This is a genomic window from Paenibacillus radicis (ex Xue et al. 2023) (assembly GCF_024722015.1).
Taxonomy (GTDB): Bacteria; Bacillota; Bacilli; order Paenibacillales; family NBRC-103111; genus Paenibacillus_S.
The window spans coordinates 57,672-115,342 of the sequence record NZ_JANQBD010000024.1 but is presented as its reverse complement, the minus strand read 5'-3'; the positions used below and the strand labels follow the sequence as shown (position 1 = coordinate 115,342).

At 43.7% G+C, this 57,671-nt stretch carries 46 protein-coding genes (2 of these 46 cut by a window edge); 14 read left to right on the top strand and 32 right to left on the bottom strand.

The genetic code is table 11. The features are described from left to right. From NV381_RS28255 to NV381_RS28220, 8 genes are all read right to left on the bottom strand, one after another. Positions 1 to 414, bottom strand: the 5' portion of a protein-coding gene (locus NV381_RS28255; protein ID WP_258216645.1) for an extracellular solute-binding protein. The gene continues 1,155 nt to the left of window position 1, outside the view; the window shows 414 of its 1,569 coding nt (coding positions 1-414); the start codon lies at positions 412 to 414; the stop codon falls past the left edge of the window. Between the two features lie 133 nt (positions 415 to 547). Next, a complete protein-coding gene (locus NV381_RS28250) occupies positions 548 to 1,420 on the bottom strand; it encodes a carbohydrate ABC transporter permease (RefSeq protein WP_258216668.1) in 873 nt (290 codons plus the stop codon). 19 nt (positions 1,421 to 1,439) lie between these two features. After that, entirely contained in the window at positions 1,440 to 2,345 is a 906-nt protein-coding gene (locus tag NV381_RS28245; RefSeq protein ID WP_258216667.1) for an ABC transporter permease, read from the bottom strand. Positions 2,346 to 2,495: 150 nt separating this feature from the next. Next, entirely contained in the window at positions 2,496 to 3,683 is a 1,188-nt protein-coding gene (locus NV381_RS28240; protein ID WP_258216644.1) for a glucuronate isomerase, read from the bottom strand. 203 nt (positions 3,684 to 3,886) lie between these two features. Next, complete coding sequence (locus NV381_RS28235) at positions 3,887 to 4,735, bottom strand: ABC transporter ATP-binding protein (RefSeq protein ID WP_258216643.1); 849 nt, start codon at positions 4,733 to 4,735, stop codon at positions 3,887 to 3,889. 43 nt (positions 4,736 to 4,778) lie between these two features. Then, complete coding sequence (locus NV381_RS28230; RefSeq protein WP_258216642.1) at positions 4,779 to 5,831, bottom strand: FecCD family ABC transporter permease; 1,053 nt, start codon at positions 5,829 to 5,831, stop codon at positions 4,779 to 4,781. Beyond that, a complete protein-coding gene (locus NV381_RS28225) occupies positions 5,828 to 6,832 on the bottom strand; it encodes a FecCD family ABC transporter permease (protein WP_258216641.1) in 1,005 nt (334 codons plus the stop codon). The genes NV381_RS28230 and NV381_RS28225 overlap by 4 nt, the downstream gene beginning before the upstream one ends. A gap of 94 nt (positions 6,833 to 6,926) precedes the next feature. Continuing rightward, a complete protein-coding gene (locus NV381_RS28220) occupies positions 6,927 to 7,955 on the bottom strand; it encodes an ABC transporter substrate-binding protein (protein WP_258216640.1) in 1,029 nt (342 codons plus the stop codon). Positions 7,956 to 8,113: 158 nt separating this feature from the next. On the opposite strand from NV381_RS28220, the gene NV381_RS28215 reads away from it, so the two are divergent. Then, positions 8,114 to 9,700: an AraC family transcriptional regulator gene (locus NV381_RS28215; protein ID WP_258216639.1), complete on the top strand. Its 1,587-nt coding sequence runs from the start codon at positions 8,114 to 8,116 to the stop codon at positions 9,698 to 9,700. 16 nt (positions 9,701 to 9,716) lie between these two features. Here NV381_RS28215 and NV381_RS28210 read toward each other — a convergent pair whose 3' ends face one another. From NV381_RS28210 to NV381_RS28180, 7 genes are all read right to left on the bottom strand, one after another. Next, entirely contained in the window at positions 9,717 to 10,544 is an 828-nt protein-coding gene (locus NV381_RS28210) for a carbohydrate ABC transporter permease (RefSeq protein ID WP_258216666.1), read from the bottom strand. 72 nt (positions 10,545 to 10,616) lie between these two features. Further along, a complete protein-coding gene (locus NV381_RS28205; RefSeq protein ID WP_258216638.1) occupies positions 10,617 to 11,573 on the bottom strand; it encodes an ABC transporter permease in 957 nt (318 codons plus the stop codon). Between the two features lie 657 nt (positions 11,574 to 12,230). Continuing rightward, the gene (locus tag NV381_RS28200; protein WP_258216637.1) at positions 12,231 to 14,033 is read right to left on the bottom strand and encodes an alpha-L-fucosidase; all 1,803 of its coding nucleotides are present in this window, start codon (positions 14,031 to 14,033) and stop codon (positions 12,231 to 12,233) included. A 117-nt stretch (positions 14,034 to 14,150) separates the two neighbouring features. Beyond that, on the bottom strand, positions 14,151 to 15,974 hold the full coding sequence (locus NV381_RS28195; protein ID WP_258216636.1) for a cache domain-containing sensor histidine kinase: 1,824 nt from the start codon (positions 15,972 to 15,974) through the stop codon (positions 14,151 to 14,153). Beyond that, a complete protein-coding gene (locus NV381_RS28190; protein WP_258216635.1) occupies positions 15,971 to 16,987 on the bottom strand; it encodes a response regulator transcription factor in 1,017 nt (338 codons plus the stop codon). The genes NV381_RS28195 and NV381_RS28190 overlap by 4 nt, the downstream gene beginning before the upstream one ends. Positions 16,988 to 17,124: 137 nt before the next feature. Further along, positions 17,125 to 18,684 (bottom strand): extracellular solute-binding protein, encoded by a 1,560-nt coding sequence (locus tag NV381_RS28185; protein ID WP_258216634.1) that lies wholly within the window; start codon positions 18,682 to 18,684, stop codon positions 17,125 to 17,127. A 260-nt stretch (positions 18,685 to 18,944) separates the two neighbouring features. Beyond that, the gene (locus NV381_RS28180) at positions 18,945 to 19,715 is read right to left on the bottom strand and encodes an SDR family NAD(P)-dependent oxidoreductase (protein ID WP_258216633.1); all 771 of its coding nucleotides are present in this window, start codon (positions 19,713 to 19,715) and stop codon (positions 18,945 to 18,947) included. 193 nt (positions 19,716 to 19,908) lie between these two features. On the opposite strand from NV381_RS28180, the gene NV381_RS28175 reads away from it, so the two are divergent. Continuing rightward, positions 19,909 to 20,670: a DeoR/GlpR family DNA-binding transcription regulator gene (locus tag NV381_RS28175; RefSeq protein WP_258216632.1), complete on the top strand. Its 762-nt coding sequence runs from the start codon at positions 19,909 to 19,911 to the stop codon at positions 20,668 to 20,670. 143 nt (positions 20,671 to 20,813) lie between these two features. On the opposite strand, the gene NV381_RS28170 is transcribed toward NV381_RS28175, so the two are convergent. Continuing rightward, a complete protein-coding gene (locus NV381_RS28170) occupies positions 20,814 to 21,455 on the bottom strand; it encodes an acetyltransferase (protein ID WP_258216631.1) in 642 nt (213 codons plus the stop codon). Then, the gene (locus tag NV381_RS28165; protein ID WP_258216630.1) at positions 21,445 to 22,557 is read right to left on the bottom strand and encodes a DegT/DnrJ/EryC1/StrS family aminotransferase; all 1,113 of its coding nucleotides are present in this window, start codon (positions 22,555 to 22,557) and stop codon (positions 21,445 to 21,447) included. The genes NV381_RS28170 and NV381_RS28165 overlap by 11 nt, the downstream gene beginning before the upstream one ends. Before the next feature lie 371 nt (positions 22,558 to 22,928). Here NV381_RS28165 and NV381_RS28160 point away from each other — a divergent pair, with 371 nt between their 5' ends. Then, positions 22,929 to 23,366 carry a DUF6376 family protein gene (locus NV381_RS28160; RefSeq protein ID WP_258216629.1) on the top strand — a complete coding sequence of 146 codons (438 nt, stop codon included), beginning with the start codon at positions 22,929 to 22,931 and terminating at the stop codon, positions 23,364 to 23,366. 66 nt (positions 23,367 to 23,432) lie between these two features. Here NV381_RS28160 and NV381_RS28155 read toward each other — a convergent pair whose 3' ends face one another. From NV381_RS28155 to NV381_RS28125, 7 genes are all read right to left on the bottom strand, one after another. After that, positions 23,433 to 25,811 (bottom strand): S-layer homology domain-containing protein, encoded by a 2,379-nt coding sequence (locus tag NV381_RS28155; RefSeq protein ID WP_258216628.1) that lies wholly within the window; start codon positions 25,809 to 25,811, stop codon positions 23,433 to 23,435. Between the two features lie 35 nt (positions 25,812 to 25,846). After that, positions 25,847 to 27,103, bottom strand: coding sequence for an efflux RND transporter periplasmic adaptor subunit (locus tag NV381_RS28150; protein ID WP_258216627.1), 1,257 nt, complete (start codon positions 27,101 to 27,103; stop codon positions 25,847 to 25,849). Between the two features lie 15 nt (positions 27,104 to 27,118). Then, positions 27,119 to 30,214, bottom strand: a complete 3,096-nt coding sequence (locus tag NV381_RS28145; protein WP_258216626.1) for an efflux RND transporter permease subunit — start codon at positions 30,212 to 30,214, stop codon at positions 27,119 to 27,121. A 231-nt stretch (positions 30,215 to 30,445) separates the two neighbouring features. Beyond that, on the bottom strand, positions 30,446 to 31,837 hold the full coding sequence (locus tag NV381_RS28140) for a sensor histidine kinase (RefSeq protein ID WP_258216625.1): 1,392 nt from the start codon (positions 31,835 to 31,837) through the stop codon (positions 30,446 to 30,448). Further along, complete coding sequence (locus tag NV381_RS28135) at positions 31,834 to 32,511, bottom strand: response regulator transcription factor (protein WP_258216624.1); 678 nt, start codon at positions 32,509 to 32,511, stop codon at positions 31,834 to 31,836. Before NV381_RS28135 ends, NV381_RS28140 begins: the two co-directional genes overlap by 4 nt. A gap of 99 nt (positions 32,512 to 32,610) precedes the next feature. After that, positions 32,611 to 33,846, bottom strand: a complete 1,236-nt coding sequence (locus NV381_RS28130; protein WP_258216623.1) for an MFS transporter — start codon at positions 33,844 to 33,846, stop codon at positions 32,611 to 32,613. 155 nt (positions 33,847 to 34,001) lie between these two features. Next, positions 34,002 to 34,475: a MarR family transcriptional regulator gene (locus NV381_RS28125; RefSeq protein WP_258216622.1), complete on the bottom strand. Its 474-nt coding sequence runs from the start codon at positions 34,473 to 34,475 to the stop codon at positions 34,002 to 34,004. A gap of 244 nt (positions 34,476 to 34,719) precedes the next feature. On the opposite strand from NV381_RS28125, the gene NV381_RS28120 reads away from it, so the two are divergent. Further along, a complete protein-coding gene (locus NV381_RS28120; protein WP_258216621.1) occupies positions 34,720 to 34,965 on the top strand; it encodes a hypothetical protein in 246 nt (81 codons plus the stop codon). Positions 34,966 to 35,389: 424 nt separating this feature from the next. Here NV381_RS28120 and NV381_RS28115 read toward each other — a convergent pair whose 3' ends face one another. Further along, positions 35,390 to 38,602, bottom strand: a complete 3,213-nt coding sequence (locus tag NV381_RS28115; RefSeq protein WP_258216620.1) for an S-layer homology domain-containing protein — start codon at positions 38,600 to 38,602, stop codon at positions 35,390 to 35,392. A 724-nt stretch (positions 38,603 to 39,326) separates the two neighbouring features. Between NV381_RS28115 and NV381_RS28110 the strand changes: the two genes are divergently transcribed. Together NV381_RS28110 and NV381_RS28105 are read left to right on the top strand one after the other, a co-directional pair. Next, the gene (locus NV381_RS28110; RefSeq protein WP_258216619.1) at positions 39,327 to 41,081 is read left to right on the top strand and encodes an ABC transporter ATP-binding protein; all 1,755 of its coding nucleotides are present in this window, start codon (positions 39,327 to 39,329) and stop codon (positions 41,079 to 41,081) included. Continuing rightward, positions 41,065 to 42,888, top strand: a complete 1,824-nt coding sequence (locus NV381_RS28105) for an ABC transporter ATP-binding protein (protein WP_258216618.1) — start codon at positions 41,065 to 41,067, stop codon at positions 42,886 to 42,888. The genes NV381_RS28110 and NV381_RS28105 overlap by 17 nt, the downstream gene beginning before the upstream one ends. Before the next feature lie 132 nt (positions 42,889 to 43,020). On the opposite strand, the gene NV381_RS28100 is transcribed toward NV381_RS28105, so the two are convergent. Both NV381_RS28100 and NV381_RS28095 read right to left on the bottom strand, forming a co-directional pair. Further along, positions 43,021 to 43,770: an MBL fold metallo-hydrolase gene (locus NV381_RS28100; RefSeq protein ID WP_258216617.1), complete on the bottom strand. Its 750-nt coding sequence runs from the start codon at positions 43,768 to 43,770 to the stop codon at positions 43,021 to 43,023. Positions 43,771 to 44,088: 318 nt separating this feature from the next. Then, positions 44,089 to 44,673, bottom strand: a complete 585-nt coding sequence (locus tag NV381_RS28095) for a biotin transporter BioY (RefSeq protein ID WP_258216616.1) — start codon at positions 44,671 to 44,673, stop codon at positions 44,089 to 44,091. Between the two features lie 98 nt (positions 44,674 to 44,771). On the opposite strand from NV381_RS28095, the gene NV381_RS28090 reads away from it, so the two are divergent. The 5 genes from NV381_RS28090 to NV381_RS28070 all read left to right on the top strand — a co-directional run bounded on the left by NV381_RS28090 (position 44,772) and on the right by NV381_RS28070 (position 50,234). Continuing rightward, positions 44,772 to 45,599 (top strand): ATP-binding cassette domain-containing protein, encoded by an 828-nt coding sequence (locus NV381_RS28090; RefSeq protein ID WP_258216615.1) that lies wholly within the window; start codon positions 44,772 to 44,774, stop codon positions 45,597 to 45,599. Then, the gene (locus NV381_RS28085; RefSeq protein ID WP_258216614.1) at positions 45,596 to 47,410 is read left to right on the top strand and encodes an ATP-binding cassette domain-containing protein; all 1,815 of its coding nucleotides are present in this window, start codon (positions 45,596 to 45,598) and stop codon (positions 47,408 to 47,410) included. The genes NV381_RS28090 and NV381_RS28085 overlap by 4 nt, the downstream gene beginning before the upstream one ends. A 110-nt stretch (positions 47,411 to 47,520) precedes the next feature. After that, positions 47,521 to 48,618 (top strand): citrate synthase/methylcitrate synthase, encoded by a 1,098-nt coding sequence (locus tag NV381_RS28080; protein WP_258216613.1) that lies wholly within the window; start codon positions 47,521 to 47,523, stop codon positions 48,616 to 48,618. A 418-nt stretch (positions 48,619 to 49,036) separates the two neighbouring features. Next, positions 49,037 to 49,585: an RNA polymerase sigma factor gene (locus NV381_RS28075; protein WP_258216612.1), complete on the top strand. Its 549-nt coding sequence runs from the start codon at positions 49,037 to 49,039 to the stop codon at positions 49,583 to 49,585. Positions 49,586 to 49,589: 4 nt separating this feature from the next. Further along, positions 49,590 to 50,234, top strand: coding sequence for a hypothetical protein (locus tag NV381_RS28070; RefSeq protein WP_258216611.1), 645 nt, complete (start codon positions 49,590 to 49,592; stop codon positions 50,232 to 50,234). A 60-nt stretch (positions 50,235 to 50,294) separates the two neighbouring features. Here the strand turns inward: NV381_RS28070 and NV381_RS28065 are convergent, their stop codons facing one another. Together NV381_RS28065 and NV381_RS28060 are read right to left on the bottom strand one after the other, a co-directional pair. Then, a complete protein-coding gene (locus NV381_RS28065; protein WP_258216610.1) occupies positions 50,295 to 52,040 on the bottom strand; it encodes a sensor histidine kinase in 1,746 nt (581 codons plus the stop codon). Next, positions 52,037 to 52,834 (bottom strand): response regulator transcription factor, encoded by a 798-nt coding sequence (locus NV381_RS28060; protein WP_258216609.1) that lies wholly within the window; start codon positions 52,832 to 52,834, stop codon positions 52,037 to 52,039. The genes NV381_RS28065 and NV381_RS28060 overlap by 4 nt, the downstream gene beginning before the upstream one ends. A 308-nt stretch (positions 52,835 to 53,142) precedes the next feature. Here NV381_RS28060 and NV381_RS28055 point away from each other — a divergent pair, with 308 nt between their 5' ends. From NV381_RS28055 to NV381_RS28045, 3 genes are all read left to right on the top strand, one after another. Then, positions 53,143 to 54,483: an ABC transporter substrate-binding protein gene (locus NV381_RS28055; protein WP_258216608.1), complete on the top strand. Its 1,341-nt coding sequence runs from the start codon at positions 53,143 to 53,145 to the stop codon at positions 54,481 to 54,483. 89 nt (positions 54,484 to 54,572) lie between these two features. Continuing rightward, positions 54,573 to 55,490, top strand: a complete 918-nt coding sequence (locus NV381_RS28050; protein WP_258216607.1) for a carbohydrate ABC transporter permease — start codon at positions 54,573 to 54,575, stop codon at positions 55,488 to 55,490. Beyond that, positions 55,487 to 56,326 carry a carbohydrate ABC transporter permease gene (locus tag NV381_RS28045; protein ID WP_308862345.1) on the top strand — a complete coding sequence of 280 codons (840 nt, stop codon included), beginning with the start codon at positions 55,487 to 55,489 and terminating at the stop codon, positions 56,324 to 56,326. The genes NV381_RS28050 and NV381_RS28045 overlap by 4 nt, the downstream gene beginning before the upstream one ends. A 143-nt stretch (positions 56,327 to 56,469) precedes the next feature. Here the strand turns inward: NV381_RS28045 and NV381_RS28040 are convergent, their stop codons facing one another. The 3 genes from NV381_RS28040 to NV381_RS28030 all read right to left on the bottom strand — a co-directional run. Continuing rightward, positions 56,470 to 57,033 carry a peroxiredoxin gene (locus NV381_RS28040; protein ID WP_258216606.1) on the bottom strand — a complete coding sequence of 188 codons (564 nt, stop codon included), beginning with the start codon at positions 57,031 to 57,033 and terminating at the stop codon, positions 56,470 to 56,472. A gap of 21 nt (positions 57,034 to 57,054) precedes the next feature. Continuing rightward, entirely contained in the window at positions 57,055 to 57,270 is a 216-nt protein-coding gene (locus NV381_RS28035; protein WP_258216605.1) for a glutaredoxin family protein, read from the bottom strand. Positions 57,271 to 57,402: 132 nt separating this feature from the next. Beyond that, positions 57,403 to 57,671, bottom strand: the final stretch of a protein-coding gene (locus NV381_RS28030; protein ID WP_258216604.1) for a winged helix-turn-helix transcriptional regulator. Its footprint extends 511 nt past the window's final position; 269 of the gene's 780 nt are visible here — the last part of the coding sequence; its start codon lies off the right edge, out of view; its stop codon occupies positions 57,403 to 57,405.

The following is a 57,671-nucleotide window of genomic DNA, read 5'->3' as shown; positions in this document are numbered from 1 at the left end:
ATTAGGCCCATACTGCTTCAGAAGGTCATCGAGTGGAATGAACACTCCGGCTTCAACGGAACCGGACATCGCCTTATTCGAAGGCGTACCGATATTACCTACTACATCTGGTATATCATTACCGGCGAACATGACACTCATTTTGGTTTCTTCGATAACCTTCACATCCAGAACCGTATTGGACAGCTCCCCTAGCTTCTTCACCCATTTATCGTTATTGAGATCCGGAATTCGGGTATGGTAGCCTGTATTTACTGTCGTTGGAAAGGTGATCGAAAATTTCGTAGGCCCTTTATTAGCAGCCGCCGCAGGCGCTTCAGCAGCCGGTGCTTGATTACCGCCAGAACAGGCAGCGAGACTGCTTACTGCTAATACTGCAACCAAAGAACCGCAGATTGCTTTTTTATTCCTCATGGATACCCCTTCTTTCAGCAAAATGTATGCGCTGTCATCCGTTGTTGACTAAATGACAAACCGCTATTACTGCTAATCTTAACGTAAGCAAGAATTGCATTAAATTGGGAATTTTATGTTGATATGTTATATTTTATGATTTCACAGAACCAACGAGCAAACCTTGAATGAAATGCTTTTGTAAAAAAGGATAGACCAGCATTATCGGCAATGTAGCTACAACAATAACAGCCATTTTGATACCTTCGGGAGATAGCTGGGCTATGAGCTCGGAGCTGATATCGGATTGTCCGTAATTATCCGTAAATACAATCTCCCTCAACCTTACCTGCAAAGGAAGAAGGGTCCGGTTGCTAATGTAATAAATCGCAGCTGAGTAGGCGTTCCAGTTGGAAACCGCATAAATAATTCCCATCGTAGCCATCGCCGGCTTGGATAATGGCAGGATGATATTCCATATGAGCCGCAGCTCGCCGCAGCCGTCTATTTTCCCCGAATCGAGCAGCTCACTTGGCAAATTCATAAAGAAGGAGCGCATAACAAATAAATTAAAAGCACTGATCGCCGTGGGCAGCATCAATGCCCATAATGAATTTAGCAGCCCAAGCTGTTTGATTAATAAATAATTAGGAATGAGAGGTGCGTGAAAAATAAGTGTAACCAAAATAAGAATGAGGATGATTTTTCGCCCATTATAATCCGGTCTGGATAAAGGATAAGCAAGCGACGCCGTTGCCGTCAAGTTAATAAGCGTACCAAAGCCAGCAATAATGACACTGTTGCGAAACGCATACCACATTGAACTATCCGCCAAAATAACCTTATAGTTACCGACAGTAGGGTCAACCGGCCAAAAGGACACTTTTCCGCTGTTAATGGCTGCATTGCTGCTGAGCGATTGCGCTATAACATGCACGATCGGAAGCATCATGCTTAGGCCAATCAAGATCATAAAAATAACATTAAACTTTTGAAAGCTTCGTTCCGCTCTGCTAATGATCAATATGCTCACCTCCCAAGCATTCTTAATATAGACCTTCACCGTTCACTTTCTTACTCAACGTATTTCCTATGGCGATAAGCATAAACCCGACCAATGACTTGAACAGCCCGATAGCTGTTGTATAGCTGTATTGCCGATCTACTAAACCCGCACGAAACACATAGGTATCAATAATTTCTCCATTCTCGCTGTTCAAAGGATTCAAAAATATGAAAACCCTTTCAAAACCGAAATCCAAAAAATTTCCGATATGCAGCAGAAACAGAATTGTAATCGTCGACATTATGCTCGGTATTGTAATCGAAATAGTCTGTCTCAGACGCCCAGCCCCATCGATAACCGCAGCCTCATACAAATCCGGATTTATTCCCGCTATGGCAGCCAAATATATAATGGTCCCCCAGCCGCTATCCTTCCAGACTCCAGCTCCTACAAGAATGCTTCGTATATATTCGTTATCTCCCAGGAAATAGATCGGTTCGATTCCGAACGTCCCCATTACATGATTGACGAATCCGGTTGTCGGTGAAAGCAAGCCTACTAGTATCCCGCCTACAATTACCCACGACAGGAAATGCGGCATATACACAACCGTCTGCACCACGCGTTTGAATATAACGATTCGGAGTTCATTTAAGAGCAAAGCCAATATAATAGGTACAGGAAATGCGAACACCAAATCATAAAAGCCAATCAAAATCGTATTTCTCAGTATAGTCAGAAATTCATCGTAAGCGAACATTCGTCTAAAATGCTCAAGACCGGCCCAAGGACTGCCGGATATCCCCTTAAAAATGTTATAATTCTGAAAAGCGATGACCGAGCCCATTAACGGAATATATCTGAAAATAATAAAGTAAAATATACCCGGAATTGAAATCAAATAAAGCACCCAGTTTATCGGCAGCACTATCGGCTTCTTGGGCATACGGGCTGTTAACCCGTATGCGGTTTGCTTTGTTGCCTCTGTTTTATTCCCCATATATTTCCTCACTTTCCAGCTTCATCTTCCTTATATAATCATACGTTGGAGAAACTCATGAATCCATGGAAATAGTTGCAGACGGATTGTGTTTTTTTATGTTGCAAGACCATACCTTTGCGCCGCGCTTTTATACAGCCATGCTTCTGCAAGCTGCAGTGCAGTATCCCGATTCAACCAGCCGGCTTCGATCTGCCCATACAGATATTCTCCCATTAGCCGCTTAACGAGTAATATTTTCCCGTAGCTCCATTCGATACACCTCGCATCCGAGGCAATTAGCGAGCATTTAATACCCGGCAGCGCTTCTGAACGGTATTGCATACAGTCACGATAAGTGCTCGCGCGGAAATTAAACCACCACAATCCTCCCAGATGAACATTGGGGAAGTTCCATGCAGCCTGAACGACATCGAGGTTGTTCATTTCCGAAGCCACAACTAGCTCAAACTTGCAGCTGTACCTTTCAAAAAGTCCGGTTAGCTTGAGAATGCGCGCAGGATCATTAACTGGAACCGCTGTCCCGCACCAGGAACGCTCTACGCCAAGAAATAATTGCAAAAACATTCCCTTACCTTCAAGCTCTTCGCAAATCTTATGCAGCAACCTCATCATGATCTGATCCTTCGGAATGCCGCGTGTTAACGGATACGTTTCATTGGCTCTGGCCTCATACTCAGGTAGGGTAGTCATTATACCTGTACAGCCCAGCTGCCGATAATCTTCCAGCAGCTTGCCAATTACTCCGGCAACTTCTTCAAAGGCAGAAGAAGGATCTTCGGCTTGCTGAATGTTCTTGATCCATCCGCCCAATCTTCCGTCAATACGAGGAATGAGCAGCGCGTTGCGATCCATCCCCTGAAATTCCGCATGCTCTGGAATATTGACGACAAATCCGCGGATTTGCAGCTTGTCCGCAACCTGCTGAGCCCAGCCCTCACGCTGGCTTGATTCACGTACAGCAGCATCAGCCCGGCGTACTGCAGGTTCATCCGACAGCTCGATATCATAAAGTGTTTTGAATACATGGGTAACGACCCAATTCATCAAAGTGTTTCTAGTCGCCCGATAAGCGGCAAGAAACTGAATGATCCTTTCTTCCTCCGGCAAATCCATCGCATCCGCTGGATAACCTGCAGCCTGAAGCTCCCGAAAAAACCAAAAGTAGTGGGCTATCTCCCAAAAGTCCTTAGCACACAGTCGGTCCCCTACCAGATGTGTGTGGGTATCCAATACAGCCAAACTGGCTACCTCATTCATGAATTGTTCCCTTTGCCAAGACATAGGCCCTCATCCTCTCCGTTGGACTCTTTTTAGTTTTCATTTATCCGCTTTTTCATATTAACTAAAAAATGAGCAGAGCTGAATTGAATAAATTATGGTGACTTGTCATCATTTACGCTGTTACACTAAAAAAACGAGTCTATCCGATAAGTCATGGACTTAAAGGACAGACTCGTTCGCATGATGCTCCTGAAGTGCACATTTTATAAAACCGCCTTATGTAATTCACGATTGCTCGGACTTCCAGCCTCAGGTATTATCTTCCGCCCTTTTCCATGCGGGATACATACCGGCGTACCGAAAAGCATATCCGTTCCGATCTCACACTCCATACCGTATACCTCACGAATCATCTCCTTGGTTACGATAGTCTCCGGTAATCCCTGAGAATGAATCCCTTTGTTATGGACGGCGATAATATGGTGTGCATATCGGCAAGCCAAATTCAAATCATGTAGAACCATCACAATAGTACGCTGTTCATTCTGATTCAAATCATAAAGCAGGTCCAATATTTCTACCTGATGCGCCATATCCAGATAGGTTGTCGGCTCATCCAACAGCAGCACCTCCGTGTCCTGTGCCAACGTCATGGCGATCCATGCCCGTTGGCGCTGCCCTCCTGAGAGCGAGTCTACGTCCCGATCCGATAAGTGCTCCAGATGTGTCACTTCCAACGCCCTTCTCACTTGAGCTTCGTCCTCTTCAGACCATTGCTGAAATAAGCTTTGATAGGGATAACGTCCCAATCGTACAAGCTGCAGCACGGTTAATCCCTCCGGAAGTACAGGCTCTTGCGGAAGTACAGCCATTTGCTTCGCAACATCCTTGGTGGACAATCGCGAAATATTGCGTCCATTCAAAAGAATTGCGCCCAGAGCAGGCTGAAGGAGCCTTGCAAATGAGCGCAGTAATGTGGATTTTCCGCATCCGTTGCTCCCGATTAGAATACTTATTTGACCCTGCGGAATTTGCAAATTCAGCTGGTTGATGATGGTTGTATCCCCATAGCATAACGTCAGCTGCTGCGCGGATAAAGTATAATCAGTCATGCTTACCTCTCCTTTCTGTCTCGCTGCCATGCCGAGCTCTATACTACACTTGCTTTTTCTTCACCTTGATCAACATGTATAAAAAGAACGGCGCTCCTAGAACAGCCGTAAAGACCCCTGCCGGAATATCCTTCGGCGCAAATAAAGTACGGCCAACGAGATCTGCTGTAACGAGAAGGATGGCTCCGACGGCAGCCGAGCAGACCAGGAGGACTCCATGGGAGCCGCCTACCAGCCTGCGGGATATATGCGGAGCCATCAAGCCGACAAAGCCGATCCCGCCAACGAAAGCAACTGCAGATCCGGCAAGTCCTGCCGCCGTAAATATAAGCGCAAATCGCTGGAGTTGGATACGTCCGCCTAACAATACGGGCAGTTCATTGCCAAGCACCTGAATGTTCATCCTCCGAACGAGGATGAACAAGATCGGCAGAAACAACAAAAACCAGGGGGAGAAAAACTTAACCGTATTCCAGTTGGCGCCGTAAACGGTTCCCGTTATCCAGATTTTAGCCTGGCTAAGAACCGCGATAGGACTGAAAATCATAAATAAAGTTTTTAGAGCCTCCAGAAGCGCCGATACGCCAAGTCCTACCAAAATCATTCGCATGGAAGAAACGCCTTTCTTCCATGCGACCAAATAAATGAATATCGAGACAATTACAGCTCCGGCGAAAGAAAACAACGGCATCCAGAATATGCTTATAGTTGCATTGAAAATGGCCAGAAATAATACCGCCATCATCGCCGCACCGCTTGTAATGCCGATGATATCCGGGGATGCCAGAGGATTACGGACAACCGCCTGCAAAATCGTTCCGGCCAGTGCCAAAGCCATACCAGCCAAACTAGCCAGAATGATCCTTGGCAGCCTAAAGTTCCAGATGATAGTAGTTTCCATAGCTTCACCGTTGGGCCCTCCGAACAAAATTTGCAAAGTTCTTAACGGCGAAATATAGAGGGTTCCGATACCTATGCTTGTTACCATTAGTGCAGCCAAAAACAGCAGGACGGATAAAAGAATCCATATCCCTTTCATATCAACAATCACAGAGAAACGCAAGCGTTGCGCTCGTATAGCGGCATAACGGTTCATTGCTTCTTCAGCTCCTTTCGGGCCAAATAAATAAAGAAGGGAGCTCCGATGATTGCTGTCATGATCCCTACTGGGACTTCCTTAGGAAAGGCAACGAATCGAGCTGAAATATCGGCTGCGAGCAATAGACATGCTCCCAATAAAGCACAATAGGGGATCACCCAGCGATAATCAATCCCTACCAGACTGCGAACGATATGAGGGATAACCAAACCAATAAAGCCGATTGGACCTGCCAGAGCCACCGAGCTGCCAGCAAGAAACACAACAATCAGAAGGGTGAAAAGCTTGACTCTGAAAGTATTCTGGCCAAGACCCTTAGCCACATCCTCGCCAACTGAGATAACGTTCATCGCTTGACCAAGAAATAGAGCGCATATGAAGCCTAGTGATATAAAGGGAAGCACCGGCAAAATTACATCCAGCTTGCGCCCGTCTACCGAACCTGCCAGCCACAGGAAAATATTGTCCAGTACACCCTCATTGGTTACGAGGATAGCCGTAGTGAATGAAGTAAACAGCGCTGACATGGTTGCTCCAGCAAAAGTCAGCTTAAGAGGTGTCAATCCTTCAAACCCAACGGAGCTGACCATATATACAGAGATGGCCGCTACTGCTGCTCCAAGTAAGGACATCCAAATAAATTCGCTCTGTGAGGTCAATGAAAACACTGAAAAACCGGTTACAATAAAAAATCCGGCTCCTGCATTAACTCCCAATATACCGGGAGAAGCCAGCGGATTTCTCGTCAAAGCCTGCATCAATGCACCCGCAATGGCCAGGGCTCCTCCAACAAGTGCCCCGACAATTGCACGTGGCAATCGAATATCGCGAATAATAACATGCTCGTTACTGCCGTTAAATGCGATGTAGGCATCTTGGAAAGTTGACCATGTCGTATTCGTATATCCATATACATTGCTCGCAAGGAACAACAATACGGTTAAACATAAGCAGGCAATAAATCCCGTTAGTTTGGCTAAATTGCTATGAAATATCATCTTTCAAACCCTTCTTATTAAACGAAATTCAAACCCGCATCCGGAATTCCCGAGCAGGATGCGGGTTTGCAGAGCTAGAGCTATTTCTATAAGCCTATTTCAGTAAATGTTTCGCTAACTCATCCACCAATAAATTGGCCGACAGGATACCACCGGACGAATTCCATACTCCGTCATTAACTTTGATGGCTTTGCCTTTTTTAACAACGTCCAGGTTCTTCCAAAGGGTTTCTTCCTGCCATGCCTTTTCTGTTTTGGTTGTTAATCCTTTATCATCTTCCAATGTAAAGTAGAACATAATATCCCCATCCGCATCTGGAATCCGTTCCTTGCCAATAATATCAGCGAATGTAGGCTTATCCTGAGCAGCAGGCCGCTTCAGACCGATTTGCTTAAGGATGCCTCCTGCAAACGTATCTTGATAGTAGAGACGAACCTTATCATCCAAATAAAAGCGCAACAAGGATACCTTGGTATTGATTTTGTCTCCCAGCTTTGCTTGAAGGTCTTTTACCTTGCTCTCAAAGGCTGCCAGCTGGTTATCGCCTTCTTCTTTTTTGTTAAGTGCTTCGGCATATGTTTTGAAGTTGATCAATGAGTCCGAATTAGTACGCTCCGAGAAAATGGTAGGTGCTATACTGGTAAGCTGTTGGTAGATTTTCTCCTGGCGAAGCTTATTACCAATAATCAAATCCGGTTTCAAAGCTGCAATAGCTTCCAGGTTCGGTTGATTCTCGTCCCCGACAATTTGTACCCCTTCCAATTTATCCTTCAAATGGTCATAATAAGGTTGAGTTCCCCAAGCTTTGACCATGCCAACGGGCTTGATTCCTAATGCCAAGGAGGCTTCAACAGCATCATTGACCAATATAACGACTCTTTTCGGATTCCCTTTTACCGTAGTTTCCCCCATAATATGTTTAACTGTATAGGGTGCGCTTGCTTCCGGCTGCTTGGCTGGCTCAGCAGGCTTCTGCGCGGATGCCGGAGCGGTCCCAGCGCTTCCTTGATTGCCAGAGGCTGGCTGTGGATTAGTGGCGGCACTTCCGCATGCAGATAATACCAGGGCCATTATAAATAACAGTAACCCTAATACCGTTCTTGTCTTGCGTTTTCGATTCATGTATCTTTCTCTCCCTTTTACAATGATAATGATTCTTGTTATCATCTAATAGTTTAAAGCATGGGTTAACTATCGTCCATGACCTGAAGTATCCGTTTTGTTATACAATTCTACCTTAAAAAAGAGCTAACGATTCCCATGGAGAGGAGCTAAACGCATTGTCCGTTCAATCGTCTGCCCACATGCAACGAACGCTATATTTACTATCATCCATTCGCAAGTTCAAGCGCTTGGATACCTTTACCATTCAGCGTAGAACAGTTCCTGTACCCATGCTTTGTTTCATTGCGAAAGGGAAAGGGACTTTGACCGTTAATGATGCCACTTATTCAGTGGAGCCTCTCCAACTCTTCTACTTCGCTCCGGGGATGACCTTGGAGGCGGCTTCGCGCGGCAAGGAGCTCGAATATTACCTCATTATTATTGAAACCGTAGCGGCAGCTAAGCGAAACAATCACTGGAAGCTTCAGAGCTCAATCGGGTTGCTTCACAGCCTGCCTGCCGGTCGTTTATATATTCAGGATGCCAAGCAGCTGCTTCAAAGAATAGACGAGCTTTACACTACAGTAAATAACCGGACAGTATCGAACCTTATAGACCCGGATTTGCAGCTGCAATCGCTCATCGATCTCATTGCAAGAGGTATCCGGCAAGAACCTTCAGACGGGACTCAGAGCAATGGAATTGATTCCTGCATCACTTATATGCACCAACACTTTCATGAGAAAATAACACGGGAGACGCTAGCCGAAATTGCCAAGCTCACTCCGAATGCCTTCTGCCGCAGCTTCAAACGGCAAACCGGAAGCAATCCGACTGATTATTTAAACACGATTCGCATCAATCAAGCCAAAAGCCGGTTAACGCCGGATTGCTCTATTAAAGATGTCGCTGTCACAATCGGATACGGCAGCGAATACTATTTTAGCCGAATATTTAAAGAGTCTGTCGGGATTTCCCCCTCCCTCTTTATCAAAAGAGAAAGGTTGAAAGTAGCTGCAGCCTCTCGTACTTGCTTTCATGACAACCTTGCTTCTATCGGAATGCCTGCGGCAGCAGGGGTGGATTGCTACAGATATCCTTGGATGGATGATGCCGAATACAACCGCAGATTAACCTCGCAGCTTGAACAATTGCGGCTTGTAAAGCCTGATTTGATTATCGGCGATTATTTTCATCAACCACTCTACGAGTCATTGAAGCAAATCGCCCCTACAGTCATTCTGGATCATCACCTGGACTGGCGTACTATACATATGAAAATTGCCGAACTCGTTGGACGAGAAAAAGAAGCCTTCCAAACGTTCCATCAATTAGATGAAAGAACTTTAGAGGCTCGAAATCAATTAAGTAAAGCTATGGGAAATGAACGTATAACTTTCCTGCAGATAATACCCCAGGGGATAAGAATTCAAGGTGCGGCCAATCATCCATTAAATGAACTGCTATACTCAGAGCTTGGACTCCATCCAGGCAGCGCCGTTCCACCTAATAAAATGAGGGATGAACTACTACCGGAGCAATTTCCACCCATGGAGTCCGAGCATCTCTTTATTAGCAAGTACATCGGTCATCCGGATGTTGAAGCTGTATTATCCAAGCTTCAGCAAACCCCTTCATGGAAAACCATACATGCAGTAACTGATAATAAAACTTACTTCACTCCAAATTGGCTGCAAACCAGTTGGACACCATTAGGGAGAAATCAGATCATTACAACTATGGTCAACCTGCTGTTGCGCTGATTCATTTTATTTAGAGTTATGATTTGATAGATCCGACCATCATCCCTTTAATGAAATGCTTCTGGAGGAATGGATACACCAGCATAATCGGGATTGTAGCCACAACGATTACCGCCATCTTGAGTCCCTCAGGTGAAACGGACAGCAGCAATTCGGATGATACGTCAGCTGAACCCAAGTTGTCCGTGATTACTATTTCACGCAGCCGTACTTGAAGGGGAATCAAATTTCTGCTGCTGATGTAGTAAATCGCTTGAGAATACATATTCCAGTTACCAACTGCGTACATGATCCCCATCGTCGCCATAACCGGCTTGGATAACGGGAGAACAACACTCCAGATCATACGGAACTCGCCACAGCCGTCCATTTTGGCCGAGTCAAACATCTCCGTCGGCAAATTCATGAAGAAAGACCGCATAACGAACAAGTTATAGGCACTAATGGCGCCTGGAATTATAAGTACCCATAAAGTATCGAGCATATGAAGATTTTTCAGGAGCAAATAATTCGGAATAAGCGGCGCATGGAAAATCATTGTGAACAGCACAAGTAAAAGCGCAGGTTTTCTATAAATATACTCGGCACGGGACAATGGATAGGCCAAGCTTGCAGTAGCGATCAGATTAATCAATGTACCGAACACGGTAATGATGACACTGTTTCGAAAAGAGATCCAAATGGAGGGATCCTTTAGAATCATATGATAATTTTCAAGTGTAAAGCCTATAGGCCAAAGCCCAACTGATCCGCTGTTAATCGAAACTGCATTGCTGAAAGATTGTGCAATCACATTTATGATTGGAAGAATCATAGTGAGTCCGATAACAAGCAGAAAAACCATATTAAATAGCTGGAACGCGCGCTGTCCTTTAGTTAAAATCACGTTTCTTGCCCCCTTTTGACTGAAATTAAGTTAGTATAGACCGTTTCCGGTTGCTTTTTTACTTAGCGCATTACCAAACATTATTAGCAATAAACCAATGACCGATTTAAAAAGTCCGATTGCTGTTGTATAGCTATACTGACGATCCAGAAGACCGGCACGATACACGTAAGTATCCAGGATTTGACCATTCTCACTGTTAAGCGAATTTAAAAATACATAAACCCGTTCAAACCCGAAATCCAAAAAGCTTCCAATGTGCAGCAGGAACAAGATTGTGATTGTAGGAAGAATTGTGGGCAGTGTAATGGATACCACCTGACGAAACTTGCCTGCTCCATCGATTTCCGCCGCTTCATAAAGATCCGGATTAATACCTGCTATAGCAGCCAAATAAATGATTGTTCCCCATCCGCTATCCTTCCAAATGCCTGAGCTAATCAGAATCGAACGAATATAGCTGTTTTCCCCGAGAAAATAGATAGGTTCAATATTAAAAAAGCCCAGTATGTGGTTAATGATCCCTGTAGTCGGAGAAAGCAAACCGATGATAATCCCGCCGACAATAACCCATGAAAGGAAATGCGGCATGTAGATGATGGTCTGTAAAGCTCTTTTATAGCCATTGAAACGAATTTCATTTAACAGAAGCGCTAGCAGAATCGGTATGGGAAATGCAAACACCAGATCATACATCCCGATCAGCAATGTATTTTTTAGAATGACGAGGAATTCTTCATAAGCAAACATCCGTTTAAAATGCTCAAAACCTACCCACGGACTACCTGTGACCCCTTTAAAAATGTTATAGTTTTGAAAAGCAATCGACGAACCCAGCAAGGGGATATATTTAAAAATGACAAAATAAAAAAGCCCTGGAATAGAAATCAAATATAAAGGCCAGTGTTTAATGACAAACGCTCTTTTTGCCTTCTTCGAAGTAAAAGTGTATACAGCTTGTCCTGAAGTGTCCGTTTTTGATGCCATGATTGTCTTTCCTTTCTTTCCACATAAATGTTTGATGGTCTCATCATACTATGAGCCCCTAGGTGAAACCATGGAGAAACTTCAATTGTACATGTGTTTTTCAACAATAGCGCCACAGAAAATGAATGAAAAAACCGGCTTTGTGTACGAGTTACGTTTGTACATCTGGAGGGATGGATGTGTGATTACGACCGCACACACGCCAGTACTGCACCTACGGAAGTGAAGGGCAATTGCGGAAGTAATTGTTCCTTTATCTCCTGAAAAGTCCAAAAATCAGAGTGATAAGGGAACAGCCAGTTCCGTTATCACTCTGATTTTGTGCATACATGGTCCAATTCGGCCAACATAACGGAAATCCCACTTCCGCTATCATCCCAGATTGGATGCGGCTGATGGAATAACGGAACTCTCCGTTCCGTTCAAAATCCTTTAGGGCTCATCTTGCGAAATAAATAGAGCACCCTTGGCAAGCTTATATTAGAAAGGACATCTCACTTTAGTGCTGTAAGGCGCTCAAACTCTCTTGGATGTTAAAAAACGCCTCCATCCCCACTTACCTAGTGGTTTTGGAAGCGTCTTTGTACATTGCTTAGGAATGCACTTCTTCGCTGATACACTTTTGGACCAGCTCATTTTTTACGGCAAGCCCGAACTTCAACTCGGTTCCAGTACGATTCTTTTCAAACACATTAACATATCGCCTTCAAGAGAAGCGGCGCCAAGCTTCAATACATACTCTCCTGCATGAGGAATACTAAGGCTGCCGATATCAACAACGTCAAAGTCATACCAGCCGCCTGTAGAGCGAATCTGCCCCAGAATATGAGCTACCCTCTCTCCTGTACTGCTGGAATAAACAGAAAGCTCGTAGCTGCCCCCAGCTGCCTGCTCATCCGCTCCATATTCTAAAGCTACCTTCCAATGTCCTATTCCACTGCTGCGGAATTTCCATGAAGCCTCATCGTCCAAGATTTTCCAATTAACAAGGTTGTCATGATCCTTTTTCCCTGTGTCATAACGTAAAGTTGAGCCCGCGATATGAGCATCGAATGCATCGAATCTATTCGGATAGTCCTGTGTGTACAATAGAGAAACCGAACTGGCGTCGCAAGCGCCAGCAAAATCAACGGCAAACACCGGAATGGTCGAAGCCATCAGCTCCTGCGGAACATCGATAACAATGTCCTCTTCGTTCTGACGATGAACCGGCAATGCCCTACGTTCCGTATCTGCTAGTGCGTAAGCTTTCAGAACAGCATTCCTTAGGCCTGGTACAACCAGCTTCCCGGACTGAGGCCATTCGAAGATATGAAGGTATAAAGTATTGTCTTTTATCGTGCTTCTTCCCCAAGGAGGTTTACCTATCGGACTCTTACGAGTACCGTATACGGCATCACTGTTGATTTGCATCCATGCCCCGATTTGTTCCAGCAATTCCACGGATTTGGGATCAAATGCTCCATCCCCGGTCGGTCCAACATTAATAACAAAATTGCCGTTCTGGCTGAGTACATCAATCATTTGCTGCAGCACCTCAACCGATGTCTTCCAGTTATGATCGGTAGCTTTATAGCCCCAGGAATCGTTGAAAGTAGCGATGGATTCCCAGTCCTCACGCGGAACCCTTACATGCGGCTGATTATCGGATGAATTGCCGTAATCCCCATAAGGCTCCATCCACACGCGGCGATTAACCAAACAATCCGGTTGTACTCCGCGAACCTGTTCCACGAAGGCTGTCCCCTGTTCAGCTGTAAGCTTATGACCGCAGTCAAACCACATCAAACCAATAGGTCCGTATTTCTCTAACAGCTCCTTTACCTGGGGAAGCGCGAAGCTGCTTAAATAATTCTCATATCGGCTGCGTTTATCTTCATCATCGATCCATGATGCCACATCATCATACGCACCTATATTCGCAGGGTAATCCCATATGTTTCCCTGTGAATCGGGATGATGCCAATCCATTGAATGGGAGTAATAAATACACAGCTTCACTCCTTCCTCGCGGCATGCATCTGCCAGCTCACGAAGCGGATCGCGTCCGAATGGCGTCCGCTGAACCATGTTATAGTCCGATACATCCGAATCGTACATGGCGAAGCCATCATGATGCTTTGCTGTATATATCAAGTATTGGAGCCCAGCCTGCTTCGCCATTCGAGCCCACTGCCGCGCTTCAAAGCGTTCTGCCCGAAATTCTGCAGCAATTTCTTCATACTCCCGTACCGGAATTTGGGCCCGGAGCATCAAATGCTCCGCATAGGAGGCCTGTACCTCCTGCCCTTTCCAAAAGCCCCCCTGAAGCGAATATAAGCCCCAATGTATAAACAGCCCTACTTTGGCTTCACGCCACCAAGCCATTCGGGCATCTTGATCTGCGCTTACTGTTAGTGCGGGCACGCTTTCTTGTCCACTATGTCCCGCATTATCCATTAAATCCTCTTGTTCATGCATCGGAATTCCTCCTAAGAGTTTCGCTTTAGCGAATCTTTCTTCGTAAGCATATTCTGAGTTTCGCTTTATTGAAATTTGCTTCGCAGCAGCAGCCTATCCTTCAACCGACTACCACCTTCAACCTTCTTTACCTTGATCTGAAGCAGGCATGATCATGATCAGTTTCGTTCCTCTATCCACTTGACTCTCAATCTGCAAGCCGTACTGCTCACCAAACACCATCTGAATTCTTCGGTGAACATTGACAATCCCAATGCCGCCAATCCCTTGGGAAGAGCCGCTCTCCTTATCAGCAAGCTGGTTAGTGCCTAGCTTCTCACGCAGTTCTTCGAGCTTCGCTTCATGAATTCCAACTCCGTTGTCCTCGACGCTAATCCAGAACGTATCCTTATCCTCGCCAGCATCGATTCGAATATAATGATAATCCTCCACCCCGTCGGCAAAGGCGTGCTGAAATGCATTTTCAATCAACGGCTGCAGCGTCAGCCGAACCATACTATGAAGCAAATAATCGGGATGAATGGCAACATCCACATCAAACTCCCTACCGATACGATGCTTGAGCACCACAAGATAGAACATAACATGCTTTAATTCGTTCGCTACTGTTATTTCTTCCAAATTGGTTTGTACAGAATATCGCAGCATATAGGCAAGCGCTTTGACGATTTCATAAATTTCCTTCGAGTCTCTAATCACCGCATAACAAACAATCGTTTCCAGCGTGTTGTATAAAAAGTGAGGGTTGATCTGCAGCTGCAATGATTGCAGCTCTGCCTTTTGACGCTCCATCTGACTCTTCTGATCACTCAGCTCGGCTTGGTACACCTTATCAACCAGCTCAGAAAGCCGGGTCACCATCAAATTGTAGCGGCTCATCAGCTCTGTTATCTCGTCGCGATGCTCCGGCAGTGGAATGGTGATCCATTTCCCTTGCTCCGTCTGACGCATGGCCCCCTTCAAGATGCGTATGGGCCCTGTGATAGATCTCCCGAAACGATAGGCTAGCCAAAGAGCGATTCCTAAGGTTAAACAGCCGATGACGATCGTCGTTGTCCGGATGGTATCGCTCGGTTTGCGCAGCTCCTCCACCGACATGGAAACGACCAGCCTCCAATTCCCGTAATTAGAGCGGCGGCTCATAAACATCTGCGGCTTATCGTCAATAACTGCGACAAACGCATTAGTGCCCGCCTCCAGCACCTGGCTTTGAATCTGGTCGGGTAAGCTTGCAGCTATCTTGTTTTTATCCGGGTGGTACACATATTTTCCATTCTCATCTGCTATGAAGAAGTAACCGTTCTCCCCCAAATCAATTCCCTTCCAAAGCTCCGAAAGCTCCGCGGCCCGTAATTCGACTGCAAGAATACCTTTGGGCTCTGTAGAGGAAAGTCCGCGAATCTGCCTAACAAGGGTTACCATCATATTTTGTTGTCCTGACAGGATGCTGTGGTTAAGTACACTCAAGCTTCCTTGACTGTCCGTATTAGCTCTGTAAAATTCCAGCTGCTGTTGAATTTGCTGCTTGTTGAAGGATTCGCCGATCGAATCATTATAAAAATACATTGCATTATTATCAGCGCTTATTATGAAAATATCAGCAATCTCCGGATTGCGGGCAAATGCAGGCTCAATAAGAAGCTCCTTCATGAGCTTGCGCAGCTCATAATAGGGATAACCCGTTTCTCCCTGGGGGAGATCAATGAACCGTTTGACGTAGTTACTATTCAATAACGACACCATAGACCGCTCATAATTGCGAATATACAGGTCTGTATGGTGTACTGCATTGCCTACCACCTGCGATAGCTGTTTCTCCACAATTTGGTCAAGCTCCCTGGAAGAAGTCCAGTATGAAAAAATACCAACGCTGGTCAAAGAAATCATAATGACAATCAAATAGGAAAGAAACAGCTTCGGGTATAAATTAAGCTTTTTCATTTGATCCCCAACGAAGCGCGGTATTCGGACGGCGAAATGCCAAAGATTTTCTTAAAAGTTTTTGTAAAATGCGGGTAATCGTCATACCCTACCTCTGCCGCGATATCCACAGTACGCTTATGGGGAATGGCCAGCAGCTCACGGGCCTTGTCCATTCTTTTATTAATGCGGTAACTGACGAATGTTTCACTGCTCATTTTTTTGAACAACGTGCTGAAATAATTCGGTGTAATGCCTATCATATCCGCCACTTCCTTTAAGGAAATATCAACGGACAAATTGTTGTCAATGTAAGCCTTGGCTTCCTCCATCGGATCCTTATAGTTGCCCCGGCGCACAGCCATAATATCCGTCAAAACCGTTTGCAGCCGTTCCTCAAATTCCTTAAACAGATCCGCTTTGCCGGAAGCCTTGAAGCCTTCAGCCAGATCAATGTTCAGAGGGCGGTTCTTCTCTTGAAACTGCTTTTGCAGCAGTACTGCTGCATCCTGCAGCTGATCCTTCAACTGCGGAGCGGATAAATGTGAGCAATGCTCTCTCCACTCAACCATAATTTTGGCCATTTCGTCCTCTTGAAGGGACCAAATACTGTGCTCTATCCGTTCAACCCACTCCACATAGAGGGATACCGGAATATAGCCCTGGGATTGGGATTTCCTGATGATGTTGAATACATCATGTAAATCCGGTGGTGTAACGGGTTTTAGCAAATAGTGCTTAACGCCATACGACAGGCATTTTTGTGCATAATCAAAATCACTATAGCCCGAGACAACAACCATCAGAATATGGGGATAGTTTTCATATACTTTCCGGCAAAGCTCCAAGCCGTCCATTTTGGGCATACGGATATCAGTCAGCAGCAGGTCGGGTTCAAACTGAATAATTCGCTCCAGTGCGTCAACACCGTTTACAGCGGTTTCGATTTGTTGGAATTTAGGCTCATAGCTTTGCGCCATCATCATCAAGCCGCTGCGAATTACCGGTTCATCATCTACAATTAACAATCTCATGTTGTCCCAAGCCTCCACCCTTCACGTTTGTCACTTAATTATAGAAACGTGCTCACATAGCCAATACCTTCTAATTATACGCTCAAAAAAAGGATTTGTCCGCTTGCAGGAACAAACCCTTTTTCCATTTCTTTGAACTAGCTGATGTTTTTAGTAACGATGGCTCCATTGCCTTTCTTGTAACGCTCAGTAGCTTCTTTCAGGATATCGTTGCCGCCTTTATTTTTGTATTCCTCGATTACTTTCGGCCAGTCTGAGATTGGCTCCTTGCCGTAAATCATTTTGACCATATGGTCGATGATCAATTTAGGTCCTACATCGTCGCCTTGAGGTGCAACATCCGGATATTTCGAGTACGCTTCAAGTGCCGGTACGAAACGGATGGAACCTAAACCTTCCTTAGAAACTACGGTATCAAAATATTTGATCATGTCGCGCCCGTCTTCTGTCATCTCTTCTTTGGCTTTATTGTATACGGTATCGTGTACAAACCAGAACATACCACGGAATTGGTCCTCTTCAATTGCCTCAGTTGCTGTCGGAGGCGTGAATTTGACTTTGCCATTCTCCATTGTATAAGTCTCGCCTTCAATTCCGAATGAGAAATATTTCTCAGCTTCGGGTGTTAGCATCCATTCGAAAAACTGAATAATCCGGATCGCTTTTTCCTTCGAAACTTTATTATTAATGTAATAAGAAGTATTAATGCTAGAGTAGAGCAAATGTCCGCCGAAATTTTCCGGTCCGCGAGGAGATGGAATAATCTCAATTTTCCCATCCGCTACCAAGTTCTTCAATTTGCTTCTATAACCTGCCAACCCTTGAGCATTGGCCGACCACATACCTACCTTGCCCGCTTCAATGTTTTTGTTATAATCCGATGAGCTGATAGACGCAAAATCTTTCGGGATCAAGCCTTCATCAAACATTGTTTTGAAGGTTTGAAGCGCTTTGGTCATATTCTCCACATCGAAGAATTTAGGTACTACTTGATCGTCCTTTACTTCAAACTGAGCAGGAAGCACATCATAGGCCCCCAGGATAGTATCTGCATACTTGAAGTTTTCACGCATTTGGTACGGGTTCTCAACCCCATTTGCTTTAAGTGCTCTCATAACCTTCAAAAAATCATCGACAGTTTTCGGTGCTGGAAGCCCTGTTTTGGCAAGCAGATCCGTTCTGATGAAGGTCGCCCGGCGAGAAGGATTGGATAGCCACGATGGAATTCCGTAAATTTTCCCGTTGAAGCTCGTTTCCTGCCACGCTTCCTTTGGGACCGCTTTCATTATGTTTGGAGCATATTGCTTGAGCAAATCGTCCAAAGGCATGAAGACTCCAGCTTCTACGGATCCGGACATCCCCTTGGTAGTAGCGCCGCCAACATTCTGGACTACATCAGGTATATCGTTGGAAGCAAACATGAGCGACATTTTTTGGTCAAAATCTTTCAATGGGATCATCCGGAGATCAAGATCTACTTTTGAAAGCTCCTCCAGCTTATTCACCCATTTTTCCTTGTTAACATCCGCTGTTTTCTCAGCATATTTGAATCCGCTTGTGGTCATTGACATGGAGAACTTTTGTACTTCATCTTGTTTGGCTGCGCCGCCAGACTTTTGATTCGTTTCTCCACCGCAACCCGCAACTGTGCCAGCTGTCAAAGCGAAGGCCAATGTGACAACCATCCCTTTTTTCATTAGTTTCTGCCCCATTCTCTATCGAAATTATCCGTTGTGTTGGATATATACACATCTTAACCTCCCTTTGTCCGATCAGGAATGTGTTTTTTACCAATCATGTTGTGTTTGTGTTAACAAAATACACTCGTTATTATTCCACCAAGTCCCTCCTTTTAATAATCCTGGACATAAATAAAGAACAGCCTTTGTCATAACAGCTTGACAAAAGCTATCCTCATTTGCAAGATGATAGTAATTATTGCTTGATGCAGCAGCGCTTAGCGCATGAAGTTTCCACCATTGATTTCGAAAGTTTCTCCTGTAATAAACGAGCTGTAAGAGGAAGCAAAATAAGCTACAATGCCGCTGATATCCTGCGGTACTCCACTGCGTCCAAGCGGAATGCCTGCAATGGATGCACGTTTGCCTTCTTCTGATGTAAAGGTAGCATGAAACTTCGTTTCCTCAATAAAGCCCGGTGCTATACAATTCACTCGAATGCCATTCGGTGCCAATTCTTTTGCCAGGCTTTTGGTTAATGTAAGTACAGCTCCTTTGGAAGCAGCATAAATGCCGGATCCAGGTCCACCGCCATTATGTGCAGCGAGTGAGCTCATATTGATAATCGAACCGGCTCCTCTTGCTTTCATACCAGGAATTGCCGCTTTTGTAACAAACACAGTGGACAGCACATTGACGTCCATTATTTCTTTGTACAGCTCATAGGTCATGTTTTCAATACTGCGTCTTTCCACCAAGTTGCCCGCATTATTAACGAGAATATCAAGACCGCCGCTGCCGAATGCTTTCTCAGCTTCTGAAACCAATCTTTCAATTTGCTCCAAATCCGTCAAATCCGCTTGTAGAACAACCGCTTCCCCGCCAGCTTTGCGTATTTCATTAGCCGTTTCTTCGGCGCCATCACGATTTCCCAGATAATGAACCACAACTTTGGCACCACAGCCGCCCAATTCCACAGCGATAGCTCGGCCAATGCCTCCCCCGGATCCGGTTACCAATGCTACTTTATTACTCAAATCAATCTTCATTTTGTTATTCCCCTTCCGATTTGTTCTGATTTCGTTCCAATTAGTACTTTCTACAATCCATATCGCTTTTAAAAGTAAGATTTGTTATACTTAACTTCTACAGTACCATAACATTCGAACTTTTTCAAACATAAATGTACCTTTTCGAACCATTGTAAATAAAAGCCGAAATCACGCCTGGAGTTGAGAGACCATGTTATCTGATGTCAGACATACTAAAATTGTAGAGTTTTTAAATAGCACAGGATCTATAAAAGTTTCTGAAATAAGCAAATCTTTGCAGGTTAGTGAAAAAACAATTCGTGAAGATTTGGAGAAGCTGGAGGAAAAGGGATTTTTGAAAAGGGTTCATGGAGGAGCCGTGCTCATTGATCATTCGGAATCTATGCTGCCCATTCACAAGAGAAGAACGAGACAATACGGGGAAAAGGAGCAGATTGCCGCTGCTGCTTACAAGCTCATAGAGGATGGGCAGGTCGTGCTGCTGGATGCAGGCTCTACTACTTTGGAGCTTGCCAAACTCATGCAGCACCGATCCCTTACAGTAATTACGAATGATACCAACATCGCTACGGCTCTAGCTGACAGCAATGACATCGAGCTGTGTATCCTTGGCGGTTATCGTAGAAAAAGCACGTACACGATCATCGGCCCCAGTGCTCTCAGCATGATGGGTGAGCTGAATGTGGATATCGCCTTTTTGGGATGTTCCGGAGTTGATCTGGAGAGAGGGTTGTCCATCTTTCATCGGGAAGAAGCGGAGCTGAAGAAGCGGATGATTAAATCATCACATAGAAAGGTTCTGCTTGCCGACCATACCAAATTCGGCCGGACGGCTCTTATTTCGTTTGCCGAACTGAACGAAATGGATACTTTAATCACCAACCATCAAACGGATGAAGCAATAATCCAAAGTATCCAGCATCTCGGCATTGAGGTTATTACAGGGCATTAGGTTGTTTAACTTCTCCTGTCAGAGTCATCACCCTATGCCCTTGAACAGCAAATAAGCGAGAAGGCTATTCCTTCTCGCCGTCTTGCAGTAATGGATACTCAATTCCCATTACTGTGAAGCACCGATTAGATGACTGCCTCCAACTAAATCAATTTTTTTTTGAACACCGCAGGAACCCCGGCATATAAGACTCCCCCAGGCACATCATCTTTTACAAATGCTCCTCCGCCTATCATCGACCAAGGACCTATCGTAATTTTCTCGCGCAGAGCTGATCCCGTACCAATAAAAGCGCCTTCCTCCACTGTGACATTTCCACTTATATGAACTCCCGGAGAAATCGTAGCGTAATCGCAAATTTTGACATCATGGGCTAAGGTTACACCGCTGTTAACGATAACAAAATGACCAATGTGGACATTGATCGTTAAGATGGTACCTGCACATAGGATGGACCCGATACCCAAGTGTATTTTTCTGGAAAGCTGTACTGCTGGATGCACAATGGTTTCTGCTAAAGAAAAACCGTAATCTCTCGTTTTCTGAACAAGCCTTTTCTTTAATTGAGGACTCCCGACACCAGCACAAACGACCTTTAATTGATCCCGCAGATGCATAATATCCGGCAAATCACCTAGCACCGGTATGTCATCAACTATTTGGCCGCGCATGTCCAACCTCTCATCGAGAAAGCCTACTACTTCATATCCAAGCAGCTCACATAGATGGTTAACCTCCCTGCCCATCCCTCCGCATCCCCAGATGACAAGCTGGTTATCCTTCATATATTAGCCCTCGCACAATTTTTTGCACATGGCCCTGGTTCATGTCTTCCCATAACGGCAAATTGATGATTCGCCTGCAGATTTGTTCTGTTACATGAAGAGATGTTCGATTGTAAGACTTGAATAGGGTCTGTTCATGGCAGGACGGGGCAAAATAAGTACGAGTTTGAACCCCCTGTGCGGCTAGCTTTTGAACGAAATAGGAGTTGATGAACTGCTCAGGACATAACAAAGAGAGGAAAGAATACGCAACACTCCCTCTTACTTCTTGCAGCCGCCATCCTTGCTCCAGCAGTCCTAGATGCTCTAGCCCTTCCATGTACCATTCAAAAACCTGCTCACGCTTTTGCTTCTTCAGTTCGAACACGTCGAGAGTAGCGAGTCCGATGGCAGCTGCGTATTCCGACAATTTACCGTTGATACCCATTTGTTTGGATTCCCGTTCTTCACTGAAGCCGAAGTTTGATGCTTGTCGTATTCTGTTGATCATCTCTTTATCGCTGCTGTAAATAAGCCCGCCCTCACCAATACCAAAGCCCTTCGTTGCATGGAAGCTAAAAACAACTGCGCCTGTAAATCCTTGACCAAAGTGGGTAGTCAGCCTAGACCCCACACTTGCCGCAGCATCGATGACTACGGGGATACCACGATCTTGCAGGGCTTGATAATAGCTGATATCCAGGTTGGTTCCGAATGCGGCATAGGGGATGACCACTGCGACTCCATCTCCCAGTCGAGTGATTTCTTTCTCAAGCAGCTCTTCGTTCATGCACCAATCCTTTTCGCATACATCTATAAAATAAGGCTCCAAGCCACACCACATGGCAGCAAGTGGAGTTGCGGCGAAAGTAAAGCTGGGCATTAAAGCGTATTTACCAGGGCGCTTTATTTGGGTAATAGCCAATATAAGTCCTGTTGTTGCGTTATTGACAGTTACTGCGCTGCCTTGACCTTCAAAAAGCTCTTGAATAAGACGCTGCTCAAACCATGTATTCAAGGCACCATAATTAGTGTAGGATCTTGAATCATCAATCTGTTTCAAATAGCCCATATAATCTTCTTTTACAACCAGCTTAGGCTTAAGAAAGGGGATCTCAAACATGAATGTTCCCACCTGCTTTATTATGCTTGGTTAAAGGTTCAGGATGTCTCGCAGTAAGAACACCTACAGCAATTATCCTCTTTATTCGATTCCAATCCCCAGGCTCATTCCACAAATAACAGGTAGGATCCCAATGAATATCCTTAAAGTTTTTGTGTTGATCATCCACAACTGTCACTCCCCATGGGCTTGCTGAATAATTGCATACAGCTTCAACTGTAATATTTTTACATGGAATCAGTATATGAATAAAAAACCTAGAGGACTCAGCAGATGTACTATTTGAAACCTTTTTTTCTAGAAATACGTAATAAAACAATAACAAAAATTTATTTCTGTAGGAAAATAACTGAAAAGGAAGTGATAATAATATGAGAAAATGGATGTTACTATTTTTAATTATTTCTTCCACGATGTTAAGTGCATGTTCTTTAATTGAGGGCGCGAGTAACTCATTAGACTATGTAAATCAAGCTACGGAACACATAAATAAATTGAGTAAATTTGCAGAACAAGCGCCACAAATGATTAAAGATGCTGCCTTGAATCCAGAAGCTAAACAGGAACTGGAAAAGCAATTAAACCGAATAAAAAAAGAACTGGAACAATTTAATCTGATAAATGCCCCTTCCATTGCAAAAGATATTCATCAACAATTGGTTGACAAAAATAAAGTATTATTACAAGAGATAAATAAAGCGGTGGAAAATGGTCATCTAACACTTGATAAACTCCAAAACTCACAAATAATCACTACAATTAATGATATAACGAGCTTACTCAATCGAATTAAAGATCTAGGATTGTAATCATAATGAAACGCCTCAGGGATAAGTACCCCTGAGGCGTTTCGAATATTCAATGGTGATTGGCTATTAATCTTTTAATGTTCCTAATAAACGTCTTGCGTCTCCATTTGGCGTGCTAACAATCTCGTAAACTTTGGCCGTAACCGGAGATTCCAGTGTATCTGCCGCATTATCGAACATAACGGACTGGTTACCGCTCATTAGACGGGTATCTCCCCCAAGAGAATACGTTTTGGAGCCCAAAAGCTTGCCATCTGGACCTTCCAGCTGGAATAATAGCTTCGGATTAGACGGATCAGCTAACACTGCATCCGTTGTTTTGATGTTTAGACCCATCTCCAGCTTATAGCTGTACCCATAGGAATTGGTTACCCCATTTTTTGCTGCAAAGTTGGTAATATTAAAGCTATCCATTTGCAGCTCGTAAGGATAGAACGAATATACATTACCTGCCTGATTCAATGTTTTTATCGTTACATTGACTTGGGCTATCGGCATTTTATAGGATTGCTGTGTTTGTGCTTGTTCAGACGCCGCTTGCCCTTGTTGTTGAACTTGCTGGCCTTGCTGCTCCATTAAACGGAAGGTGAACTGATTAGCTTCCTCAGTTTTAGGAACGATGAACGTGTACGTACCTACTGCACCCATGCCAGGAAGAACATCTTTTACCGTGCTTGCAATGTTTGTTCCGTCATAGACAGTCCCGTTACTGGATACAATATCTGCTCCCAAAACCGGCACTGGAATCGTACTGCTGCTTTTGTTGGTGAATTTGATCTTCGCTACGGCTGTTTTATAGCTTTGTCCGTCATTTTCAAACCAACCGAAATCCTGCAGAGCTACCTCCATTTGCGGATTCACAGTTTTGCTTAATGAATCTATAGCGATAGGCTTGCCAATTTCATATTGCGGCATACCTGCTCCCGTCTGCCCAGGACCAGGAAGCTTTACTCCAATCCTGCCTGTATAGAACTGAATCGGGGCATTCATTCCTTGCTGTAAAAATGAATGGGCGGAAAGAACATAAAAAGCGGTCAATTGAGCATCCGAGTCTGTTGTAATGGCATAATTAATATATTTTTGCTCTCCAGCATTCAGCTTAATAGAGGCCTGCTCAATTCTTTTCCCAACAAATGAACGCCCTTCCGCCTTACCGCTCAAAGTAAAATCAGGCACGGCTGCTGCATTTTTACCCGTGTTTTTCACTCTTAGCTGTATGATATAGGTCGGAGCTTGCCCGGTAAACTGTTTGGTTACGTTTGTTGCTGCATATTGCAAAGCGGAGGTTTCTCCCGGAATCGTGAATGCAGCACCCCAATTCCCCATTAAGGACGGCTCTTGGATGGCAGCATCAGCACCATGCCACACTATCGAATCAATTGGAGCATCGGCCAGTACCGTCTCCAGCTTAGGATACACTTCATCATCGACATGAACCCATAGCAGGTTGGTCAATTGGAAGTCTGTATTTTTATCAACTTGCGTCATATAGCTCAATTCCACAACGCTTTGGGGAGCAATAGAGACAGGTTTGTCTGAGCTTGCTTTAAGCGTATAAACCGTACCGTCCGAGGCTTTTACCCGAAGCTCATAATCAGGTATACGAACTGTTGAGCTTGAAGTATTGGTAAGCTTAATAGATGCTCCCAGTTGCCAGCCATTTGCCGTTTTTTCCTGCAATACGCCTTTAACTTGCGCCTGAGTGTTCTCTGTCAAATAATAGCTGGGCATATCAACGGCCAGTAGCTGTCCTTCGCCGGATACGCCTCCTGCTGTATCTCCACCCTTATTATCTCCGGATGCCGGAATATACTGCTGCTTCGCTTCGTATGAGGAGGTGACCAGCAGCTCACGGGTTGCTGCTGAAGTGCCTCCAAACGTACCGTCAACGGCTTTATCCATAAGCTTTAATTGGATAGCAAGAGCGGCATAACCTGTTGCCCAGCCAGAAACTGTATCGTCATTTACGCCCTGAATGGCTTTAGCTTCAGCTTCCTTATTCAATCCGCGGATCAGGAAAGCAGCAAGCTGCTCTTTAGTCACTTCTCCGGCAGGATTGTACGAATCTGCTCCGAAGCCTTCAGTGAGATTAGCCTTTTTAAGTGCTTCAATGTAGGGCAACGCATATCCGTTGGCAGGATCGTCCGCAAGCACGTCGCTGAAGCTGGAGATCTTTACAGACGCATCCACTGGCAATCCGAAGATCAAGGCTGCAGCCTTGGCGAACTGAGCGCGGTTCATTTTATCCTTCAAACCAAAGGTGCTGTCGCCAACTCCATCGAATATGCCCGCTGAAATCAAAGCATCGAATTTGATTTTCGATGCGGCATCCAAATTTTGCAGATCAGTAAAATCAGCAGATGACTTACCAGCACCGTAAGCGAAGGATGACAGCATGGAGAACGCTATAGATGCAGATAATAGGATAGATAGACTCTTTTTCATTATAGAATTCCTCCCAACTATTTAATCAAACAAGGTCACTTTGCGACTTCCACTTTTTGACCATCCTTCAACTGATGCTGTCCCGATATAACGACCTGCTCATCCGCTTTAACACCCTCGAGGATTTCTTGATTGGCTTCCTTAACCCTACCCAGCTTAACTTTACGTTTCTCTACTGTATCGGACTTCAGTATATACACGAATGTATCACTGCCTTCTCTTACTATGCTCAGGCTTGGAACAGCAAGCGCCATCTCTTCTTGCTCGCTAGTTAACTGAAGCTGCACACGGGAGCCCGGCTTGATAGAAGGATCTGTATTGGTTACCTCCAGTTCTATCGGATACATCTTCGTCTGTGCATTCATCATATCCGCCAAATAGGTAACCTTAGCTTTCTGCTTTTGAGACGGATTATTTGCAGAGTAGAATACCAGCTCCGGTTTGTTTCTTGCCAGCTTAGCAGCTGATTCAGTCAGCTCTGCTTTAATTTTAAGCTTATCCGTCTGCTGAACCTGACCAACCTTGCTGCTGCGGGAAATAGTCATTCCAACCTCTGCTGTCATATCAGATAGCACACCGTCAATAGTCGACTTTACCGCATAATTGTCAAGGGTATTTCCGGCATCCTGCACCGCGATTCGGGCTGAATCCACTTGTGATTGCTGACTGGAAAGAGCATTGGTGCTTTCCAATGAATTCAATTTATCCTGCACCAGCTCCAAATCTCGACGGGCATTATTCAGTTGAGTCTCTGCCTGATCAAGCTGTTTTTTGGTTGCAAGACCTGCATCATAGTCATTATGCATTTTGTTATAATCCTTCTCGGTAGTATCCAGCTGGCTTTGTGATTTGGCAACCGAATTTCTCATCTCGGTTTTACTGTTGCTCAAATCCTCTGCCGATTTCGCAAGAGCCTGCTGGGCGCTGTTCAGGGAGGATTGGCTTTTTTCCATTTGCAGAGCAATATCCTTAGTATCTATGCGAAGAATGACATCCCCTTTTTGTACCAAGTCGCCTTTCCTTTTCAATACCTCAACCACTTGACCATCTGCCTTAGGCATGACATCAACCTGGTTAACAGCCAATACATCAGCGACTTGCTCCTTGGGAGACCCCATGCTCTGCGAGCTGATCTTGGCAACCTTGATCGGTTTATTCTGCAGCTGTGCAGCAGCGGATTGCTCCGCTCCTGGTGCTGCTCCACAACCTGCTGCCACAACCGCTATGAGAATAAGAAGGCCCGCTGTCCGAGCGCCGTGCATTAATTTATTGTTTGCTTTACTTTTCTTCATCGCATGTTCTCTCCTTTACACTTCAATTGATTTCTCGGCTTTAGACTTGCGGTTAAATCTTTGACTAACACGGCCCTTCAATACCTCAATAAGCTCGTAAACAACAGGTACAACAATTAATGTCAAAATCGTGGAGGTTGTCAAACCACCAATTACAACTACTGCGAGACCTTTGGAAATCAATGTTCCTTTGGAAAATCCAAGTGCTAACGGCAGCATGGCTACAATCGTTGCTCCAGCTGTCATAATAATCGGTCTCAACCGGACTAATCCTGCTTCCACTAATGCATGCCGCACTGTATAACCTTCTTCACGAAGCTGCTGAGCGCGGTCAATCAATACAATAGCGTTGGTGACAACGATCCCGATCAGCATCATAAATCCTATCATTGAAGTGACGTCAAGTGATTGTCCGCTAATAAATAGTCCAAGCAATCCGCCAATTGCCGCTAGAGGCAGTGAGAATAATATAGCAAACGGCGCTCCGGCATTACCAAAGGCAAGAACCATTACGAGATATACGACAAAGATTGCCGCAGCCATTGCTACAAATAACTGTGTGAAGCTTTCATTAATATCTGCGCTCACACCCTTAACCTCGCGCGATACGCCATCCGGCAATTCAAGCTTGCCTAACTCGGCAGAGACCTTGTTGCTTATCGCTGATTTATTGACTGAATCAATTTTGGCCGTAATTTTCACGACTTGTTCTTTATTTTCTCTTTGCAAAGCTACAGGAGCTTCTACCTCTTCTATTTTCGCAACCTCATTTAAATAAACCGTTGAGTTGGAAGAGGTTCGCAATGGAATTTGACCTATTTTATCCATTGAGTTTTTATCTTCTTTGGACAGTTGAATCGTTGTGGTATAAGTTTGATTGTCAAATTGGATATCACCAAGCTGATCCTTCATAATCCAGCTGCGCGCTGCATCCTTAACCTGTGAAACCGTCAAACCAAGCGTTCTTGCTTTACTTTGATCAACATTAATCTGGACTTGAGTCTTCGAATCACTTAGGGAGTCTTCGACCTCGCTCAGCTCCGGAAAATCTTGAAGCTTCTGCTTCACAGCAACCGATGCTTGCTCCAGCAGCAATTGATTATCTCCTTTAAGTGAATAGGAGAAGTCCGTTGATGAAATACCGCCGCCTCCACCTGCCAATGTTTTAGGTGTAACTTCAGAGCCTTTAGGAAGTTCATATAAGATGAATTCCTTATAGTCCTTTTTCACCTGATCCGGATTTGCTTTCTCATTCACCTCAGTGAAAATTTCAGAAACATAAGCAACCTGCTCATCTTTTCCGTTATAGCCAACAAGGGCTTCTACGAAAGTAAACAATGGCTGACCATCTTTGTCCTTCGCTTCTTGCAGCATCGCTTCCAATTGCTTGGAAATTTGATCTGTTGATTCTATCGATGTCTCATAAGGAAGCTTAACCTCAAAATACATTTGACGTTCGCTCGTGCTGCCTGGAATGAAGCTTACGGCCAAGTTCGGAATGATGGCTGCCAGCGATACTACAAAGAGCAATCCTGAAATAAGCAATGTTTTGATGCGGTGGGACAGGCTCCATTTCAACACCTTTTCGTAAAAAACGGTAACTTTGCCTTTCTGCGTCTCATCATGATGAGGTATTTTCCCATTCCGGAGAACTAACAGCTTAGCCATCATAGGAATGACGGTTAGTGCTACCAGCAAGGAAGCCATCAATGCGCAGGCAACAGTAATTGCAAACGGACGGAACAGCTCCCCTACAATGCCGCTGACCATTCCGATTGGAGCAAAAACCCCTACAGTAGCAAGCGTCGAAGAAGTGATCGCCATAGACACTTGCTTTGTTGCCAGCTTGATTACTGATTCATTACGCTCCTGAGCTTTCTGCAAAGAAGCATATATATTCTCAATAACGACAATACTATCATCAACGACACGCCCAACGGCTATGAAAATACCGCCCAGCGTCATTGTGTTCAACGTTATTCCCAGCTGTGAAATAACAAGCAGCGTAATTAAGATCGATAGCGGGATCGAGACTAGAACAATTAAAGTCATTCTCACATTCCGCAGGAATACCAATATCATTAGGGAAGCAAGCAGTGCTCCCATAATTCCTTCCTTCAGCAACCCATTAACGGATTCTTTAACCTGATCCGCGCTGTTATATACCGATTTGAAAGTAATGTCAGGCATTGTTGTTTCCCATTTCTTGATCAATGCATCCGTTTCGTTAGAAAAATCAACCGCATTGGCATCACTTGTTTTAAATAGATGAATACCAAGCGCAGGTTTATTATCCAGGCGAGCAATAAATTCTGAATCTGTTATAGCTTGTACTTTAGCAACCTGATTAAGGGTTACCATACTTCCGTTACTAAGGGGAATTTGCATATTCTCCAAATTAAACAGACTGTCGATATCACTAGTTACCCGGGCCACCTTGGTGTTTCCGTTAAAATCGACCGTACCAATGGCTCCATTAGACAAGGTGCTCTTAAGTGCCGTGCTTACTTGTGCCGGTGTCAAACCAAAGCTCGCCAGCGCGTCTGCGTTCATTTCTATGTCAAGCGAGGTTTCCCGTGCTCCGATAGAATTGATATGGTCAATTCCATTTATCCCTTCTAAGCTCGGTTTGATTTGATCCTCATAGAGCTTATCCAGCTCAGTCTGACTCATGCCATTATCCGCATAAACAGCTAAATAATAAGCCGGAATCGATGCGAAACCGAAAGTGGATGCCTTAGGCCTGCCTGATGAGGCCGGCAGCTTTACATCCTGCACCAATCCTTCGATATCCTGCTTTTTCTTGTCTACATCCACGTTCTGCTTGAACTGGACTATGACGGTAGACATATTATCACTGGAAGTGGAGGTTAAATTATCGATCCCCTCCATATTCGCAATTTTATCCTCTATGGGCTTGGTTACTTCCGTCATGACATCTTTAGGCGATGCCTGATAAGTAGTAGACACTAATACAACCGGGAATGAAATGTCCGGCATATTTTCCATTTTCAGCGTTGAAGCCGAATAAATACCTCCACCGACAAGCATTGCGATAATAATTAACACCGCAGCTATATTTTTCATGGAGAAGTTCGTTAGCTTGTTCATTTGATTCCCTCCTCAGAGTTTTGCTTAAGCAAAACTTTTTTTCGTAAGCATTGACTAAAGCTTTGCTCTAGCAAAACCATACTTCAAAATTTCGCTAATCAGAAATATCTCTGTCTGTAACTATAATTCGGGAATATGAACTCAATATGAACTGAGAGCAAAGACATTAAAAAGAACCATGGATTTACCATGGCTCTACAATTTAAGTAATCTCATTCTATTTTAAGAGTATTACATCACACCAGGAAGCGTCACAATGAACGCAGCTCCTTTGCCCAGGGTGCTTTTTACTTGAATAGACCCCTGGTGCAATCTCACGATTTTATTAGCTATGGCTAGACCCAGCCCGCTGCCTCCTTGAGACATCGTGCGTGAGCGGTCCGCTTTAAAGAACCGTTCAAAAATCCGTTCCTGATCCTCCACCGAAATACCGATACCCTCATCCAAAATGGTAATTTCGATTTCATTAGTCGTTTTTAAGCTTGCCTTAATATGGATAGTTCCATTCTTAGGTGAAAACTTAATGCTGTTACTCAGCAGATTCGTCCAGACTTGATTCAGCTGATCTTTGTCCGAACAAATTTTAATGCTAGGCAGTTCCAGATCAAGTTGAAGGTTTTTGGCAGACCACTGAGGTTCGCTAGCTACTATAACTTGCCGAATTTGCTCATCCAGATCATAAGTTACGGGATGAAAAGGGTGGTGCTCGGATTCAAGCGAGGCAAGCTTCAGCAAATTTTCAGTTAACCTGGATAGCCGCTCACTTTCCGTTTGAATAATTTCGAGATAGCGGCTTCGATCCTCCTCCTCAATGCTTTTATTGCGCAATGCCTTGGAAAAACCTGAAATCGACGTTAATGGGGATTGAATTTCATGCGAGACATTCGAAACAAAATCCTGCCGCATTTGCTCGATTTGCTTCAACTCCGAAGCCATTTCGCCAAAACTTCGAGCCAGCTCACCCAGCTCATCCTTACGGCGCTTTGGCCACGACCAATTAAAGTTAAAATCACCTTTCGATATTCGCCTTGTCGCTGCTGTCATCGCCCTCAAAGGCTTGACCAGATAACGAGCCGCGATGAAAAAAATTACACTTCCCACAAGAAGAACGATAGCTAAGGTTGTTGTAAGCATCCGCCTAATAATGGATTCCCACTTACTAATACCAGATGGTTGGATAAACAATGCGTACTTTTCATTATTTTTTTCAAAGGGGATACCAACAAGCAGCTTCTTCCGATTCGAGCCGTCATCTGAGTGAATGATTTGGCCACTAAAAATTTTTTGACCATTGTGCACCTGATTTACCATCTGCTCCTGAATGGGTATGAAGTTATTTGCGTTCATTTTGCCGTACTGATTGAGCTGTCCTTTTCCGTCAAATAAGCTGATATGATAGGACAATAATACGCTGATGCTTGTTAAGTATACGTCTGCTTCTTGAACATTCAACTGACTGTATACATGGGCTATTTCCTTGCTTTGAGTCATGATATCTTCTTCTACTTCGTTGGAAATCTGTTCCCCAAAAATATAGATTGTGATGAAAAAAGAAGTGAAGAGCCCGATAATTACGGCAGTCAAGTAAATTACCACTACACGGAAATATAGTGTCTTGATCATAGTCTCTCCTCAAGCTTATAACCCAATCCCCGGATGGTTATAATCGTGAAGCCTGATGTTTCTTCCGGAAACCGTTCACGGAGGCGTTTGATATGGACATCGACCGTTCGGTCATCCCCGCCATAATCCATCCCCCAAATTTGCTCGATAAGCTGATTTCGGGTAAAGATATGACCGGGATGGCTTGCCAGCTTGAACAACAGCTCAAACTCCTTCAATGGCAACGTCATGCGCTCATCCCCACTAATAACTTCAAATTGCTTCCGGTTCAGTTGAACTGCACCGCATTGTACAATTTGCGAAGCCTCAATCCGGTATCGTTTCAATAATGCCTTAACACGCACTACTAACTCTATAGGATCGAATGGCTTAACCAGATAATCATCGGTACCCAGTTGGAAACCTTTTACCTTCTGACCCGTTTCACCTTTCGCTGTCACCATCAACAGTGGCAAATCAGAATAATATTTGCGCAGCTCAGCGCATAAATCCCAGCCGTCCATTTCCGGCATCATGATGTCAAGAACAACCATATCTGCCTTCGAAGCTTCCATAATATCCAACGCTTCCTTGCCGTGCGTCGCCTCCAAAACCTCAAAGCCTTCTTGCAGTAAATACATCTTTATTAATTCACGAATATGATTGTCATCATCGACAACTAATATTTTGGCCAACCCTGTCCCCTCCTGGCTATGTTCCTATCTCATTACCATATAATAAAAACCATGAAAAATAAACCTGCTCAAAAGGAAACGGCGGCTGTGAATTGTTATTTACATATTTACATGCGTTCTCTTATATAAAATTGGTATTGCCGCAGCTATAAGGATCATACCCATAAAAGCGGGTGCGCTAGACCCAAGTGATACATAGATTTGACCTCCAATGATAGGTCCAATCATTCTTGCTAAAGCCTGTATAGACTGGCTGCCTCCTTGAATCCTTCCTTGTTCACTAGAATCGACAGACTTGGAGAGCATCCCATTGAATGAAGGCCCAAAGATCGAATCACCAAAACCAAATATAAACATTCCAGCGATAAGAAGTGGGTAGAATGAGAATAAAGCCGATGCTGCAATAAGACTGTAGCCAATTATCTCCGAAACCATTCCAACAATTGCTATCTGTTTATCACTAAGTTTTTTCAACAGCTTTGGCATTATGAAACCTTGTGAAATGATATCTTGGAAGCCCATAATTGAAAACATAAGTCCGATTAGTGCAGGCTTCCAACTGAAAGTATCTATTGTAAATTGTGAAAAAACTGCCTGTAAAGATCCGTTGGGTATCCAAAGTAAAAACGCTGAGACAAATAGCCTTTTTAAGTTTTTCGTGGAAAGTACGTTTGCAAGCTGTGTAAATGGATTCAGTCTTACAAAGCTAATCTCTTTCAGTTTATTATTCTTGTCAAGGCTCTCAGGCATAAAAAAGTATCCATAAACAACATTCAATAAAGTTATTAATGCTCCAAAATACATGGGTGCAGAATAATCAAACTTGGCAAGTAATCCGCCTAGGGTTGGACCAATGACGGTGCCTACACCTACAACCGCACTCAGCCATCCAAAGTATTTGGTTCTCTGTTCTGGAGGAATGATGTCTGCAAAATATGCGAAGATAGTGCTTATGCTCCCACCTGTTATACCTTCAATTATGCGCCCAACAAAAAGTACCCATAGAGCACCTCCAATGCCAAAAACTAAGTACCCGATTGCAGAACCCAAAAGGCATACTAAGAGCAATGGACGACGGCCATATCTGTCGCTCAAAGCTCCAAGTGCGGGGGCCGCAAAAAACACGCAAACTGCATAAACAGACGTCAGCAGCGTAACAACTATAGCTTGTTCTCCCGGATTGCTTGTATAAGGCTGCACTAAGAATGGGACGACAGGTGCTATGATGCTGAAACCTATTCCGCAAAGAAACACAGAAATAAGACCGAATAATAAAGCATGTTTATCTACGGTTTGTTCTGTATTCTGTTCATTATGTGATCTAAATATAGACATTTAAATTCTCCTCTCAAAGGTTGCTGTATTGATTCCTCGGAAACAAATTTATCGTATTATAATTTTGTTTCCTTGTCAACAAATTAAACAGCAAAAATACAGCCCATTCTCAATAGAGTTGGGCTGCCTGTGGTTTCATATTCAGTATTCAAAATTTATTCCGACTTAATATCTATATCCCGTTTCTTTATTTCTGCATCCAAATGTCTGCTATACTTTTCCACGAAGCTAAGCATACTATCAAATTGTTCTTCGGTTACCTGCTCAAATACGGCTTTATCCCGCTCTTGAAACTCTTTGTGCAGGTCCTCATGGATTTTATAAATTACTTTCCCTTGGTCAGTAAGCCTAAAATAGATTTCTTTCTTGTTATCCGACTTCTGGTAGCTTTCGATAAGGCCTTTTTTTATGAGCTTCTTAGTCATTTTACTTATGGCACCGCGAGTCATATAAAAGGACTCCGCAAGTTTTGTCACGTTGGAATCCACATTTTTTTCAATGTATTCGATGCAATGTACTTCAGAAGACATGTAACCCTTAAGACTGTCTTCCATCTTATCCTTATTAAGCCAAACCATTTTGTTATATAAGTCCCTGAAACCTGTTAAGACCTGTTCTTTTTTGTTCATGGTTGTCCTCCCACCCGTTGGTGCATTAACAATATTATTAAAATAATTATTTTCAAAATGGAATTGACCTTGTTCCTCGGTACATTCTATTCATAGGAATAAAAAATGTAGGCGGGAAGCGAAAAAGGGATACATATTCCCCGCACGGAAAAAGGAATTAAGTTAATTATCTATGATATATTTATTATAAGCAACATGGCACGATAAACCATTCTACTACAAGATAAAAGAGAGTGCCTGGCAATTGAAACTTTTGGATACGGTAAGAAAAATGCTTTACGGCGTCCGTGGTGTACAATCTACATTGTGCGCTTTGGAGAAATGGCTGTGGGATGCGAAGAGATCACCTGCACATAACCTTAAACAACATTCCAGTACTGCATCCACGGAAGTGAAGGGCAATGCGGAAGTAATTGTTCCTTTATCACCCGAAATGTCCAGAAAACAGAGTGATAACGGAACTGCCAGTTCCGTTATTGCTCTGTTTTGAGCATAAATGCTCCAATTCGGCCAACATAACGGAATTCCCTCTTCCGCTATCGCCTCAGATTGGCGGCGGCAGATGGAATAGAGGAACTCTCAGTTCCGCACAAAATCCTCCAGGGCTCATCGCCGCTATCCATTTAAAAATCCTCATTGACCATGGGGTGCATTAAAATCTCTAATGTAGCTCATTCTAAGTAAGGCACGCAGGTTACTCGCTCATTCCTCATTCCTACGAAAAGCTTTCTGATAGAAACTCTTTCATTAAAGAACATTTCAATCTTAAAGACAACTTGTCCTGCAGGATAAATAGGGTACCCTCGGCAAACTTACATTAGAAAGGTACTTACTTTAGTGTTGTAAAGCACTTAAACTAAAAAAAACCTTAGCCAAGAATGGCTAAGGTTTTTTACATCGAATCAAAATTCTAATTATTTTACATTGACGTCGAAGGCAGCTGTTACTCCGCTTGGAGCAACTACATTCACTTTAAAGCCTGTAACATCACCAGTTGAACCATCGTATTTAATCAATCCTGTAGCAGGATCAACTTTGATCGCACTAGGGTTTGTGCCTACGATGTTGGAAATATAGAAGCTAACTTTCAGCACTTCATTGTTGTTATATCCAGTGCCATTAGCTTTGACAAGCATGCTGTCATTGCTTTTTGCTTCTTCATTCAATGTTCCAGGAGCATTTTCAGCTACAAACTCGCCTGCATATTGATCTTTTATTGTTATTTTTTCAGCTAGCTTAGCATCCCATACATACAAACCGTTACCTTGAAGATCGGATTGGCTAACTGTTTTACTTGATTTCTTAAGAGCAATCTCGCTTACAACTGGACCTTCATTTTTGGAATCCACATCAATACTCGAGCTGGCAATATCTTTTTTGCCGTCATAGTACAGAACTGTAAGCTTAGCTTTACCAGCCTTACCGCCTGCTATCCAATTTGTTTTAGTAGCTGTATCAACCACCTGTGAATCACTTGTTGAGATGGACACCACATTAGTTGGTACTTTTACTGCTTCAGAGCCGTCTTTTTTAGCACGAATTTTCACTTCTTTGGCAAATCCTTTGTAGTTATCATAGACGTTAGTTGCACCGCCTGCACCTGTTCCAGCATTCAAGTAATCTTCCGCTGCAAGCACGGTATTATTGGATTTGTCCAGATAAGCTTCGTAAGTCAGTTTGTTGTTGACATTGGATGGATCGAGCACTTCCATAGTAGTCGAAAGATTATTTACTTCCACATACTTTTTATCGCCGATTGTAACTAGTCCTTGATTGTCTTGTTTGTACAAGGTTGCTTTGAAGGAATAGCTTGCTGCTTTTGCATTAGCCCCAGCATAAAACTTGAAGGACTTATCAATAGCGGAATCAACCGTTTTGTCAGCAGCATCATGGGCAAGCTTCAAATCTTGAGTAACCGGTGTGCCCACTGTTGTCGGGTTAAGAACATATTTGCGAGCAGACGTATTGTTTGTTTCATCCGTTCTTTGCACGCTGGACAAGCTGGTTGCTGCCAAGCTTGCTGCATCTCCGGAATTAGCTGTCAAAGAATATCTAACCACATACTGATTATTGCTGTCATATTTCATTTCGCCGCCATATTGATCATAGAGCTTCAATTTCAATTCATTGTCAGCACCTGCGATCATATATTTTGCTGGCGTTGTGGAGAACTTAAGAGTATCGGCTTTACGCTCGTCATTAACGTTCAATGTTTTTTCTGTTCTTACCGCAGCATCATCTTTAAGCTGAACAGTGATGGTTGCAGACCCTTTTTTGTCAACGCTTTGAATAGCGATCATTCCTTTGTGCAGCCCGGAATTCGAGATTGGCTCACTAGCTAAAGTAATAGCACCACTCGCAAATACTGTAAGCTTGCTGCGGTTGTCGTAAATTTCTTGGCCTGTTAATTGATTGCCCTGCGCATCCTTAACAAGGATAGGAATGAACATTTTGTTATCTGTAGCTTCATCACCTGTAATTGCATCACCGTTAGTCAAGCTGTAGCTGTAAGTGCCGAAATCAATCTTGGATGGTGATTTGTAAGCTGCCACTTTAATGGTCTTGGTCACGGATTGAGACGAACCGTTAGCGAATAAAGAAACTTTAAATTCTTTCTCTGTATCAGCAACCGAACGCAGCTTCAAATCTGCCGCTTCATCACCAACTGCATTATCAACAAATGCTGCTGTTGAATCCCCTTCGTTACCTTTTTGCAAGTCATTATCTGTAATGGATACTATCACTCCGCTGTTAAGAGCATCTTTATCTTCAATGCGGAAGCCATACTGGTCATAAGCTTTAACATCCAGGTAAGCATATCCGTTAGCGTCAATGGCTTCAATCTTGTTGCCGGAGCCATTCAACAGATCGCCTGCTTCAACTTTAGAAATAATAGACTTGTCACCAATCGTGAACACTTTATTCACTTGCTTGTTGCTGTCTTTGTGTAAAACAGTAACGGATACATGGTCATCACGTTTCATATCATTAGGCAAAGTCACATAGAAAGCTTGCTCGCCACCGATAGGCGTTTGAGTACCTTTGCTTGTGTAGATGTCAAAATCACTTGCTGCCATCGAAAACTGTTTGCCGTATTGATTTGTTGCTTTGAAATTTATACGGATTTTTTCACCAGGATTATTCGGCAGAGTATCGCTGGTAGTCAGCAAATCGATTTTTTCCATTGTTTCTTTCTTGGTTTCAACTTCGGCTGTAGAGTTCTTTTCGTCCAGGTTTTTCAAACCGCCGAGTGTGACGCTCCATTTTTCATCGTCCAACTTAGCATCCAAAGTCAATACGACCGTTGTTTTATCGTCACTCCAAGTTGTTTTATAACCAGTTACAGCAGAACCGTTTCTTTTCAAATCCAATTTCAATTCAGACGGATCGTTAACTCCACCATTTAATTGAAGCGTGAATTCATTAGCATTCGTAGCTTTAAAAGAATTAATAGCATATAACCCGTTTTCAGGAGCTTTAACGTACTGCTGTTTAGCTGCATAAGAAGAAGTTACAAGCAGCTCACGTGAAGCAGAAGTCATTCCGCCAAACATACCGTCAGCACCAACGGCCAGCAATTTTTTCTCAATAGCTAGAGCCACATAACCTTTAGCCCAAGTCGAGACTGTTTTATCTTCCTTACCAGTTGTTGTTTTGGCTTGTGCATCCATTCCAAGACCACGTACCAGGAAGGCCGCCAATTGTTCCTTGGTCACTTCGCCGGCAGGATTATATTGGCCAGGAGCAAATCCGTCTGTAATGCCTGCTTTTACAATAGCTTCAATATAAGGCAATGCGTAACCATTAGCAGGATCTGTTGCCAATACATCGGTGAAGCTCGAAGTTTTTAATGTTGAATCTACATTTAAGCCGAACACCAACGCCGCTACTTTAGCAAATTGAGCTCGGTTCATTTTATCGGTTAAGCCAAAAGTGTTATCAGCAACACCATCAAAGATACCAGCCGAAATCATGGCGTCGAATTGCGCTCTAGTCGCTGCATCCAAATCTTTAAGATCGGTAAAATCTTTGGAAGTTTTGTCAGCTGCATTGGCAGCAAGTGCAACGGATGAGAACATCGAGAATGCCACGGCAAGGGACAATATCATAGATAGGCTTTTTTTCATATAGTTGTATTCCTCCATGTAGTTAGTTTTTTTGTTGTTTCAGCTTGTTTCCGGTCAAAATGGACAACACAAAATGCCTCATTCTCCTAATTGTTCGTCAAACGGACAATCAACAAATGCGGCTGCGGCTTTTCTTTTCTTTAATTCATGTGGCTTGCTTGCTACCTAAGTGAGTATACTATGAATCTATCAACCAGTCATCGATAACAATTTCCCAACGCTGCCTTACAGTGGAATTTCAGTAGCAGTCATACCAAAGCACCTCATTATTCTAATTGTTCATCCTGCAACAATCATTCAAATGCGGCGGCTATTCTGCTTCGTCGGATATTGTCTTCGGCAACTCGTCTTGCTCAGCTTGTGTTGCTCGCTTGCTACGAGAATGAGTATACTATGAATCTATCAGCAAAGTCATCACTAACAAATTTCCAATGCTTCCAACACTGATAATAGCATTAAAAGTTAAGTTACACGGAATCGCCCTGTTCATTTATCACCTCTATATATAGAAGATACGCAAAGTCCAATTTAAGAATCCTTGAAGAATGGGCCTTAAGCGTGAGCATTCGGAAGATAAACACCTATTACACAGCAATACCGGGGATATCAAACGATATCAAAGGGAATACAACTGCTACACCATGCTTAGTGCGGGTGAAATAAACAAGCAAGCGAAGTATAATTAGTTTTTGGAAACGATTAAATTTACAGGATGTGGATGCCATTGAAAGCTCAAACACTGCTCAAAGATTACATGAAAGCTCATTGGTTAATGTACATAACGGCAATATCGTTCATGGCGTCAGCCAACATTATTCAATCTTATTACCCCAAAGTACTTGGAAATTTCACCGATCATCTGCAGGCAGCAGGAATTACTCAAGCCATTATAAAGGAGTACAGTCTCATCTTGCTGGCAATCGGACTTGCGTACGGAATATTGTTCGGGGTAGGACAGTATACGGTGATGCGATTAGGCCGCAGGTTTGAATTTCACACAAGAAGAAAGTTATTCAATCACTTCACAACATTGAGCGAGAGCTATTATTCGAAGAATGGCGTCGGCAGGCTGCTGAGCTTTGTAATGAATGATGTAACAGCTGTGCGTGAAGCTATGTCGATGGGCTTAAACCAAACCGTTAACTCCGTCATTCTACTTATCTCAGTCATCATAATGATGGTTATAAGCAATATCCCCCTCTATTTAATTGCAGTCTGCGTTCTCCCTCTTCTGATCATCCCTTTTGCCGTTATCTACTTCGGCCCATCGATTCGAAAACGATCTACCAAGGTTCAAGAATCATTAGCAAAAATGACGGAATCGGCTGAGGAACAGTTCGGTGGAGTCAGGGTGACGAAGAAATTCGCAGTTGAACCGATTATGAGAAGCCGTTTTGGAAAAACAGTCGATCAAATTCTCGAAAATCAGCTTCGTTTAGTAAGAATAACATCGATTTTTCAAGCTTTACTGCCTTTCTTAGGTGCCTTATCTCTCATTATTTCTATTGTATTTGGCGGATACCTGACTATTCATAATCAAATCACGCTAGGCAATTTTGTTTCATTAACGCTCTACTTAAGGATGATGGTGAACCCATTGCAGCAAATTGGCAACGTTATCAATGCTATGCAGCGGGCCCGCGCCTCTCTCGATCGTTTGAACAATCTGTTATCTGTACAGCCGGATATTGTCGAGTCCCCGACAGCAAAAGCGTTGAATCTGCAAAATACAGACGTACATATGAAAGGTTTAACGTTTGCATACCCTAATTCAACCCAAGCTGCGCTGCACAACATTAATTTAACCATTCAGCATGGCAAAACTTTGGGCATCATCGGAAAAACCGGCAGCGGGAAAACGACACTCGTCAAGCTTCTGCTTAGGATCTATGATCCGCCGCAAGGAACTCTTCAGTTTGGAAATGAAGACATTCATAACGCTACATTAGAAAGTTTGCGCAATCAAATTGCTTATGTACCACAGGACGGTTTTCTATTCAGTACAACGATTCGTGACAACATTGCCTTTTACAAACGTGACTCTTCACTTGAGGCTGTTGAATTGGCTGCCAAGCAATCACAGATCTATGATAATATTCTGGAGTTTCCCGATCAGTTCGAAACCAAGCTTGGAGAAAGAGGCTTCACTTTATCAGGCGGACAAAGGCAAAGAAGCAGTCTGGCTCGGGGATTTATAAAAAATGCACCTATTCTCATTATGGATGACAGTGTAAGCGCCGTAGATGCGGTCACAGAAACTAAAATTATTGAAAACCTGCGATTAAGCCGCAAAAATAAAACGACCATTATCATCGCTCATCGAATTAGTGCTATCAAGCATGCGGATATGATTGTCGTGCTGGATGAAGGCAAGATAGTACAGCAAGGGACACATCAGCAGCTGCTGGCAGAGGACGGCATCTATGCTTCCCTATATGCTATTCAAGAGGAGGGGACCCGATATGCCGAAGGACAGTAACAAGACTAAGCAAGAGGAAGAAATCAGCAGCGGCTATCATGTCAGTAAGGAGAATCGACGGGCTGCCTTTCGTTTTACGCTGGGATATGCAAAACCTCATCGTTCCAAGTTTATTGCGATCTTCTTCTGTACACTGCTCGCCATTGCCGCGGATCTGCTGCAGCCCTACCTGGTGAAGATTGCCATCGATAACAATCTACTGACGGGCAATAACGACTTCAGCTTCTTGCTGATCTTAGGCGGCATTTATTTAGTATTAGCGATAACCAGCTTCGGCTTCACCTATTTGCAAAATAATTTGCTACAGTTCACCGGTCAAAGCATCGTCGCGCGTATCCGCAAAGATTTGTTCGGGCATATTACAAGGCTGAATATGTCTTTCTTCGACCGGTTTCATAGCGGCAGCTTAGTCACCCACGTATCCAGCGATACAGAAACATTGAATCAATTTTTCAATCAAGTGTTCCTAAGTCTGATTCGCGACGGTATGACCTTAATCTTTATCGTTATTCTAATGTTTCACCTGGATCCGGTGCTGGCCGGCTACAGTATGATAATACTTCCGATTATTGCCTGTATAGCGATAAGCTTTCGCTCCTATATGCGCAAAACGTATCAAATCACCCGCACACGGCTGTCCCGATTGGTTGCATTTGTAGCTGAGAATTTAGCCGGCATGAACTTAACCCAAGCGTTCCACCAGGAAAAGGAACAGGAAAATCAATTTATGGACCGCAATCGAAGCTACTTCAAAGCTAATTTGCGGGAAGTGCGTACCAACGTGTTTTTCAACCGCTCCTTCGATGTTTTGAGCAATCTGTCTGTGGCATTTTTAACGTATATCGGCGGTATGGCGGTGTTTAACCATTCGATTGAGTTTGGTGTGCTGTATGCATTTATCACCTATATTCGGCAGTTTTTTCAGCCGATTAACAACATATCCCAGCAATGGAGCACCCTGCAGTCTACTACCGTATCTATGGATCGGCTGTATAAGCTTTTTACAATCGAGCCAGAAATTAAAGATGACAAATCACCTGCACAAATTGATCTATCAGCTGTGAAAGGCCGCATTGATTATAACCATATTCAGTTTGGCTATTCCGATGATAACACCGTCATCTCTGATCTCGACCTTCATATTGAACCCGGTGAAATGATTGGAATTGTCGGAACGACCGGTGCAGGAAAAAGCTCGCTGATGAGCCTGCTCTGCCGGTTCTATGATGTGAGGGAAGGCAGCATCCAAATCGATGGGTCCGATATTCGCAGCATCCCGCAAAGCACATTGCACCGTATGATCGGTCTTGTCCAGCAGGAGCCGTTTCTGTACTCCGGCACTATTATCGATAATGTCCGGCTTTTCGATGAAAGCATTACAACCGAACAGGTTATCGATGCCTGTACCTTTGTCGGCGCAGATGTGCTCATTTCCAGACTGAAGGACGGCTATAATACGATGCTGTCGGAACGCGGGAGCGGCTTGTCCGCCGGAGAACGACAGCTAATCTCCTTCGCAAGAATCGTCGTGTTCCAGCCCAAAATTCTTGTTCTGGATGAAGCGACAGCTAACCTGGATTCACAAACCGAGCAGCTCGTGCAATCTGCATTGCAGGTCGTATCGGAGGGCAGAACCACTCTTGTTATCGCCCACCGATTGTCGACCATTATGCAATCCGACCGCATCATAGTTATGAAGCAGGGACAAATCGTCGAAGCCGGCAGCCACCAGCATCTGTTGGATCTGCATGGCTATTACGAACAGCTGTATCGCTACTCTCAAGGAAAGCATATACAGGGCGCTTAATCCGGTAAATCGCATCAGTAAGAACCTGGAGGTAACCTCACCGCCAGGTTCTTTTCTGTGCGCCCCCAGATCACTTGTACATGAAGTGGGAGATAATAGTTGTAATCACGAACATATACTCTTCAATCGCGCTCACAGATTGGCTAATTCTGCGATACGTCGGTTAGCATTTCCTTTGTAAAGACCGCCATGATAGCAAATAACCGATTCAACATCGTAATTGGTGAGCTTCTTGATCGACAAAGCGGCTAAGTTCAAATCATACGTATTCCGGGGCACTGATCCATGCAGCTCCCCATCAACTATGACCAAAGCATCCGCTGCGATTAATGTTTTACTACTTTTATGATATAGGGAGATATGCCCGGGAGTATGACCAGGTGTGTTAATGACGGTTATCCCCCCGTTGTATGGCAATTCCTCTCCATCTTCAATTGTTCTGTCCACGCTCGCCTTGGGCGGATTTTCCAGTACGGCTTTAAAGGCAGTACGCCACTCCTCAGGCACATTAGGAGGTAATGATTGCAACGCCTGAGTAATAGCCTCCGGTGTTATTTTCACCTGCCGTTTATCCCCCTGTATATAAGGCTTCTCCACTTCATTCGCCAGAACCTCAATTTTTTGCGATGATTCTTGCAGAATAGCTGGCAGGCTTCCGATATGATCCAGATCTTGATGGGACATAATGATTTTGTTAAGCTTCTTGAAGGGTACCCCTGCCTTCTCCATCGCCTCAATAATTAATGGCATTTGGCCAGGAAAACCAGTGTCCACCAAAACAGCCGTATCCTCGTCCCAGATCAATGTTGGGTGAATAACATCCATCTTCCCCATCACAGTTGCTGAAATCTCTAACATCTCTACTCCGTTGGCGATTTTCATCCTATACCTCCATAATGGTTGAGTTATGTTTATAAACCTTATCATAACCACAAGGGGATTTAATGTCAAAAAATATTTTATTATATCATGCTTTTATTGTTTTGTCAATATGAATATTTACAACTAACCATTTAATGGCATTCTGACGATATTTCATACTTTTGAAATTGTATATAAATTTTATATATGCAAAAAAGTTCACCCCCCCATTTACAAAGGAGTGAACTGGTTTATAGGTCTTTGGGCGGCCAAAGAGTATGTACTTTCAGATTCTTGTTTCACATGCTATATTCGTTATACATACAGACCCAATAACTATTAAGCCGCCTTGGTATCGTTTGTTCCTGTAATTCGTGCAATCGGGAACACTTTACGCACCGGGATAACAATCAACGCAGCAACAACCGCTTTAACTGCATCGCCCGGTAAATAAGGATAACATCCTTGAGCCAGAGCCTTTTGCAAGGAATAGTTTGCAACATGGGCAAGCCAAGGTACCCCGGAAACATACAGCAGCAAAGAACCAAACAATTCTAAAACAATAAATAAAGATACAAATGCCAAGGGCCCTTGACCTTTAATACGTTTGGCCGCCCACCCAATCAGCAAAGCCGCAAAGGGATAAGCCCAAATAAATCCGCCGGTTGGTCCCAGAATCAAAGCCAGCCCGCCGCTTCCATGAAGCAATGGAATACCTATAGCGGTTAATACAACAACTAATGCCATGCTGAAAAATCCATACAGCGGTCCCAATACAGCGCCGGCCAGCATTACAGCCAGATTTTGCATACTGATAGGAACAGGCGTAAATCCCAAATGGATGTTCAAAAAGCTCGATACGACTAGTAAAGCTGCAAACAAGGCGCTGAACACCATACCACGCAAACTCAATTTCATTTTCATTGCATAATCTCCTTTTATTTGTTAACCTAATTTGTGAGTCGTTAGTTGACAATTGATATTCTAGCATAAACCAATCATATAGAAAAGAGTAAAATTCAATGAATTTCGGAGAACATTTAATTAAGCTTGAACATGTTTCTTTTGCCTATGCATCGGCCGAGAAAGCGCCAGCCATACTGCAAGATGTTAACCTGACTATACGCCGGGGAGAATGGGTCGCCATTGCCGGGACCAACGGAAGCGGTAAAAGTACATTGGCTAAGCTGATTGCCATGCTGACTCCCGCAACATCCGGTGAACTCAGCTTTAACATACCCGAACAGCCTCCGATTCAGCTTGTATTTCAGAATCCCGATACGCAAGTTATTGGTGAGACGGTTTATGAGGATGTATGCTTCGGGATGGAAAATTACGGTATAGCTGAACCTGAGATTCATCTGAGAGCCCAGACAGCGCTCCAAAAAGTTGGCCTTGAGGCTCTGGCCGACAGACCGGTTGCTGAGCTCTCAGGAGGACAGAAGCAGCTGCTTGCTATTGCCTCCTGCCTCTGTATGAATCCCCCTGCCCTCCTGTTCGACGAAGCTACTTCCATGCTGGATCCTCGGTCCCGTCATAACATAATACAGGTAGCACAGGAGCTTCACCGTGAAGGAAAAACCATTATCTGGATTACTCAATGGATGGATGAGCTCGCTTGGGCTGAACGAGTGGTAGCCTTGGACCAAGGTAAAGTAGCATACAACGGGTCCACTCTGGATTTCTTCTACCAAACAGACGAACATAACCAAAGCTTCTGTGACCGGTTGGGGTTCGCCCCTCCCTATACGGTTCAGGTAGCTCTGTCCTTAGTAAATAAAGGCTTTAAGCTTGACTCTTTGCCGGTAACTCCAGCCGAGCTAGGGAAGATAGTGAGTGTTCACTTATGATAAACGTTGAGCAACTAACTGTGGGCAAGCCGAATAGCAGCAATAAAAATAATCGTTCTGAACCCGGGCCTATTCTTACAAATATCAACTGCCGCTTGCAAAAAGGTACCGTTACACTCATAGCCGGACAAACCGGCTCCGGAAAGTCAACCTTCTTGAACGCAATCGCTGGATTGATCCCGCTGCAAGCAGGCACTATTTCCTATGATGGTAAATCCTTATGGAACGGCCAACGGATGAACAACGCTATTAAATTCAAGATGAGCGTCCTGTTCCAATACCCGGAGCGGCAGCTGTTTGCCGAGAGCATCCGCAAAGAATTCTTATATTCCCTGCGCCCTCTGCGTTTGTCTAAGCAGGAGACTGCCGCAAGAATAAACGAAGCAATGAATCGAATGAAGCTTCCAGAGGAGCTTCTCACCGAATCCTTTTTCACCTTGTCCGACGGACAGAAACGTAAGGTAGCTATCGCTACAAGCCTAGCAACCAAGCCGGAATGGCTGCTGTTGGATGAGCCTACGGCAGGCATCGATCCTTTAAGCATTCCTCATCTGCTGGAAGCTATTGATATCCATAAAAGGGTTGACAAGGGTGGTATCATCCTCGTCAGCCATGACCTTGACACCTTCCTTCCTGTTGCGGATCGTGTGCTCGTGATGCACAAGGGCACCCTAGTCGCTGATTTGACTCCGAAGGAGCTGTGCGACAATCCGGGCATCCTTGTTAAAGCGCAGATAGGTCTGCCTACATCAGTCGAGATTGCTAACATTATGCTGGAGCTTGGAATACCATTATCCGGAACGTCAATAACCCCGGATGAGACCGCTGACGCCATAATCCGGCAAATCCGTCAGCGCTCCACAGCTTGCGAATCACTGGAGCACAGCTCGACTACAAGCTTGCCTTCAGCCGACCCAGCTTACATGGTTTCGAGAGAATCTTCGATAACGGATCCAACAGCTGATACTATTTCAACGCCCGCAGCGAATGTATCACTAAATCCTGAATCGACAGCACCGTCGGCAAAAAGTATTTCATTTACATCCATCCTTTCAACAGCTGTGCAACAGCTGCATCCTATCACCAAATGGCTATTTTATTTACTACTATCCAGCGGAATCTTAATTCAAGATCAATGGTACGGTATTGGTGCCGCTGCAATTATCACCTGTATTTGTATGTACTTATCAGGCGCGCCAATCGGTGCTTTACTAAAACCTGTGAAGCCATTCCTGTTTTTTATCCTTATTTCAGCTCTTATTTCCGGGCTTACTCTAACCTTTTATCCGGACTCGATAAAGCTTGCAGCAGTTGACTTTTCAATAATTTCAGCAGCTCAAACTACTAAGCAATTATCCATATTTCTGTTGATCATGGTGCTCGGCATTTTATTCGCTCTTACAACAACCGGATCAAAGATGCAGCGCGGGCTCGAACAAGCTTTTTCTTTTCTGGAGTATTTTCGCATCCCGGTTGCTGCCTTTACCTTCTCCGCCTCTCTGCTCTTGAGATTCGTTCCCATACTATTTGCAGAAATAGAACGAATTTCGCTAATCACTAGAGCCAGAGGCAAAGCGAATGTAAAGCAAGGCTCCATAAGAGTACGTGATGCTCACGTATTCATGATTCCATTGATTCTATCGATGATGAAGCATGCCGAAGATTTGGCTTTTGCCTTGGAAGCGAGAGGGTATCGTGTGAAACGCGTCTCGCGTTTATCCTACAATAAAATCCCCTTTCACCTCAGAGATCTGTACACCCTGACAGCAGGCTTCCTATTACTAGCTGTTCTGATCTTTTGCGATTGGTAGAAGCTCTAAATTTAGATAATAATTTTTTATATAGTATATAAAAACATATAAATTTACTTTATCATAAAATTGGAGTATGCTTAGATCACTAAGATTAAGAGGTGACTACAGTGGCAAAAGTAACAGGTTTGGATGGAATTGTAGCAGCAGAAACGGATATAAGCCTCGTTGACGGGGAAAAAGGACATTTGGTTTACCGGGGATATTGGGCCAAGGAGCTGGCTATCAGTAAGGAGTATGAAGAAGCCGCTTATTTATTGTGGTTCGGTTCTCTACCGAATCAGGAGCAGTTGGAAGCTTTCACTTCGAATTTACAGATGAATCGTGTGCTCCCGGACTTTATCAGAAATTTATTAGACGCACTTCCTGCCTCAATGCCCGTCATGAATGTTTTGCAGACGGCAGTAGCAGCCATGTCAGATGATTTTCCCAGCTGGCCTCCACAGGTTGAGCAGGCTGTCTCTTTGACTGCACTGCTCCCTACCTTGATTGCTTACTGGCATAGAAAACAATCTGGGCTTCCCTGTATAGCGCCTGATAAGAGCTTAGGGCATACGGCCAACTTTCTATACATGCTGTCAGGAACACTGCCTAACCCTGCTCATGTTAAGGCATTGAATGCTTATCTCATCTTGGGCATGGAGCATGGGATGAATGCATCCACGTTCGCCTCACGCGTCGTTCTAGCGACGCAATCGGACATGGCTTCCGCTGTCAGCGCAGCAATCGGCGCGATGAAAGGCCCGCTTCACGGCGGCGCTCCGTCCGAGGTCATCGCCATGCTCGATGCCATCGGAACGAAGGACAACGCGGAAGCGTGGATACGTCAAGTGCTTGAGCGGGGCGAGAAGCTCATGGGCTTCGGCCATCGCGTATACAAAACCAGGGACCCGCGAGCTGAAGCGCTTCGTCAGGTGACGGAGGCATTGTCCGGCAATGACCCGTGGTTCGATCTAGCGGTTCATACGGAGAAAATCGCTATTCAGCTGCTTGAGGAATATAAACCAGGCCGCAGGCTTTATACGAATGTTGAGTTTTTTGCGGCATCCATCATGCGGGCTATTGCGCTGCCAACCAGCTTGTTCACGCCTGCCTTTACAGCAGCTCGCATCGTCGGCTGGACTGCGCACATTCTGGAGCAAGCAGAAATCAACCGCATTTTCCGTCCCCAATCCATCTACACAGGACCGATGCCGGAGCAGCCCTAACATCTCATTTAACAAGAGCAACGCCTTGTTGCGTCCAGTAATGAATCCACGGAAGTGAAGGGCAATGCGGAAGTCATTGTTCCTTTATCAGATGGATAGCCCAAAAAACAGAGGGATAACGGAAGCGCCAGTTCCGTTACCCCTCTGTTTTTATGCATAAATGTCCAACTCGGCCAACATAACGGAATTCCCACTTCCGCTATCTCCTTAATTTAGAGCCGGCTGATGAAGTAGCGGAACTTTTAGTTCCGTACAAATGCTCCAGGGGCTCTTCGCAGCGCCCCCTTCTCCAAAAATCTATTTTTTGATCGTCCTGACACCATCTCTGTTGATGAGATTTTTGTTCCCGATAAAATTATTGTCTGGATGGGGAACTTTATCGCAAGTGAATGGTCTTATTTTATAGAGGTGATACAAATTGGAGCCGCATTACTTAAATTATTTGGCATCCGGCTACGACAGAAACGAGGTATTGCGCGACCTGATGGTTACTTTCGGGGAGGATGTATGGAATTTCGCCTATTTCCTGACCCAACGTGCCGATGCCGCGGACGATATTTCGCAGGAAGTTTTTTTGTCAGCCTATAACCGGCTCTATTCATTCCGCGGCGAATGCAGTGTGAAAAGCTGGCTTTTGACCATCACAAGAAATAAATCGCTGAATTATTTGAAAAGCTCCTTCATTAGAAAAGTGACTCTTATAGACACTCTTTTTTCATACAAAGATACCTCTCCTTCAGCTGAAAAAGTAATATTTGACCGATTAGAGTCCCAAGAGCTCTGGATGGCAGTTATGAAATTACCGCGCAAATTCCGCGAAGTCCTAATTCTAGATTATCATTATGGACTGGCAATCAAAGAAATCGCTGAGCTGCTCCAAATCACAGAAGGTACTGTCAAATCCCGTTCATTTCGGGCCAAGAAAAAAGTATCCGTTCTGCTCGAAAATAACAGCAATGAGGTGTGAACCTATGGATCCAAATAAACCGGATTGGACGAAGCATATGACTCCCTCTCCTTTTTCGCAGTCTCATTTTACTAAAGAACTAACGAATCAGATCATAAGAAATGTACAGAATTCGAGGCGTACAAGACGCTTCCCCATAGCAACAGCCCTTATCTCATTGACTTTGGCCGTGCTATTCTTTTTTGGAATATCCCATTTAAACAACTGGCCTCAAACCCAAGCAGCTTCTTTTTTCAAAAAAATGACCAAAGCTCCAATCGATCGAACTGAATATTACGAGCATGGGAAGCTGTTGTTTGCCGTTTACCCTGAACCTGAACTAACCGCGGGCAGCCTGGCTGGGTATATTTTTCATTTTACGGCTCCTTTCGAAGAACTGTATGGAAGGACGCTCACCATTCATGCCATTCATATAAAATCAGGACTGAAGGTCACTGTGGTAGCCCCTTTCGAAATTACTAAGCCGAGCAGTGGTTATAAAGGTTTAGAACGGTTTGGGACTAATTTCGCGCTTCCCTTAAGTGGTGCATGGCGTTATGTCGTTGAGCTTGATGAAAAGCAGTACGGCGATGTAGTGTTAACCTTGAAAGAACCTTTGCCTTACATCGATAACCGTTTGCTTGAAACCATTGTTGTGGAAGTAAAATGAGATGCCAAAAACCAAGAATCTCGCTTCGAACTAAAGCCGATTCTTGGTTTTTCTAATAGTCTAACTCATTGGAATTTTCATATATACCGCGGTCCCATACCCTTCCTTGCTTCGAATAACGACACCGTAATCCTCACCGTATGCCAGCTTTAACCGCTTATTCGTATTCCTCATGCCAATATGCTCTGAATATTCCTTTTCATTATCAAAGTCGTTCCGAAGCATCTGTAGAGTATCCTTATTCATGCCAAGCCCATTATCAATAATGCCTATATGCAGCTCAGTTCCGACGGCCTTAATTCTTATTTTAATATAGCAGTTCTCTTCCTTTTCCTTAATTCCATGGTAGATGCTGTTCTCTATAAAAGGTTGAAATAACAGCTTCATCACACGGTAACCGATGATCTTCGGATCATAGTCCCATATAATATCAAACTTGTCCTCATACCTGTATTTCTGGATCTCGATATAGCTTTTAAGGTTTTTAATTTCTGTGTTTAATGAAACCAATTCCTCTGGATTGGTCAGCGAATATCTTAGAATCTCCGATAAATTATCAATGATTTTCGTCACCTGGTTCGGCCTGCCAGTCAGTGCGATGGTTTCCCAATTAAGCGTCTCCAGTGTGTTGAATAAGAAGTGGGGATTTATTTGAGCTTGCAAAGCTGTCAGTTGGGCGACTTGTAACTTATAACGCCTTTCGGAAAGCTGTATTTTCAAAAAGCTCTGTTCAATAAAAGTTTTCAGGATGTTCTGAATGATATACCCATACTCATCCTTAACCCGGTCGGGAAGCGCTGGAAGCGGACTTCCATTTTCGGCTGAATCGATGATATGAATAATATTCGATATTTGTTTGTATCTGATTTTAGTGAAATAAAAGGCAAGCACAAATCCAAGCACAAAAGAGATAAGCAGCAGCAGCACCGTTATTTGGATAATAGTGAAGGGCACCTGATACAATGCCCGTTGCGGTACAATGGAAATATATTTCCAACCATATCTGGCTGAACTAAGCTGTGTAACAATATAAGCCTCTCTTGCAGCATTGACCGTATAAAAGGCTTGCTCGGACTTGTTGATACTCTCCAGCTTTAAATCCTTCAAGTAGTCCGGCTGCTTGTCGCTAAAAATTATTTGATTATTTTCATTCACTACAAGAATGCTTTGTTCGGGAAACGTAGATAACGACTTCAAAATATTTTCAATATAAGCCGGTAAAATATTAAGCACAATCACTCCATCGATAGAGTTAATTCTTTGGTAAATCGTAACGATTTTAGTCGGGATCTGCTCAAAAGCAAATGGTTTAACTGTCCTGGGTTCAATCCAAAGCTTTACATTCGCATCTTGCTTAATAAATCGATCGAACCATTCCTTATCATAATAGTTATTGAGCTCAGAAAGCCCTTCCTTGGAAGAAATGAACCGTCCCGTATCGTTAGGCAAATAAATGTAAAAGGAATCGATATACGGTCTGGCGTTGGCGGGGGCACTCAGGAAGCTTTTCAGAATCCCGTAAGAGATTAGCTCCTCATGGGATAATGCATTGTTTTTCATAATGGAGCTAAGGGCTTCTATAATCTTAAAATCATTGCCATACACAAGGCTCATCGGATCCGTTTCACTTAGAATCAGTTCAATATTTTCCTTCGTCTGCTTGAGTAAATTAACAGAGCTTTTATTTATATCCTCCTTAATATAATTCTGGGTGATGAGGATAGAGAGCGTTCCAAGAATAATAAGCGGAATAAGCAGCGGAAGAAAAAACATGGAAAGATGCTTAATAAAAAACTTCGTTTTCATTCGCTTACCGGTGGTGAATCACGAAATTCCCTGGGGCTTTTGCCGTAGTAGAGCTTAAATGCCCTGGAAAAATTTTTGGCGTTATCATAACCGATGAAGCTTCCAATTTCGTATGTTTTATAGGTAATATCTTTTAGCATCTCGGCTGCTTTCTCCATCTTTACGGATATGACGTAGTCCGAAAAATTTTGGCCCGACCATTTTTTGAAATACTTACTCAAATAATACAAGTTCATATGAAACAACCCTGCCACTTCCTCCAGGGTCACATCCTTATAATGCTCCAGAACGTAGGATTTGATCGCGGCAATCTTCTTCTCGTGATAACCCAGTTCCTCCGTGTTTTCCTCCGCCACTTCCTCTACCAAAGGCGCAGCGGTCACAGCCTGGCCTTGTAGCAGCGCTTCTCTCGACTGCTCATCATCCAGCTCATCCTTGATCCTTGAGAAAATTTCCAGCAGCTCCTCATATTTGGTGGGCTTGATAATATAGCTTTTCACACCGTAGACCAAAGCCTTTTGCGCATAATCAAATTCCTTATAGCCGGTTAAAAACACAATCTTCGTTTTACTTTTTCTGCTGTGCAGCTCTTGGGCAAGCTCGACTCCGGTCATGACCGGCATTTTAATATCGCTAAGAACTACATCCACATCATGCTTTAAAATATAATCTAGGGCTTGCCGCCCATTCTTGGCCTCTGCAACTATCTCGAATCCTATCTCATTCCATGGAAAGTAATTGCATATACCGTTTCTTATTTTAGTCTCATCGTCAACTACTATCAGTTTATACATCGTTACCCTCCCTCTTGCGGTATAACAAAATCATTTTATTCGAAGTCTATTCGATGTAGATACATTCGTGTCTCTGCTGTCAGCTTTCTGCTATTATAGAGTATCGAGAAATCGCATACAACCTAATGACAAATAATGAAATCAAATGACAAATTAGACACCCTTCACACTATGAAATAGCAGTTTATTTCAGACAAATAATCAAACCTTTTATCAAATCAGATGGATTTTATGGTCCAAGTTTCATTGATATAATAAACCTGCAAATGCTTACAACTTGTAAATTCGAACAAAAAGGGGATACGAATATGAATCATATGAATAAGCAGAAGAAGCTATGGAGCTCGGCCATTGTCATATCTTTACTTTCAGCAAGCATTGTCGGATGCAGCAGCGGCTCAACGCCAGCTCAAGGCGACAGCGCTAAAAATTCCGATCCTACTAAACCAGTTACCCTGAGATTCGCATGGTGGGGAAGTGATTCACGTCACAAAGCTACTCTTGATGTCATCAATCTGTACAAGCAAAAAAATCCTAACGTAACTATCGAAGCTGAATATAGCGGATTCGATGGCTACGAACAGAAAATAAAAACACAGCTTGCTGGTGGTACAGCACCCGATATCCTCCAATTGGATCAACCATGGCTTGCGGAATTAACTAATGGAAACGAGCTTTTACTTGATTTAGGCACTCAGAAGAACTTGGATTTGAGCAAATTTGATGCTACTTACCTAAAAAACTTCTCCACCTATAATAACAAAGTCGTCGGCTTGCCAATGGGAACTAACGGACGCACCATAGTATTCAACAAAACTTTGGCTGAAAAGCTGGGCATTCCCTATAATCAGGCTTGGACTTGGGACAACCTGCTGGAGGAAGGAACGAAGCTTCATGCAAAGGACAGTAAAATGTTCCTGATGAACTCAGACTTGGGCGTCATTCAGATTATGCTCGCATCCATGCTAAGACAGAAAACCAATGCACCTATGGTCAAGGATGATAATACCCTTACTTTTACGAAAGAGCAGGCCACTGAAGCTTTTGACTGGATTCAGAAAGCGTTCAAGGCCGGCGTTTTCCAGCCACTGGGTGAAAGCCAATTATTTGCCGGCAAAACCGATCAAAACCCAAAATGGATTAATCAAGAGCTTGTCGCTATTGAAGGCTGGAGCAGTGAAGTTATTAAATTCAAGGACACGCTGCCAAAAGGTACTGAGATCGAGTCGGTATTGCCTGCAGCCTATAAGGATTCCAAAACCGGTGCTGCTGTTATCCGTCCTTCTATGGTTGTCTCTGTTAATAAAAGATCGGAGAATCAAGATGCTGCAACTAAGTTTGTAAACTGGTTATTGACGGATATCGAAGCAGCCAAAATACTGGGCGATGTAAGAGCTGTACCTGCTTTGGAAACTACGAAAAACGCAGTTGTAGAAGCTAATAAATTGGATAAAAATGTGGCAAAAGCTGTTGATTTGGCTTCCAAGAGCCAAGCGATTCCAGATAACGCTATATCCCTAAACTCACAGCTCATAGATATCGGCAAGGATATCGTTCAAAAGGTTGCTTTTGGTAAAACCTCTCCATCCGATGCTGCTGACGAACTAATCAAACGATATACGGATAAATTAAAAGAATTGAAAAAGTAATCTGTACCGTGTTGTCCGGAAACTGTTACAAGTGCCGCTGAGCCTCAGCGGCACTTCTACTTCAACAATGCATAAGTAAGGGTGATAAAATGGAAACACTTCGATCCGCTGTGAAAGTAAAAAAGAAGTACCAATATATCGGTTTGCTCTATATCAGTCCATGGCTTTTCGGATTTCTGTTATTGGAATTGTATCCTTTTCTTACTTCCTTCTACTATTCATTTACTTCATTCGATCTGATCAATCCGCCAAAATTTATTGGCTTTAAAAACTATATCGATATGTTTACCAAAGATGACATGTTCTATCAATCCTTAAAAGTCACATTAATTTATGCTATTATCGCCGTCCCGGCCAAGCTCGCCTTTGCATTATTCGTAGCTGTAGTTCTGACTGCGAAGCTCAAAAGCGTCAATATTTTCCGGACCGTCTATTACTTGCCCTCCATATTAGGCGGCAGCGTTGCCGTTGCCGTGCTGTGGAGATTCCTGTTTATGAAGGATGGAATTATTAACAACCTTACCGCTACACTTCATATTCCAGCGATCGACTGGCTTGGGAATCCCAGTATTGCACTGTACACCATCTCTATGTTGAATGTATGGCAGTTCGGTTCCTCCATGGTTCTTTTCCTAGCCGGCTTAAAACAAATACCTGGTGAGCTGTATGAGGTCGGTCGAGTCGAAGGCGCCTCCAAAGTACGGATGTTCTTTTCCGTTACTCTTCCTTTATTAACGCCGATTCTTTTGTTCAATTTAGTTATGCAGATCGTTAATGCCTTTCAAGAATTCACCGGTGCCTTTGTTATACTGCCTGATGGGGGACCGCTCAAATCCACTTATTTATTCGGGATGAAATTGTATGATGAAGGATTCAAGTTTTTGAAAATGGGCTATGCGTCCTCACTCTCCTGGGTGTTGTTTGCAATTATTCTGGTTTTCACAGCACTCGTTTTCAAATCTTCCTCTTACTGGGCCCATTATGAAGACGGAGGTGATAAGCATTGAGTTCAGAAAAAGTTAGAAATACCGTTTCATTCGTGTTCATGTGTGTATTCGGGCTCATTATGATTTATCCCTTGCTATGGCTGTTTACCGCTTCATTCAAAACGAATGAGGAAATATTCGGATCACTCAGTCTGCTGCCAAGTCATTTCAATTGGGACGGCTACATCAACGGTTGGAAAGGCTCCGGGCAATATTCATTCGGTCTGTACTTCCTGAACACCTTCAAGCTGGTCATTCCAACCGTGTTTTTTACCGTTGTATCTAGTACTATAGTAGCTTACGGCTTTGCCAGATTTACATTTCCATTCAAGAATGTATTGTTCTCACTCATGATCTCCACCTTAATGCTTCCAAATGCAGTAGTTATAATTCCTAAATATATAATGTTCAAAAACTTTGATTGGCTGAACAGCTACTTGCCATTTATCATCCCGGCTGCACTCGCCACTCACGCTTTCTTCATATTCATGCTTGTTCAATTTTTTCGTGGACTCCCAAGAGAGCTTGACGAATCCGCGAAGATGGACGGCTGCAATTCGTTTATGATTCTGGTCCGCATTCTACTCCCGCTGTCCAAGCCGGCACTAATATCAGCAGGGATTTTCCAGTTTATATGGACATGGAATGACTTCTTTAATTCATTGATCTACATTACCAGTGTCAAGAAATTTACCGTTGCGTTGGGGCTTCGAATGGCGCTCGATAACTCGACCAGTGTGGCCTGGAATCAGGTGCTTGCTATGTCGGTTATCGCTATCATCCCTTGTATATTAGTTTTCTTCTTCTGCCAAAAATACTTCGTGGAGGGCATCGCCACCACAGGTATTAAAGGGTAATCAACACTCGTTCACGATGATTAAATATCAAAAACCCAAGAATCAGCTTCTACACGAAGCGAGAATCTTGGGTTTTCGCATTTAATAGGTTTACTTCCGCTTCCGCCTTACTCTCAATGCTTGTCCAGCAAAAGAGGGGTTGCTTATCCCAGCGTCTTCTCACCGGGCTTCCAGTTAACCGGGCATAGTCCGCCCGCTTGAAGAGCTTGCAGAATGCGTAGCGTCTCTTCCACGCTGCGGCCTACGTTCATATCCGTTACGACCTGATAGCGAACTACGCCTTCAGGGTCGATAATAAACAATCCGCGATGTGCAGAGCCCGAGGCTTCATCCAGTACACCGTAGGCTCTTGCCGTCTCCTTTTTGAAATCGGATGCCAATGGATAATTGATAGAACCAATTCCCTGCTGATCACGTGGTGTTTGAGTCCATGCGCGGTGTGTATAGACACTGTCCACCGAAACACCTACTATTTCGCAATCCAGATCTCTGAAGCTGTCGGCATGATCACTGAAAGCAATGATTTCTGTAGGACATACATAAGTAAAATCATAGGGCCAGAAAAACAGCATCAGCCATTTGCCGCGGTAGCTTTCCAAAGTAACATTTTCCTCTAATGTTTCCATGTTCAGAGTGGATGGAAGGTTGAAGGATGGGGCCTGCAGTCCGATTTTTACGATTTCTGTTGTTTGTACTTGTTGAGTCATTAGTGTAGTCTCCTTCCGTTCTTATTGAGCCAATGCTTTTTGGATGCGAGTAGTGTTCATGCCTAGAATTCGGGTGTCACCGATTACTGTTGCTTGAAGCTCATCAATAAATGCGTCGTTGGTATCAATATTTCTTTCTTCAAAGGCAATGCTCTGTTCATTTAAGTACTGCTTAAGCTGCTTGCAATATGTGCAGGTGTTGCTGGAATATACAATGACTTGGGTTGCTGTTGACATGGCTTATATCCTCCTAAAGTTTTTTAAATTTAAACTAAATCTAATTTTCTTCTAAAGTGATAGTAACATCTTGGGACGCTATTCATCATGAAGGTTTGATGAAGTTATCATGAAGATTGCATGAAACCCTTTTTAATCAGAAATTCGGTAACCAACACCTCGTATGGTCGCGATATATTTCGGCGTTTTGGGGTCGTCCTTCAGCTTTTGTCTCAAGCTTTTTACATGAACATCAACCGTATTGCTGCCGCCAAAATATTGCTCTCCCCATACACGATCCATCAGCTCCTGCCGACTAAGCACCGAACCTCCAGCCTCCAGCAGCGCCTTTAACAAATCAAATTCAGTTTTCGTAACATCAATCCGTTCAGAGCCTACATAAACTGCAACTCTTTTGTAAT

Bases quoted from the DNA above. Each gene is read 5' to 3' on its own strand.
- NV381_RS28245 (WP_258216667.1), bottom strand. From the start codon at position 2,345: ATGCCCAAGAAGCCGATAGTGCTGCCGATAAACTGGGTGCTTTATTTG.
- NV381_RS28240 (WP_258216644.1), bottom strand. From the start codon at position 3,683: ATGTCTTGGCAAAGGGAACAATTCATGAATGAGGTAGCCAGTTTGGCT.
- NV381_RS28235 (WP_258216643.1), bottom strand. From the start codon at position 4,735: ATGACTGATTATACTTTATCCGCGCAGCAGCTGACGTTATGCTATGGG.
- NV381_RS28230 (WP_258216642.1), bottom strand. From the start codon at position 5,831: ATGAACCGTTATGCCGCTATACGAGCGCAACGCTTGCGTTTCTCTGTG.
- NV381_RS28225 (WP_258216641.1), bottom strand. From the start codon at position 6,832: ATGATATTTCATAGCAATTTAGCCAAACTAACGGGATTTATTGCCTGC.
- NV381_RS28220 (WP_258216640.1), bottom strand. From the start codon at position 7,955: ATGAATCGAAAACGCAAGACAAGAACGGTATTAGGGTTACTGTTATTT.
- NV381_RS28210 (WP_258216666.1), bottom strand. From the start codon at position 10,544: ATGGTTTTTCTGCTTGTTATCGGACTCACTATGATTCTTCCAATCATA.
- NV381_RS28205 (WP_258216638.1), bottom strand. From the start codon at position 11,573: ATGGCATCAAAAACGGACACTTCAGGACAAGCTGTATACACTTTTACT.
- NV381_RS28200 (WP_258216637.1), bottom strand. From the start codon at position 14,033: ATGCATGAACAAGAGGATTTAATGGATAATGCGGGACATAGTGGACAA.
- NV381_RS28195 (WP_258216636.1), bottom strand. From the start codon at position 15,974: ATGAAAAAGCTTAATTTATACCCGAAGCTGTTTCTTTCCTATTTGATT.
- NV381_RS28190 (WP_258216635.1), bottom strand. From the start codon at position 16,987: ATGAGATTGTTAATTGTAGATGATGAACCGGTAATTCGCAGCGGCTTG.
- NV381_RS28185 (WP_258216634.1), bottom strand. From the start codon at position 18,684: ATGAAAAAAGGGATGGTTGTCACATTGGCCTTCGCTTTGACAGCTGGC.
- NV381_RS28180 (WP_258216633.1), bottom strand. From the start codon at position 19,715: ATGAAGATTGATTTGAGTAATAAAGTAGCATTGGTAACCGGATCCGGG.
- NV381_RS28175 (WP_258216632.1), top strand. From the start codon at position 19,909: ATGTTATCTGATGTCAGACATACTAAAATTGTAGAGTTTTTAAATAGC.
- NV381_RS28170 (WP_258216631.1), bottom strand. From the start codon at position 21,455: ATGAAGGATAACCAGCTTGTCATCTGGGGATGCGGAGGGATGGGCAGG.
- NV381_RS28165 (WP_258216630.1), bottom strand. From the start codon at position 22,557: ATGTTTGAGATCCCCTTTCTTAAGCCTAAGCTGGTTGTAAAAGAAGAT.
- NV381_RS28160 (WP_258216629.1), top strand. From the start codon at position 22,929: ATGAGAAAATGGATGTTACTATTTTTAATTATTTCTTCCACGATGTTA.
- NV381_RS28155 (WP_258216628.1), bottom strand. From the start codon at position 25,811: ATGAAAAAGAGTCTATCTATCCTATTATCTGCATCTATAGCGTTCTCC.
- NV381_RS28150 (WP_258216627.1), bottom strand. From the start codon at position 27,103: ATGAAGAAAAGTAAAGCAAACAATAAATTAATGCACGGCGCTCGGACA.
- NV381_RS28145 (WP_258216626.1), bottom strand. From the start codon at position 30,214: ATGAACAAGCTAACGAACTTCTCCATGAAAAATATAGCTGCGGTGTTA.
- NV381_RS28140 (WP_258216625.1), bottom strand. From the start codon at position 31,837: ATGATCAAGACACTATATTTCCGTGTAGTGGTAATTTACTTGACTGCC.
- NV381_RS28130 (WP_258216623.1), bottom strand. From the start codon at position 33,846: ATGTCTATATTTAGATCACATAATGAACAGAATACAGAACAAACCGTA.
- NV381_RS28125 (WP_258216622.1), bottom strand. From the start codon at position 34,475: ATGAACAAAAAAGAACAGGTCTTAACAGGTTTCAGGGACTTATATAAC.
- NV381_RS28115 (WP_258216620.1), bottom strand. From the start codon at position 38,602: ATGAAAAAAAGCCTATCTATGATATTGTCCCTTGCCGTGGCATTCTCG.
- NV381_RS28105 (WP_258216618.1), top strand. From the start codon at position 41,065: ATGCCGAAGGACAGTAACAAGACTAAGCAAGAGGAAGAAATCAGCAGC.
- NV381_RS28100 (WP_258216617.1), bottom strand. From the start codon at position 43,770: ATGAAAATCGCCAACGGAGTAGAGATGTTAGAGATTTCAGCAACTGTG.
- NV381_RS28095 (WP_258216616.1), bottom strand. From the start codon at position 44,673: ATGAAAATGAAATTGAGTTTGCGTGGTATGGTGTTCAGCGCCTTGTTT.
- NV381_RS28090 (WP_258216615.1), top strand. From the start codon at position 44,772: ATGAATTTCGGAGAACATTTAATTAAGCTTGAACATGTTTCTTTTGCC.
- NV381_RS28085 (WP_258216614.1), top strand. From the start codon at position 45,596: ATGATAAACGTTGAGCAACTAACTGTGGGCAAGCCGAATAGCAGCAAT.
- NV381_RS28070 (WP_258216611.1), top strand. From the start codon at position 49,590: ATGGATCCAAATAAACCGGATTGGACGAAGCATATGACTCCCTCTCCT.
- NV381_RS28065 (WP_258216610.1), bottom strand. From the start codon at position 52,040: ATGAAAACGAAGTTTTTTATTAAGCATCTTTCCATGTTTTTTCTTCCG.
- NV381_RS28060 (WP_258216609.1), bottom strand. From the start codon at position 52,834: ATGTATAAACTGATAGTAGTTGACGATGAGACTAAAATAAGAAACGGT.
- NV381_RS28055 (WP_258216608.1), top strand. From the start codon at position 53,143: ATGAATCATATGAATAAGCAGAAGAAGCTATGGAGCTCGGCCATTGTC.
- NV381_RS28050 (WP_258216607.1), top strand. From the start codon at position 54,573: ATGGAAACACTTCGATCCGCTGTGAAAGTAAAAAAGAAGTACCAATAT.
- NV381_RS28040 (WP_258216606.1), bottom strand. From the start codon at position 57,033: ATGACTCAACAAGTACAAACAACAGAAATCGTAAAAATCGGACTGCAG.
- NV381_RS28035 (WP_258216605.1), bottom strand. From the start codon at position 57,270: ATGTCAACAGCAACCCAAGTCATTGTATATTCCAGCAACACCTGCACA.